Consider the following 55,219-nt stretch of genomic DNA (forward strand, 5'->3'; position numbering starts at 1 on the left):
GGGTGGGCATCAAGATGGCCCTCAAGATCGATCTCTACTACATCCCGACGCCGATCTCCCTCGCGGTCATCACCACCATCCTCACCATCGCCGTCGTCGCGAGCCTCATCAAGACCCGCGGCCAGGAACGCCACGCACCGCCGGCACCGGCCGTCGCGCCCTTCCGGACGGCCGGGGCGGAGGAGATCGCCGCCCTCCAACCCCTCCGGAGCAGGCGCCGGCCGGCGGCGCGCGACCGGGACAGCGGAGACGAGGGGTCCGTGGGCGACGGCGCGGGGGCGACACCCGTCCAGGACCCCGCCCAGGACCAGCCCATGGGTGACGGGACACGGACGGAGAGCCGCCGGCCATGACGACGGAGCGGGGGGACGTCGACCGCGTGCGGGTCAGTCTGCCGCGCAGCCGCGTCCCGGCCGGCAGCAACAGGGAGCTCATGGCCTGGCTGTTCATGCGGTGGTCCGGTGCGCTGCTGGTGGTGCTGATCTTCGTGCATCTGTTCGTGAATCTCATGCTGGGGGACGGCATCAACCAGATCGATTTCGCCTTCGTCGCCGGCAAGTGGGCGCATCCGTTCTGGCAGTGGTTCGACCTGCTGATGCTCTGGCTCGCCATGCTGCACGGCACGAACGGTCTGCGGGTCATCATCGACGACTACGCCGACGCCGCCCGCACCCGGCTGTGGCTCAAGGCCGTCCTGGTTGCGTGCTCGGCAGCGATCGTCGCGCTCGGGTCGCTGGTCATCTTCACGTTCGACCCCTGTCCGGCGGGTGCCGCGGCGTCGTCCCTGCCCTCGTTCTGCGCGACGGTCACGCCCTGACCGGCCGTTCCCATCGGGTGTCGGGAGTCCTCCTCGGTCGAGGTCACCCGGAACGGGCGACGCGGAAGGGCACGGGAGTCGGGAGTATGGGGCGACAGCCCCGCCATGATCGGACCCCGGAATGATTCGCTTTGTGATACATGTTCTGATCAACCTCGCGACGGCGGCGATCGGGCTGATCCTCGCGGGCTGGATCGTGCCGGGGGTGGTGCTGCAGCCGAGCGGTTTCGTCGTAGCCGTGGTCGTCTTCGCTCTCGCCCAGGGCATACTCGGACCGTTCGTGTTCAACGTGGCCCGGCAGTACGCGGCACCCATCCTGGGAGGGATCGGGCTGGTCACGACACTGATCGCGCTGACCGTCGCCTCACTGTTCAGCGGCGGGCTCATGATCAGCGGCGTGATGGCGTGGGTGGGCGCCACCCTCCTCGTCTGGATCGTGACTGCCCTGGGCGGCTGGATCCTGGGCTGGCTGTTCATCACCCGCCGTCTCGGCGACAGCAGCAAGGCCGCCCGGTAACCGCAGCGCGCCGGATTCATGCGTATGCCCACGGCGGCGCCGTCGTGGGAGCGAGCGGTCAGTGGTGGCATCGATCCGCTCAGTTCTTCGGGGCGAGGTCCCGGCTCCGCATGAGGCCCAGCGCCAGCGTGCCGCCCGCAGCCACGGCCGCGATGAGCCACCACAGTCCGTTCACGTCCACGCCGTCGCTCGTGACCGTCGGTGCCACGCCCATCGGGGAGAGCTGGACCGCCCAGTCCGGGAAACCGAACAGTGGTCCGAAAAGGCCGAGCACCATGCTGACCAGCACCAGCGCCCACCCGAGGGGGATGGTGGCCCGGGGCGCGACGACGAAGATCACCGCCGTGGTGGCGATGAACACGGACGCCGCGACGATCTGTCCTGCACCGATGATGGCCACGTCCCCCAGCAGGGTCCAGTCCCCGTCCCGCGCGGCGAGACCCGCAGCAGCACCCGCCAGAGCCGCCGCGATCACGACGAGGACGCCGACGAACGCAACGAGGGCGAAGCTCGCGAGCCACGGGACGCGGTCCAGAGGAGTGCTCAGCATCAGCTCCGCCGTGCCGCGTGTCTCCTCCTGGCGTGCCCGGCACACCGTCTGTACCGCGCAGCACGCCGCGAGGATGCCCAGCATGGTGAAGAAGACGACGACCGTTCCCTGTTCCATGTCCGCACCACCGGCTATCGCCTGCATGATCCGCTCGAGGGCGGGGTTGTCCGCCCCGACGTCACGGATCACCGCCGCGAGGGTTGTCGCCAGAATCCCCGTGACGAGTCCTCCGACGCCCCATCCGATGATGGAGGGCCGGGCCAGGCGCACGACGAGACCGATAGGATCCGACAGCATCGCGGGAGCCTCGGGTCTGCCGTGCCGCTCGGGGACGAAGCTCCCGCCGAGGTCCCGCACCGACTGCAGGGCGACCGCGAGGGCGGCCAGCAGCACCCCCAGGGCTGCGCACAGCACGATCGGCCCGACGCCGTCCTCGGCGAACGGCCGCGTCTGCTCCGCCCAGCCGAACGGCGACAGCCAGGTGAGCCACGAGCTCTCGATGCGCTGCAGGTCGCTGCTCGGCGTCCCGAGGGCATTGCCCAGGCCGGCGGTCAGGAACGAGACCATCAGGACCCAGGTGGCGAGCGAATTCGCGCCGGACGAGGTCCTCATGAGCTGGGCGGAGACGAGGCCCACGCCGAGGAAGGTCAGCCCTACGGCGCCGGCCGCCAGCCCGGACACGACCGACCCCCGGGCCCCGAGCCCGGTGACCATCAGGGCCACGGCGACGAGGGAGCCGAGGACGACGTTGGCCAGGACGCCGTGGGTCAGCGTGGCCAGGAGGGGTGCCCGGCGTCCGGCACGCGTGGCCATCACCAGTTCGGCGCGGCCGACCTCCTCGTCGCCCCGCGTGTGCCGGACGGCGAGGAAGGAGCTCATCAGCGCTGCGAGGAGCGCCAGGAACGGGAAGATCAGGAAGAGCATGAATGCGCCCTCCCCGGATCCCGACGGCAATCCGCGGAAGAGAAGGATGACGGGATTCGCCATCACGACGGCCAGGATCGAGGCGCGGGACTGCGCGGTGCCGTACGCCTGCGCAACGCTCACGGACGTCAGGTAGGCCAGCAGGGCGGTGCCGAGCGTCCACAGCAGCAACTGCACCCCGTCACGCCGCAGCCGCTCGCGGAGGAGCGCAGGGAACGCCGTCATGGCGTCGCGGCCTCGCGCCGCTCCCTGACCGTCCCGTCCGGTCCGGTACCGGAGGCGTCGTCGCCGTAGTGCCGGAGGAACAGCTCCTCCAGGGAGGGCGGTTCGATGCGGAGCCCCTCGACACGCAGGGCCGTCAGGGCCGGCAGCACCGAGGGGACGCGGTCGCTGTCGACGGTGAACCGGACGCGGCCGTGCTCGAAGCGCACATCGTGGGCGTCCGGGACCGACGCCACGGGGGAGGCGTCCGTCGCCGCGAACGAGACCTCCGTCCGGGTCAGGTGGCGCAGGTCGGCGAGGGTACCGGACTCCACCACCTTCCCGGCGCGCACGATGCTGACGACGTCGCACAGCTGCTCGACCTCGGAGAGGATGTGGCTCGAGAGCAGGACGGTGCCCCCGCCCTCCCGCACCCGAGCGATCTCCCGCTGGAACACCATGGCCATCAGGGGATCGAGTCCGCTGGTCGGCTCGTCGAGGATGTACAGCTCGGCGGGCACCGCGAAGGCAGCGATGAGCGCCAGCTTCTGGCGGTTGCCCTTGGAGTAGGCCCGCCCATTCTTGCGCGGGTCGAAGAGGAAGGCCTCCATCAGTCGTTCCCGCTCGCGGCTGTATGCGCGCTCGTGGCGTCGGACGCCGCGCAGGCGGGAGAGGAAGTCGATCGTCTCTCCGCCGGACAGGTTCGGCCAGACACTGACGTCGCCGGGGACGGACGCGATCCGGCGGTGGAGGTCAGCGGCCTTGCGCCAGGGATCGGCGCCGAAGACCTCGGCTGTACCCGACGTCGCGCGGGCCAGTCCGAGCAGCACGCGGGTCGTCGTGGACTTCCCGGAGCCGTTCGGGCCGAGGAATCCGTGGATCTGGCCCTCTGCGACGTCAAGGTCCAACCCGTCGAGTGCGTGCACCCGACCGTAGTACTTGGCGAGGTTGCGGGCCGAAATGACGCTGGCCATGCAGGGGAGCATACGCCCGACCGGAGGCCCTGTGAACAGTCCTCGGGCCCCGCGGTCGGGCCTAGAGCAGCGTGCCCTGCGCGTCGTCGTCCGGGAGCGCGCCGCGCGTGGCACGGCCGGACGATTGCGGTGCCGTCGCTTCCGATCCACCCACCGCCGGCGGTCCGCCCACCTCCTGCACCGCCGGTCGCGTCGCCTCGACGAGCCCGACCAGGTTCGGTCCGATGGCGTCGATCTGCTGGGTGAGCGGCACGCCTGAGCCGTCGCGCCGGCCGTGTTCAGTGGGCAGCGCGCGCGCCACGCCGTTGGCGGACGCCGCCCGTGCGGGGCCGTGGCCGGCCCAGGCGAGAGACAACGACTCCTCGCCGCGGAGGAAGCGGTGGGCCCGTACGCCGGCGGTGGCGCGACCCTTGACCGGGTACTCGGAGAACTCGGTGATCTTCGCCGATCCCGCCGCGGTCCCCGGCAGTGCGTCGCCCGGCGCGGCGACGGTCACCACCACGCCCTGCCCGTCCCCGCGGGACACCGTCCCGAAGTGCAGTACGGCGTCGCCGGCCGCGAGCTTGATGCCGGCCATCCCGCCCGCCGTCCGGCCCTGGGGGCGCACGGCCGAGGCCGGGAACCGCAGGAGCTGGGCCAGGCGGGTGATGAAGACGAGGTCGTCGGCGTCGGACGCAGCGGCGATCCCCACGACCTTGTCCTTCGGCTTCAGCGAGATGACCTCCCAGTCGTCACGGTTCAGCGGGTAGTCCGGCTGCACGCGCTTCACCACGCCCTGTGCGGTGCCGAGGGCGACGCCGGCGCCCAGCGGGGCGAGCCCCACGAGGCGCTCGCCGCGCTCGAGCGTGATGAACTCCGATGACGGCACGCCGCCCGCGAGGTTCGGGACGCCGGCCGTGGGCGGCAGGGCGGGCATGTCCATCACCTGCAGGCGGATCATCCGGCCGGCGGACGTCACGGCGCCCACCTCGCCGCGCGCCGTGGAGGCGAGCACGGACCGGAAGGCGTCGTGCTTGGTCCGCTGCCCGTCGCCGAACGGCTGCCGGTCGGAGGTGCGGGCCAGCTGGCCGGACGCCGAGAGCAGGACCCAGCAGGGATCGTCCGCGATCTCCAGCGGCATCACGGCCTTTGCCCCCTTGGCGGCCGGCGCGGGCAGGGTGGAGCCCTTCAGCGGGGCGGCTGCCTCGGATTCGAGCAGGACGGTGCGCCGGGGGGTGGCGAACTGGTCGGACAGCGCGGCGAGTTCGTCCGAGACGAGGGTGCGGAGGCGTTCCTCCGACCCGAGGATGGCGTCGAGTTCCGCGATCTCGAGGCGGAGCTGGTCCTGCTCCTTCTCGAGCTCGATGCGCGAGTACCGGGTGAGCTGGCGCAGGCGCAGTTCGAGGATGTAGTTCGCCTGGAGCTCCGAGAGGTCGTAGATGGACATCAGGCGCTCCCGCGCGGCGGCGGACTCGTCCGAGGACCGGATGATCTGGATGACCTCGTCGATGTCGACGATCGCGACGAGCAGGCCTTCCACGAGGTGCAGGCGGTCGCGCTTGCGCTGCAGCCGGTACGAGGTGCGACGGCGGACCACGAGGATCCGGTGCGTGATGTAGACCTGCAGGAGCTCCAGCAGCCCGAGCGTGCGCGGCTGCCCGTCGACGAGGGCCACGTTGTTGATGCCGAAGGAGTCCTCCATCGGCGTGAAGCGGTACAGCTGGGCGAGGACCGCGTTCGGGTTGAAGCCGTTCTTCAGCTCGATCACCAGGCGCAGGCCGTGCTTGCGGTCGGTGAGGTCGACGATGTCGGAGATGCCCTGGAGCTTCTTGGCGGTGACGGCGTCCTTGATCTTCTCGATCACCTTCTCCGGGCCGACGGTGTAGGGGAGCTCGGTGACCACGAGGCCCGTCCGGCGGGCGGAGAGCTGCTCCACCTTGACCGTGGCGCGGGTCTTGAAGGAGCCGCGACCCGTCGCGTAGGCGTCCCGCACGCCGTCGAGCCCCACGATCTTCCCGCCGCTCGGGAGGTCCGGTCCGGGCACGAAGCGCATCAGGTCCTCGAGGGAGGCCCCGGGATGCGCGATGAGGTGACGTGCCGCGGCGACGACCTCGCCGAGGTTGTGCGGCGGCATGTTCGTCGCCATGCCCACGGCGATGCCGCTGGCGCCATTGACCAGGAGGTTCGGGAAGGCGGCGGGGAGCACCTCCGGCTGGGTGAGCTGGTTGTCGTAGTTCGGGACGAAGTCGACGACGTCCTCGTCGAGGTGGTCGGTCATCGTCAGGGCGGGGGCGGCCAGGCGCGCCTCCGTGTACCGGGCCGCCGCCGGGCCGTCGTCGAGCGAGCCGAAGTTGCCGTGCCCGTCGATGAGCGGGAGGCGCAGGGAGAAGTCCTGGGCCATGCGCACCATCGCGTCGTAGATGGCGCTGTCACCGTGGGGGTGCAGCTTGCCCATCACCTCGCCCACCACGCGCGCGGACTTCACGTGGCCGCGGTCCGGGCGCAGGCCCATGTCGGTCATCATGTAGAGGATGCGCCGCTGGACGGGCTTCAGCCCGTCGCGGGCGTCGGGGAGCGCACGCGAGTAGATCACGGAGTACGCGTACTCCAGGAAGGACTCCTCCATCTCCGTCTCGACGTCGATATCGATGATCTTCTCGGTGAAATCCTCCGGCGGAGCGGAGTTCTGGCGCCTGGCCATGTGCGTGGCGGTTCCTCAACAACTCAGGGGTACGGGTTCGGGGTGGTCGGCCGGCATCGGCGACCCGGGGACGGTTCCTCCCGCGGTCCCAGCCGGGCCGAGGGGATGCCGACTACCCTGAGTCTATGGTGGCAGACGGACAATACCCCGAATACTGGGAAGCTGATGTCGTCCTGCGCGACGGCGGGACGGCCCACCTGCGGCCCATCGCACCCTCTGACGCCGACGCCGTCCAGGCGTTCCACGTCCGCCAGTCGCAGAACTCCATCTACCTGCGGTTCTTCACCTACAAGGCCAGGCTCAGCGCCAAGGAGCTCCGGCGCTTCACCGAGGTGGACCACCGCGACCGGGTCGCATTCGTCATCGTCCGGGGCGGGGACATCATCGGGATCGGCCGCTACGACCGGCTCGACGACCCACTCGAGGCCGAGGTGGCGTTCAACGTCTCCGACCACCATCAGGGGCGCGGCGTCGGGTCCATCCTGCTCGAGCACCTCGCGGTGGCGGCCCGCGAGAACGGCATCCGGCGGTTCTCCGCGGAGGTCCTCCCCGAGAACCGGAAGATGATCACGGTCTTCGCCGAGGCCGGCTACGAGGTGGAGCGCCACTTCGACGACGGCGTGGTGATGCTCAGCTTCGACATCGATCCCACCCGGAAGTCCCAGGCGGTGATGGAGTCGCGGGAGCACCGCGCGGAGGCCAGGAGCATGGCGGAGCTCCTCACGCCGTCGTCCGTGGCCGTGATCGGCGCCAGCCGCGAGTGGGGGACCGTGGGCTACGCGCTGCTGGACCATCTGATCGACGGCGGGTTCACCGGGCGCGTGTACGCCGTGAACCCCGAGGCCTTCGAGCTGCACGGGATGATCTCCCACGCCTCGCTCGCGGAGGTCCCGGAACCCGTGGACCTCGCCGTCATCGCCGTGCCGCAGGACCAGGTCGAGGCCGTCGTGGACGAGTGCGGTCGCGCCGGGGTGAAGGGCCTGCTCGTCGCCACGGCGGGCTACGGGGACGACGACGGCGACGGGCTGGCGCGGCAGCGCGCCCTCGTGCACAAGGCCCGCGCGCAGGGCATGCGCGTGGTCGGGCCGGCGTCGCTCGGCCTCGTGAACACGGACCCCGCGGTCCGGCTCAACGCATCGATGGCGCCCGGACTGCCGGCGCGCGGTGCGCTGTCCCTCTTCAGCCAGTCCGCGGGCCTCGGCGTCCTCCTCTACGCCAGCGCGCACCGGCGGGGGCTCGGCGTCTCCTCGGTGATCTCCGCCGGGAACCGGGCCGACGTCTCCGGCAACGACGCCATGCAGTTCTGGGAGGACGACCCGACCACGCGCGCCGTCGGCCTGTACTTCGAATCGATCGGCAACCCGAGGAAGTTCTCCCGGATCGCCCGCCGCCTGGCCCGGACCAAACCCGTGATCGTCGCGAAGTCCGACGTCACGGGACTCCAGCTCCCGCCCGGCCACGCCGTCCGCACCAGCCAGGCGCCGCCCGGCGCGCTCGACTCCATGCTCCGGCAGTCCGGGGTGATGCGGGTCGAGACGACGGAGCAGCTCATGGACATCGCGCAGATCGTCGCGAGCCAGCCCCTGCCCGAGGGCCCGGGCATCGCCGTGTTCAGCAACTCGTCCGCCCTCGGCAAGGTGGTGGCCGACGGCGTCGTGTCGCAGGGCATGACCGTGGCACGGCTGGAGGCCGGGCTGCAGCTCGACACGGGACAGTCCGTCGCACTGCCCGCCCTCACCGCGGCCGTGGAGGAGGCGCTGCGCGACGAGGCGGTCCACGCCGCGATCGTCACCACGCTGCCTGCGCGCGGCCTCACCGCGGAGGCCGTCGCGGGGTGTCTCCAGCGGTGCGCGGAAGCGGCGGGCAAACCCGTCGTCGCGTCCTTCACAGGCATCCTCGATGCCAGGGTGCAGCTCGACGGGCTCGTGGCCGCGCCGTGGTCCGGCGCTGAGGCGGCAGTGCCCGCCGCACCGGCCGCACCCGTCGTTCCCGAAGGGTCCGCGGGCTCCAGCGGCCCCGCGGACCCCGCTGCCGATCTCCTGCGCATCCCCGCCGAACCCGCCGGCGGGGAGTCCGCCGTGGAGGCCGGACCCGCGCTGCCCCTCCAGCGCGGGCTGCCATGCTTCCCCAGCCCGGGAGCGGCCCTCGCCGCGCTCGGCGCCGTCGTCCGGTACTCGCACTGGCGCTCCCGCGACCATGGGGAGTTCGTGGATCCCGCGGGCGTCGACGTCGACGCCGCGACGGGGATCCTGGCGGACGTGCGGGCACGGGTGGCCGATGTCGAACTCACGCGCCTCACCGCGGAGGAGAGCGCGGCGCTCATGGGCTGCTACGGCATCCGCCTGCAGCCGTCCGCCCGCTTCTCCTCCGCCGACGAAGCGGTCGAGGAGGCGGGGCGCCTCGGCTGGCCGGTGGCGCTCAAGACCATGGACGAGAACCTGCGCCACCGGCTCGACCTCGGCGGTGTCCGGCTGAACATCGACGACGCCCAGTCGCTGCGCAGGAACATCACCCTGATGGAGAAGGTGCTCGCGCCGTTCGGCAGCTTCGGTATGGAAGTGCAGTCCATGGCGCCCTCGGGCCAGGCGTGCAGCCTCCGGGCCATCGAGGATCCGCTGATGGGCCCCGTCATCTCCTTCGGCCTGGCGGGTGACGCCGTCAACCTGCTCGACGATTGGGCGCACGCCGTCCCGCCCCTCAGCACGGGCGACATCGCCGACCTCGTGCGCGCGCCCCGCGCGTCCCGCAAGCTCTTCGGCTACCAGGGCCTGCCTCCCGCCGACGTCACGGCCATCGAGGACCTGGTGGCGCGGGTGGCGCTGCTGAAGGACAACCACCCGGAGATCGCCCGGCTCGAATTCAATCCCGTGCTGGTCGCAACCTCCGGGCTCACCGTGCTCAGTGCCGCGATCGACGTCGGCAATCCGCAGCGCCGCACCGACAGCGCACGGCGGGCGATGCGCGACTGACGGCGCCCGCGTGGCCGGGTTGGTTAGGCAGGAGGCGGGCCGGTGGGGGAAACTGGGGGCATGACCCCATCGCTTTCCGCACAGTGGCGTGACCTCGATGCATCGCTCGAGCGGGCGGGCTTCTATCCCCGCCTCGTGGCCGACGTCGTCCACGACGCCCTCGACGGCCGGGAGCCGCTCTCGCACGTCGCGCACCTCGAGACCCACTTCGAGCGCACCGAGGTGCACCGCCACATCACCGTCCTGGTGCTCACCGAGGACATGCTCGTCATCACGCACGTCGACGACCAGCAGCTCGACGACGCCGGCGAGCAGGTCATGGCGCAGATCTCCACGGAGTCCGTGCCCGTCAGCCAGATCCGCTCCGTGGTCCTCAGCTACCTCTACGCGCAGCCCCAGGATTACAAGCCCACCGACCAGGTCCGTGAGATGACGCTCGCCATCGCGTGGTCCGGCGGCCAGCGCCTGGACATCGGCCCGGCCAGCTGCGGTGACCCGCAGTGCGACGCCGACCACGGCCTCACGGGGACGATGGCGCAGGAGGACATCGTGCTGCGCGTCAGTGCCGAGGCCGACGGCGCGCAGGCGGTGCAGAACGCAAAAGGTTTCGCCCGGGCGCTGCGCAAGGTCAACACTGCGAGCCCCGTCGCCGGGGGGTACATCGCCGCGCCGGACGTGACCTCACGCCGGCAGCCGGGCTTCGCCGGCAGGTTCAACCGGCCCCACCACCAGCGGTAGCCGCTCGATGCCTTTCCTCCACAGGGAATCCCTGCCCGTTCCGCCTGCCTACGGCGCGTCGACGGTGGCCGAGGTGATGACCAGCTCGGCCGCGGCACTCGGCGTGGGCGGCTTCACCAACTCGCTGGGCCTGCCCGCCTCGCGGCGCATCGCCGTCGTCATGGTGGACGGTCTCGGCATGGCGCTGCTGCGGAAGTACGCGGCGCACGCCCCGTTCCTGCGGGAGAACCTCGCCTCCGCGCGGATCCTCTCCTCCGCCTTCCCCTCGACGACGGCGGCATCGCTGGCGAGCCTGGGCACGGGCCTGCCTCCCGGGCAGCACGGCATGGTCGGCTACGACGTCCTCGACCCCGCGCAGGACACCGTGGTCAACATGCTGGGCCGGTGGGACGCCGCCGTCGATCCGCACCTCTGGCAGCCGCATCCGACGGTCTTCGAGCGGGTCGCCGAACATCTGCCGGTCGTCACCGTGAGCCACCCCCGCTTCGAGACCTCGCCCATGACGCGCGCGGCGCTGCGCGGCGGGGCCTTCGCCGGGGCGGGTACCATCCACGCGCAGATCGACGCAGCCGCCCGGCACCTGGCCGCCGCGCCGACCATGCTCATGTATTTCTACGTCAACGACCTCGACAAGGCCGGTCACCGGTGGGGCGTCGATTCCCCGCACTGGCTGCGTGCGCTCGAGGACCTCGACGCCGCGCTCAGGCTCCTGGCCCGCCGCGTCCCGTCAGATACGCTGCTCCTCCTGACCGCTGACCACGGCATGGTGGACATTCCCGAGCCGCAGCGGATCGACTACTCCACGCAGCCGGATCTCCTCGAGGGGGTCGCCCACACGGGCGGCGAACCGCGCATGCTCCACCTCTATCTTGCTCCGGATCTTCCCGCGGAGGCCCGCGGCGCCCTGGCGCTGCGGTGGCATGAGGCCCACGGGTCCAGGGCATGGGTCCTGACGCGGGACGAGGCCGTCGCGGCCGGCTACTTCGGGCCCGTGCGCGAGGAGGTGCTGCCCCGCATCGGGGACCTGCTCGTCCTGGCGCGGGAAGGCATCGCCCTCATCGACGGCCGCCGCGTGCAGCCGACGGCGTTCGAGATGGTGGGACAGCACGGCTCCCTCACACGGGCCGAGCGCGACATCCCCCTCATCACCCTTGCGAAGCCCGCCGATGCCGGCCGCACCCGGGGGAGCCGCGGCAAGGGAACACGCCGTGGCTGAGCTCCTGTTCTTCTCGGGCACCATGGACTGCGGCAAGTCGACCCTCGCACTGCAGATGGACCACAACCACAAGGCCCGCGGCCGCCGCGGCGTCCTCTTCAGCTCCCACGACCGGGCGGGGGAGTCCATGATCTCAAGCCGCCTCGGGCTGCAGGTGCCGGCCGTCGAGGTCTTCCCGGACACCGACTTCTGGACCGAGCTGTCCCTGCGGCAGACCATGGGCGCGCGCATCGACTACGTGATCTGCGACGAGGCGCAGTTCTACACGGTCGACCAGATCGACCAGCTGGCGCGCGTCGTGGACGAGATGGACATCGACGTCTTCGGCTTCGGTATCACCTCGGACTTCCGCACGAGGCTCTTCCCCGGGTCCCAGCGCCTGATCGAACTGGCCGACCGCGTGCAGGTGCTGCAGGTGGAGGCGCTGTGCTGGTGCGGCAAGAGGGCCACCCACAACGCCCGCACCGTGGACGGCGTCATGGTGGTGGAGGGGGACCAGATGGTGGTCGGCGACGTCGACCAGCCGATCGACGACGACGCCCCCGCGATCGAGCGACGGCGCGCGGACGATGCGCCCTCCGGCGGACGGGAGCGGGAGGCCGTGGTGGGATATGAGACACTCTGCCGCCGGCACCATATGCGCCGGCAGACCTCCAGGACGTCGCCGTCGCTGTACTCCAACGAGGTGCCGCTACCGTTCGAGCCGCGGGTCCGCGAGTCCGACCTGATCTGACCGACGGGCCGGACCGCGCCAGGTGAGCCGCGGGTCAGTCGCCCTTGCGACCGAAGACGATATCGTCCCAGCTCGGCACACTGGACCGCTTCGGCTTGCTGCGGCGCTCCGCCGCGGTATCCGCGACGTCCTTGCCGGTGTCCTTCGCCGGGTCCTTGGCGGCATCCCTGCCCGGGCCCTTCCCGGCAGCCCGGGGCGCGTCCCGGGCCGGGCGGGGAGCCTGGCCGCTGTCGCGTCCCGCCCCGGATTCAGCAGGCGGCTGGAGCCGGTGCGAGGGCTGCGCGAAGATGCTGATCTCGCGGGTGTCCGTGCTGACCCCGTCGTAGAGCCTCGGCGTCCCGTCGTCGTGCTGGGCGGGCTCCTCCCCAGTTCCGGCGTCGCCGTCGAGCAGGTCGTCGCCGATGCGCGGCGCGAGCGCCAGACCCGGAACCGCGGAATCCCCATCGGCACGGTCCGCACGGTCCGAATCCCCGCCGTCGATTGCTCCGGTGTCATGGAGTCCGGCGTCACGATCCCCGTCGTCGGCTCTCGGATGGGCGGCCGGGATGCCGCCCCGCGTGAGGAGTTCCGCGAGGGCGTCGTCGCCGTCCTCGTCGGTGCCCAGGCGCTGGCCGCGGCGTGAGCGCAGGACGTCCAGCAGTCCCTCCTGGTCCTCGGGGGTCGGTTCGGGCGCCTCGTCGGCGCTCTCCGCCTCGAAGTCGAAGACACGATCCGCCACGGCGCTGAGGCGGCGGGCCGGCAGCGGACCGTCGAGGGGCTCGATCTCGCTGAGCACCTGCGCCCACCGGTTGCCGTTCACGACGGTCTTGCGGGTGGGGTTGTAGGTCCATCGCGCGGGGGGCTGCTCGCCCAGGTCCACCGTCGAACCCTCGGGCAGCTCGAACGAGGCCTCGACGTGCCAGGACCCGTCCTGGCGCCGCCACGAATCCCATTCGAGCGATGCCGGGTCCACTCCGTAGCTCTGGACGCGGTAGGCGACCATGTCGCCGAGGAGGGCGGGGTCGTCGCCGAAGGCGGAGCGGTAGCCGTCGTGGCTCGGGAGCGGCGTGGCGACCTCGACGCGCTGCGCGAGGTAGGCCAGGTAGTCACGCTCGGCGCGCACGGGACCCTCGTAGCGCTGCACGTGGGCGAGGTCGAGGCCCGATTCGGCCGCCACCTGCTCCGCCGACGCGCCCATCCGGATCCGGGCCTGGATGTCGCGCGGGGTCAGCGGGACCGGCGGTTTGGCCGGCTTCGTCCGGATCGGGCTCGGGGGCGCACTGCGCGTCGCGGCCGGGGCATCCGCCGGGGTGCTCGCACTGCGCAGCGCGTCGTCGATGGGCAGCCGGTAGGACGTGCCCTCTTCGCCGCTCAACAGCAGATGTCCGCCATCCTCATGGACACCCACCAGGCGTAACTCCTGCATCAAATCCTCCAGCCGACAATGATTCCTAGGTGAAACTGTGCCACTGAATGGCGGCCATTCCTACTACGTGATCAGGTGTGGCGGGCCGCGGCGCTGCCGTGGGCACAAATCGGGAGGCCGTAGCGTTATGGCAGCCGTGGGCAGATGACCCGCGGATGACCGGACAGGAATCCGGACGGTACGGAGCGTGAGAAGGCAGATATGGCGACAGACTACGACGCGCCACGGGCGACGGTCGACGACGGCGACACCCGCAGCGACGAACTGAAGGCACTCGGCGCCCGGGCGGCGCTGCAGACGGTGGTGATCGACGAGGAGGAGCTCGCGGCCGCGGACTCCTTCGACCTGCCCGGGGCGGATCTCTCCAGCGAGGAGATCTCGGTGCAGATCCTCGCGGCCCAGGCCGACGAGTTCACCTGCGCCTCCTGCTTCCTGGTCCGGCACCGCTCGCAGATAGCCCTCGACCGGGACGGGCAGCTCTACTGCATGGACTGCGAGGGCTGAACTCAGCCGGTCAGCGCGGCGACGAGGCGTTCGGGGCGGCGCGAGGACGCGAGCCAGTAGGGCGTGCGGTCCTCGGGATCCGTGACCTCGATCTTCACGACCGGCGAGATCCAGCCCCTGATGCACAGGTAGGCGAGGCCGTGCAGGCCCGGGCCGCGCTGGTAGGTGGCGTCCTCGCCACCGAACCATTCGACCGCCCCGAGGTACTGGCGCTCGATGGTCGCCCGGCCCACCGTGAGGGTAGTGGGGGTGACCGTGATCCGCGGCGTGGACAGGATGAGCAGGGTGAAGACGATGATCGCGACGACGAGCGCGACCGCGTAGCCGACGACCATCGAGATGGGCGCGAACATGATGATCGTCGCCGCAGAGAACCCTGCCGCGATCAGCCAGATCCAGGGTGAGGGCCACAGCCGCTCGTCGTAGAGGACGGTCTGGTCGGGTGTGTTCTGGGGTGCTTCCCCGGGCGCGCTGGACATGACACCAGCATTCCATCCTTTGACCGCCCTCTCATCCCGGCCCGTCGCGTCGAGGCCCCGGCGCGGTCCCGGCCCCGGACGGTGGCGCCACTGTCAGGTGGGGTTCGGGCAAAGACGCTAAAGTGGGGTGCTGGCCACCGGATAGCTCGCGTTGGAGATGCAGTTCATGGGTACACAGCAGGACCTCCCGGTCCAGATCTTGATGCTCGACGACGGCCTCGAGCCTCCGGCGTACGCCACCGACGGCGACGCGGGCGCGGACCTGCGCACCGCCGTCGACCTCGTGCTCGCGCCGGGCGAACGCGCGCTCGTCCCCACCGGCGTGGCGATGGCGCTCCCACCGGGCCACGTGGGCCTCGTGCACCCGCGGTCCGGTCTCGCGGCCCGGCACGGCCTGACGATCGTCAACGCCCCGGGGACCATCGACGCCGGCTACCGCGGAGAGATCAAGGTCTGCCTCCTCAATACCGACCTCCAGGCACCGGTCCGCCTCTCGCGGGGCGACAGGATCGCCCAGCTGGTCATCCAGCGCGTGGAGCGTGCCACCTTCGCCGTGGTCGACCGGTTGCCCGAGAGCGCCCGCGGCACCGGTGGTTTCGGTTCGACCGGTGGCTTCGGAGCTCCGGCCCCGGCTGCCGTCGTGACGCCCTCGGGTGGCTGAGGCCCTCCTCCGTCTCGCGGCAACGACCACCGAAGATCTCACCAACTCGATCACGCCACCAGGAAAGGAGCCCGGACATGGCTTTTGGGCGCCCCAGGAAGAAGAAGCAGGACGACGCCGTCGACGCGCCGGAGCAGCACCAGGACGCCACGGCGGCGCCCGGTGAGCCGGCGGACGCTGCGCCGGCCGTCGGACCCGCCGATGCCGGTGCGGCCGCACCCGGCGCCCCGCAGGCCGCCGCCCTCGTGGCCAGCGCGGACTATGATCGCACCGCCCAGGGGCCGTTCGACCTCTCCGAGCAGGACACCACGAGCGGCTACATCGACCTCGGCGCGCTGCGGATCAATGCGGCCGAGGGGCTGCAGCTGCGGCTCGAGGTCGAGGAGCGCAGCAAGCGCGTCATCGCCGTGACCCTCGACCTGGGCGGGTCCACCCTCCAGCTCCAGGCCTTCGCGGCCCCGAAGACGGAGGGCCTGTGGGACGAGATCCGGGAGCAGATCGGCGTCTCGGTAGGATCCCAGGGCGGCACCGTCGAGGAGCGGCCGGGCAGGCTCGGCACCGAACTCTTCGCCAAGCTGCCCGCGCAGACACCCGACGGCCAGGCCGGATACCGGGTGGCGCGGTTCGTGGGCATCAACGGCCCGCGCTGGTTCCTGCGCGGAGTCTTCGGTGGCCCCGCCGCACTGGAGCCGACCGCCGCGGCACCCATGGAGCAGCTCTTCCGCAGCGTCGTCGTGGTCCGCGGCGACCACCCCCTCCCGCCGCGTGAACTGCTGCCGCTCAGGCTGCCCAAGGACGCCGCCGCGGCAGCCGCGGGCGCTCCGGCAGCCCCCGCTCCCGCACGCCCCGATCTGAATCCGCTCGAGCGCGGCCCCGAGATCACCGAGACCCGCTGACCGTCGTGCCCGCCCTGAGGCACGGGCGCGGTCCCGCCGACCCGTCCGGAGCGGGCCACGCCCCCGGACCCGCCCCGGTCGCGCTGCCGCAGCGCGGCAGGATCAAGGCCCGCGGTGTGGTGACCAGCCTGACCCTCGCGCCGGTCACGGCCCCGCCGTCCTTCAGCGTCCTCACCCGGATCGACTGGCACGGCGCGCGGAAGACCGTCCGGATCATCTGGATGGGCCAGCGGCGCGTGCCCGGCGTCGAGGCGGGAGTCGGCCTGCGGTTCGAGGGCATGCTCGCCACGGTGGACGACACGCCCACCGTGTACAACCCGCGCTACGAGATCATCGGCCGCCCCGACGAGAACGGATGAGACACCCATGAGCCAGCCGACCGAGGACCCCGACGCCCAGCGGACGTCTGGGACCGACGGAGCCCGACCGCCCGAGCATCAGCCGGCCGTCCCGCAGGCCGGGCCGACCGCGTCGGATCTCGCCATGCAGTACGCCGCGAAGTCCGGGGTGAAGCGCACCGACTCGGGCCAGATCGACGTCCTGTCCTCCGTCGGTGGTGTCCAGGGGCTCGCCGAGAGCATCGCGCCAGGGCTGGTCTTCACCATCCTCTTCACGGTCACGCGGGACCTCACGGTCTCCCTCGTCGCGGCGCTGGCGGTCTCCGCCGTCTTCACCGTCCTCCGCCTCGTGTCGAGGACACCGCTGACACAGGCCCTCGCCGGACTCATCGGTGTGGCGTTCTGCGCCGTCGTCGCGATGCGCACCGGCAACGCGGAGGACTTCTTCCTGCCCGGTTTCTTCATCAACGGGGGATACATCATCGCGATGGTCACCTCGGTGCTGGTGCGGTGGCCCTTCGCCGGCCTGCTCTTCGGCTTCCTCCGCAACGAGGGCATCGACTGGCGGAAGGACCCCGCACGCGTCCGGGCCTACGCCACCGCCACCTGGATCATCGTGGCGGTCCTGGCGCTGCGTCTGGCCGTGCAGGTTCCGCTCTATCTGGCCGGGAACGTCGCGGCACTGGGCTCCACGCGTGTGGCGATGGGCCTGCCGCTGTACGCGCTCGGCCTCTGGCTCGCGTGGATCGTCTCGCGTCCCCGCCCGGTCACCGCCGACGGGCCGTCCGCGGCCGGCTAGTCCTCGTCGGCCCGGTCGTCGTCCTTCCGGGCGGCGAGCGCCACCCGGAGCTCGTCCTCCGCGGCGATGGCGGCGAGGAAGAACAGCTCGTCGCCACCCTCCACGAGGTCGTCCGGGCTGGGGGTGATGGGGGAGTCGTCGCGCAGGATGGCGACCGCGGCGCAGTCCTCCGGGAGCCTGAGGGAGCCGATCGTCTCGCCGATGAGCGGGGAGTCCTGGGGGACGGTGAACTCCACGATCGAGGACACCCCGGCCTGCAGCGTCAGCAGGCGCACGAGGTCGCCGATCTCCACGGCCTCTTCCACGAGGGCCGTCATGAGCCGTGGCGTATTGACGGCCACGTCGACACCCCACGAGTCGTCGAACATCCAGTCGTTCTTCGGGTTGTTCACCCGCCCGACCGTGCGCCCCACCCCGAACTCGCTCTTCGCGAGCAGCGATACCACGAGGTTCACCTTGTCGTCGCCGGTCGCCGACACCACCACGTCGGCCTCGTCGAGCCGGGCGTCCTTGAGGGTCGTGAGCTCACACGCGTCCCCGATCAGCCACTTCGCCCCCTTCAGTCCGCTGCGGCCGATCACCTCGGGCTTCTCGTCGATGAGCAGGATCTCGTGCTTGTTCCCGAGCAGCTCCCGTGCGATCGACGAGCCGACGCTCCCGGCCCCGGCGATGACGACCCTCATTCGTTCTCCTCCTTCGGCGCGGTGGCGAGGATGCGCCCGATCTCGTCCGTCGCCGTCGTCTTCATCATGGCGTGCAGGATGTCGCCCTGCTGATAGCTCGTGTCCTGGGCGGGCAGGATGCCCTCGCCGAAGCGCGTCAGGTACGCGACGCGCACTCCGCTCGCGGCCTCGATGGTCCTCAGCGACTTCCCCAGCCAGGCGTCGCTCAGCGCGAGTTCGGCGAGGATCAGCCGACCGGAGGTCTCGCGGAAGTCGCCGTTGATGGTCTGCTCCGGCAGGATCCGTCGGAGCACCTGATCGGCGCTCCAGCGCACCGCGGCGACCGTGGGGATGCCGAGGCGCTGGTAGATCTCCGCGCGTCCCGGGTCGTAGATGCGGGCCACCACGTGGGGGACGTGGAACGTCTCGCGCGCCACGCGTGTCGCGAGGATGTTCGAGTTGTCGCCGCTGGACACCGCCGCGAACGCGTAGGCGTTCTCGATCTCGGCGTGCTTGAGGGTCTCCCGGTCGAAGCCGACCCCCGTGACCTTGCGGCCGCCGAAGGACGCACGGAGGCGGCGGAACGCGCGGTCGTCCTGGTCGATGATCGCCACCGAGTGACCCGATTCGTCGAGCGTGTGGGCGAGGCTGACGCCCACCCTGCCACAACCCATGATCACAAAATGAGCCACCGAGGGCACCCCTGATTCTTGGTGTAGATGCTGCCGTTCCCTGCCGTACCACCACCAAGCCTAGTGGCTGGCCGGACGCCCGGACGCGCTAGTGTTTGGGCTGTGCTGACTTTTCTCGAGGCCGTCAAGCGGGTGCTGGTGGGCAAGCCGTTCGCCAGCGACAGGCTGAGGAACAGGAGCCTGCCGAAGCGCCTCGCCCTGCCCGCGTTCTCGGCCAGCGCGCTGTCGTCGGTCGCCTACGCGCCGGACGAGATCCTCCTGACGCTCGCCCTCGCCGGGGTCGCCTCTGTGGCCATCTCGCCGTGGGTGGGCCTCGCCGTCATCGCGGTCCTGCTCGTCGTCGTCGCCTCCTACCGCCAGGCGGTCCGCGCCTATCCCGCCGGCGGCGGCGACTACGAGATCGCGAAGCGGAACCTCGGACCCCGCGCGGGCACCACCGTGGCCTCGGCGCTGATGATCGACTACCTGCTCACCGTCGCCGTGTCCGTCTCGGCGGCGGCGCAGTACGTCGTCTCGATCGCCCCGGCGCTGGAGGACCTGCGCGTGACGCTGGCCGTCGTCGGCGTCGCGGTGCTCGTGCTGCTGAACCTGCGCGGCATCACCCGCGGCGTCCGCGCCCGCGCCGTCGTCACCTATGGCTTCCTGGCCGGGATCCTCGCCCTGTGCGTCACGGGCACCGTGCAGGCGCTCACCGGGACCCTGGCCGACGCCCCGAGCGCGCGCTTCGAGATCGTGCCCGACGCCGCGTTCGACGCCGGCCTGGTGGGGCTCGCGGGCGGGCTCCTGATCCTCCGCGCGTTCTCCGCGGGCGCTGCCGCCCTCACGGGGCTGGAGGGCCCGGGCTCCAACGTGCCGCGCTTCGAGAAGCCGCGCTCACGCAACGCGGCGACGACGCTCCTCGTCCTCGGCCTCGTGTCCTCCGCCATGCTCGCGGGCGTCATCTACCTCGCGAACGCCACCCGCGTGCACGTGGTGCAGAACCCCGCGGCGCAGCTGCGGCTCGACGGCGGGCCGGTCCCCGGGGACTACATCCAGGCGCCCGTGGTCAGCCAGCTCGCCCGCACGGTCTTCGACGCGGGCTCGCCGGTCTTCTACCTCGTCGTCGCCGCGACGGCGCTCATGCTGATGCTCGCCGGCCACGCGGCCTTCAACGCCTTCCCCGTCCTGGCGTCCATCCTCGCCACCGACGGCTACCTGCCGCGGCAGCTGCGCACCCGGGGGGACCGCCTCACCTTCAGCAACGGCATCATCGCGCTCGGGCTGGGCGCCGTCGTCCTCATCCTCGTGTTCAGGGCGGACGTCACCGCCCTGGTGCAGCTGTACATCATCGGGGTGTTCGTCTCCTTCACGGTCGGCCAGTTCGGGCTCATCCGGCACTGGAACAGGATCCTCCGCAGCACCGTGGGCGCGCAGAAGCGGTGGGCCATCCACAAGTCCCGGGCCATCAACGCGCTCGGCTTCGGCCTCACGGCAGCGGTCCTCGTCGTCGTCCTCGTCACCAAGTTCGAATACGGCGCCTGGATCGCCGTGCTCGCGATGGCGGTCCTGTTCGTCCTGATGCGCGCCATCAAACGGCACTACGACGCCGTCGCGGCGGAACTCGCGATCGACGACGCCGTCCGCCTGCGCGCGCTGCCCAGCCGGGTCCACGCCGTGATCCTCGTCTCCAACGTGCGGAAGCCGGTGCTGCGCGCCCTGGCCTTCGCCCGCGCGTCGCGGCCGTCCCGGCTCGACGCCATCACGGTCGACGTCGACCCCGACCAGACGCGCCGCACCCTCGCCGACTGGGACAGGTTCGAGATCCCGGTGCCGATCACGGTGCTCGCCTCGCCCTATCGCGACACCATCACCCCGATCCTCGAGTACATCCGGTCGATGCGCAGGGATTCCCCCCGCGACCTGATCGTGGTCTACATCCCCGAGTACGTGGTGGGAAAGTGGTGGGAGCAGCTGGTGCACAACCAGACCGCCCTGCGCATCAAGGCGCGGCTGCACTTCGTGCCCGGAGTGATGGTCGCCAGCGTGCCGTGGCAGCTCGCGTCCTCCGACGCGGCCCGGATCTACCAGGACATGAAGTAGGAAGAAGCCCCATGAGCGACACCGACCGAGCCTCCGACCCCTCGACGCCGGAAGGGGGGCCCGATCCGGCAGCGGAGGCCAGCGGGTCCGGCACCGCCGCGCCGACCGCCGAGCTGACCGTCGGGAAGCCCGCGCACGGCGGTCACTTCGTGGCCCGGCACGAGGGCCGCGTCGTCTTCGTCCGGCACGCCCTGCCGGGCGAGCGCGTCCGCGTCCGGTTCACCGAGACGGACCGCGCGGCCAGTTTCTGGCGCGCCGAGGTCGTCGAGGTGCTCGCGGCCTCACCCGCCCGGGTCTCCCACCCCTGGTCCCTCGCCGACGCCCTCAAGGCCGCGGACCGCGGACGTGCTGCGGTCGGCGGGGCGGAGTTCGGCCATATCGCCCTCGAGGAACAGCGCCGGCTCAAGGGCGCCGTCTTCGCGGAGCAACTCTCACGCCTGGCGGCGGTCGACCGGCCGGTCACCGTGTTGGCGGCGCCGGGGGAGACTGCGGACGGTCTCGGGTGGCGCACCCGCACGGCCTTCGCCGTCGACCGCGCCGGACGCCTCGCCATGCACCTGCACCGCTCGCACGACGTCGTCCCGGTCCGCGAGATGCCCCTGGCGGTCGCCGCCGTGAACGGGCTCCGCCTGTGGACGCTGGATTTGACGGGCATCGACCGGGTCGACGTGGCCGTGCCGTCCGGCGGGGGAGAGCCGCTCGTGCTGCTCGTTCCGGCTGCGCGGACCTCGCCGCGGCGCGTCGCTGCTGTCGCGTCCTCGATCGACGGAGCGTCCGTGGGCGTCCTCGATCCCGAATCGGGGCAGGTGCAGCGGCTCACGGGCCGCACCTGGCTCCAGGAGAGCGTGCTCGGCCTCGACTACCGTGTCACGGGCGCCGGCTTCTGGCAGATCCACCGGGGCGCGCCGGAGGCCCTGGTCACGGCGGTCCTCGACGGGCTGCAGCCCGCGGCCGGCGAGCACCTCGCCGACCTCTACGCCGGCGCCGGGCTCTTCACCGTGCCGCTCGCCCGGGCCGTCGGGCCGGAGGGCTCGGTGCTGTCCGTCGAGGGATCGCCGGGCACGAGCCGCGACGCGAAGCGCAACCTCCACGGCTCCGACCACGTCTCGATCGTCCAGGGCCGGGTGGACGCCGTGCTCGCGCACCGGAGCGGACCCCTCGACGGCGTCCTGCTCGACCCGCCGCGCGCCGGCGCCGGCAGGAAGGTGGTCCGGCAGATCGTCGAGGCCAACCCGAGGGTGGTCGGGTACGTCTCCTGCGACCCCGCATCCTTCGCCCGCGACCTCGGCTACTTCCTCGCCGCCGGGTGGTCGCTCGACACCCTGCGGGTCTTCGACCTGTACCCCCACACGCATCACATGGAATCCTTCGCACGGCTCCTGCCTCCCGCCTGACGTGGGGAGGACTCCGCCTGAGGCGGGCGACCGTCAATGGCACCCTGCCGGGACCCCGAACGTTAGAGTTAAGGACCACCGGGGCTGCCAGGCCGCCCCGCCGAACCAACCAAGGAGGCGCGGATGGGACTCTTGGAGACGATCCACGGCCCGCAGGACCTGAGCAAGCTCAGCGACGCGCAACTGACGGCCCTCGGACAGGAGATCCGCTCCTTCCTGGTGAGCAACGTCTCGCGCACGGGCGGCCACCTCGGCCCCAACCTGGGGGTCGTCGAGCTCACCCTCGGCATCCACCGTGTCTTCGACTCGCCACGCGACAGCATCATCTTCGACACGGGCCACCAGTCCTACGTGCACAAGCTGGTCACCGGGCGCCAGGACTTCAGCACGCTCCGGCAGGAGGGCGGCCTGTCCGGGTACCCCTCACGCGCGGAATCGGTGCACGACATCGTCGAGAGTTCCCACGCGTCGTCCTCGCTCTCCTGGGCGGACGGCATCTCACGGGCCCGCGTCCTCAGCGGCGAAGGCGACCGCTACACCGTGGTCCTCGTGGGCGACGGCGCCCTGACCGGCGGCATGGCATGGGAGGCCATCAACAACATCGCCGCGGACAAGCGGCGCCGCGTGGTGATCGTGGTCAACGACAACGGGCGCTCGTACGCCCCGACCATCGGGGGCGTCGCCGACTACCTCGCGTCGCTGCGACCCACCCTCGACTCGGTGCGGACGCACCGCGTCTACGAACGCACGCTGGACCGGGTCAAGAACGGCATGCAGAACGGCGGCCCGATCGGGGAGTTCAGCTACAAGAGCCTGCACGCCCTCAAGAAGGGCGTCAAGGACTGGTGGGCGCCACAGGGCCTCTTCGAGGATCTCGGCATGAAGTACGTGGGACCCGTGGACGGCCACGACCAGTCCGCCGTCGAGCAGGCCCTGCAGCTCGCCAAGAAGTACGAGGGACCGGTGATCGTGCACGCGATCACCGAGAAGGGCCACGGCTACGCGCCCGCCCGGGCCCACGAGGCGGACCAGTTCCACGCCGTCGGCATCATCGATCCGGAGACCGGCGAACCCGTGGACGGCGCCGGGTCGCAGTCCTGGACCTCCGTCTTCGCGAACGAGATCGCCGATATCGCCGACGAGCGCCCCGACATCGTGGGCATCACCGGGGCCATGCTGATTCCCGTGGGTCTGCAACGCTTCGCCGCCCGCCATCCCGACCGCGTGTTCGACGTCGGCATCGCCGAGCAGCACGCCGTCACCAGCGCGGCCGGTATGGCCTACGGCGGACTCCACCCCGTCATCGCCCTCTACGCCACCTTCCTCAACCGGGCCTTCGACCAGCTCCTCATGGACGTCGCCCTGCACAAGGCAGGCGTGACGGTGGTCCTCGACCGGTCCGGCGTCACGGGGCCCGACGGCGCGAGTCACCACGGCATGTGGGACATGGCCCTGCTGCAGGCCATTCCCGGACTGCACCTCGCCGCACCCCGGGACGCGTCCCGGCTGCGTGAGGAACTGCGCGAGGCCGTCGCCGTCTCGGACGCCCCCACCGTGGTGCGGTACTCCAAGGGTTCCGTGGGCGCCGAGGTGGAGGCCGTCGAGCGTCTCGACGACGGCGTCGACGTCCTCTCTCGCCGGCCCGCCGGCTCCCGCACCAACGACGTCCTGATCGTCAGCGTGGGCGCCATGAGCGAGCTGGCGCTCGACGTGGCGAACAGGCTGGGCGCGCAGGGCATCAGCTCCACCGTCATCGATCCCCGCTGGCTTCTCCCGGTCCGCCGGTCCGTGATCGACCTCGCCGCCGAACATCGGATCGTGATCGTGATCGAGGACGGCGTCCGCGCCGGAGGCGTGGGGTCCAGGATCCGTCAGGAGATGCGCTCGGCGGGCGTGGACACCGCACTCAACGAGGTGGGCCTCCCGGTCGAGTTCCTCGACCACGGCTCGCGCAGCCAGGTCCTCGCGCGCGTCGGACTGACCGCGCAGAAGATCACGCACGACGTCGTCGCGCAGGTCCTCGGCACGAAGGTCCCCGTGGCCCGTCCGCTCGCCGGTGACCACGCTCCCGCCACGGACCAGTTCCCGCGCAGCTGACCCCCGGCCGCTCCCTGGCGCTTCTCCGGGGCGGCGTGGGGGACGTCTCTTTCGAAGGGCGGTGTGAGACAATGACGAAGGCTGGCGAGGGAACCACATTCCCCCGCCGGTCCAGTGACAGGCTTCCGTTCCGCAAGCGATGCTCCCGTCCTACCGAGTCCGCCCGTCGGCGGAAGTAGGCGGAATCCGCCGGCGGGACCCACCGTCCACCGCGACGGTCGAGTTGGAAAAGCGCCACTGGTCGTCGAGTGATTCAGCACCCCCATGACGGTGCGACCTCGGACGACATGACATCGACTTCCGGCCGGCCGCCGGGCGAAAGGCCCGCAGCCGGCCGACATACCGCCCCCGAGGGCGCTGGAATGTGGCCGGTGCCGCAGGGGCCTGGAGCGAGCACCTCATGGATCAGTCAGAACAGCAGACGAACGACCAGGCAGCAGCGGAAGCATCCGCCTCCGTGCAGGACCCCGGTGCCCCGGCCGCACCGGCGAAGACCCCGAGGAAGCGCCGCACGGCGAGTGCCCCGGCCGGAGCGCCACCCACGGCGCCGCAGGCGGCGCCCGACGCCGCGGCAACCGGCGGGGCCGATGCCCCCATCACTGCTGCCGCCGATACGCCCGAGGAAACCGCCGCGCCGATCCGCAAGAGGGCGACGCGCGTGCGCAAGCCGGTCGTCGTGACCGATCAGACCGCCGGCGACAGCGCTGCGGACGCCGCAGAGGCGACGCCGGCAGGGTCCGACGACGCCCCCGCCGCACCGGCCCGCGCACCCCGCACCCGCCGCCGGGCTGCCAGCGCCGAGGCAGGACCCGCCCGCGCGGTCGCCGTCGAGCCCGCAGCAGCGCCGACCGCCGACATGCCGGCGGAGCCCGCCGTGACCGAACCGGCGGGTGCCGGGACGCAGGCCGCAGGTACCGGATCGCCCGACGCCGCGGCCCCCACCGACACCCCCGCCGGCACCCCTGCTGACGCTCCCGCCGCCCCCGCGCGGGCGCCCCGCACCCGCCGTCGGGCTGCCAGCGCCGACGCCGGACCCGCGCGACCCGCCGAGAGCACTGCCGGGAGCACCGGCCAGAGCCCTGTCGAGAGCCCTGTCGAGAGCCCTGTCGAGAGCCCTGTCGAGAGCACCGAGGAACCGGCTGTCGGGGCGGATGCAGCCGCCGAGGCCGCCGTCGAGGAGAAGCCGAGCCGTACCCGCCGCGCCTCCGGCAGGAGCCGCAGCCGCCGCGCCGCGGAGCCCGCGGAGCAGGACGGGCCGGCAGGGGACGCCCCTGCCGCCGGGGCTGCCACCGCCGCGGACGGTGCCCCCGCTGCCACCGAGGCCGGGAACGCAGCGGACGCCGCCGAGGGCGTCGACGCCGCGGACGCCACGGAGTCGGAGGAGCCCACCGACGGCGGCCGCCTCGACCCGTTCTCCATCCCGGAGTCGCCGCTGTCCCTCCTGTTCCATGCGCCGGATCTCACCACGGTGTCCGTGCCCTCCGTGAAGGTCGCGCCGCCGCGCGAGGACGCGGAGGCGGAAGAGGGCGAGTCCGAGGAATCCGGCCGCCGCTCGCGCCGCAGCCGTCGCAGCAGGGGCCGCAGCCGGGCTGATGCGGGCCAGACCGAGTCCGGCACCGAGGACGCTGACGGACAGGACTCGGAGGACCGCCCCAACGGGAACGGACCCGAGGAGGGCGCCAGCGTCACGTCGCGCCGCCGCCGTCGCCGCCGTCGCGGAGACCAGGATCTCGAACTCACGGGCGGCGAGGACGACGACCCGCCCAACACCGTCACCCGCGTCCGTGCGCCGCGCCAGGCCAGCGAGCCCGTCTCCGACCGCGTGACCAGCGTGCGCGGATCGACGCGCCTCGAGGCGAAGAAGCAGCGCCGCCGCGAGTCCCGCGACACCGGCCGCCGCCGCCAGGTCATCACGGAGGCGGAGTTCCTCGCGCGCCGCGAGTCGGTCGACCGCCAGATGATCGTCCGCCAGTCGGACGACAGGATCCAGATCGGCGTGCTCGAGGACGGGATGCTCGCGGAGCACTTCGTCTCCCGGACGCAGCAGGACTCGCTGATCGGCAACGTGTACGTCGGCAAGGTGCAGAACGTGCTGCCGAGCATGGAGGCAGCCTTCGTCGACATCGGACGCGGCCGCAACGCCGTGCTCTACGCCGGTGAGGTCAACTGGGACGCCGCGGGCCTCGACGGCCAGCCGCGCCGCATCGAGCTCGCCCTGAAGTCCGGAGATCCCGTTCTCGTCCAGGTCACGAAGGACCCGGTGGGACACAAGGGCGCCCGGCTCACGAGCCAGATCTCCCTGCCCGGCCGCTACCTCGTGTACGTCCCAGGCGGGTCAATGACGGGCATCTCGCGCAAGCTGCCCGACGTCGAGCGGAACCGGCTCAAGCGCATCCTCAAGGATCGCCTCCCGGAGAGCGCGGGCGTCATCGTCCGCACCGCGGCCGAGGGTGCCAGCGAGGAGGAGCTGACCCACGACATCAACCGCCTCCGCGCGCAGTGGGAGGAGATCGAGCGCAAGGCCGGCTCGACCAAGACCCTCGCACCCGAACTGCTGTACGGCGAGCCGGACCTGACCATCAAGGTGGTTCGCGACGTCTTCAACGAGGACTTCTCCAAACTCGTCGTCTCGGGTGAGGACGCATGGGACACCATCGAGGCGTACGTCATGTACGTGGCGCCGGACCTCGTGGGCAGGCTGGAGAAGTGGACCGGCGAAGAGGACATCTTCGCGGCGTCCCGCATCGACGAGCAGATCTCGAAGGCCCTGGAGCGCAAGGTCTTCCTGCCCTCCGGCGGGTCCCTCGTGATCGACCGTACCGAGGCCATGACGGTCGTCGACGTCAACACCGGGAAGTTCACCGGCAGCGGCGGCAACCTGGAGGAGACCGTCACCAAGAACAATCTCGAGGCCGCCGAAGAGGTGGTCCGCCAGTTGCGCCTGCGGGACATCGGCGGCATCATCGTCATCGACTTCATCGACATGGTGCTCGAGGCCAACCGCGACCTCGTCCTGCGGCGCCTCGTGGAGTGCCTCGGACGTGACCGCACCAAGCACCAGGTCGCCGAGGTCACCTCGCTGGGCCTCGTCCAGATGACGCGCAAGCGCATGGGCACGGGCCTGCTCGAGGTCTTCGGCGAGGACTGTGAGCACTGTGCTGGACGCGGCGTCGTCACCTACATGGAGCCCGTGGAACACCGCCGCTCCACCACCGGTGAGAACCAGCAGCAGCCGCGCCAGGACAAGCCGTCCAGGAACGAGCGCAAGCGCAACCGTGGCCGCGGGGGGCAGCAGGACGAGGCCCCCGCGCAGGTCCCGGCGCCCGTGGTCGAGAGCCCCGACCGCGCCGCGAAGGCCGAGGCCGCCCGCGCTGCCCTGGCGAGCATCGCCGCCGCGACCCACCACGCCCACGAGGAGCCGTCCCGGCAGGACGTCCCCGAGCCGGAGGTCCAGGTGACGGAGGCTGTCCTGACGATCAACGGTGAGACGGTCACCCTGCCCCGCGCCGAAGGTCGCCGACCGGCCGTCCAGGAGGACGTCGAGGCCCCGGCCACGCGCCTGACCCTCGACAGTCTGAGCGAGGCCTTCAACCGGAGGCCTGCCGGCGCGGAATCCGTCGACGGGCGCGAGCCGACCGACCCGGCGCCCGCGGAGACGCCCCCCACGGAACCGGCGGCCGCTGGAACCGTCGAACCGGCGGGCGCCCCACGGGCGGCGGTCGCCGCGCCTCCCGCCGGTGGCACCGCCCGCGCGGCGCGTCCGCGGCGCCGAGTGGCCCGCAGCGCTCAGGGCGCAGCGGATACGGCCATCGAGACGCAGGGTGCGGAACCCGCCGTCGAGCCGGCCGGATCGAGGCACATGGCGAAGGCCACGGCGCCGACGGTGAAGCCGGAGACTCCCGCCGCCGAGCCGCTGATCTTCGGCGTCGGAGTGCCCGCCTCCGAGCTGTAGGGATCACCCGGGCGGCAGGACCGTCCGACCGGAAAGGGCCGGAGTCCGCAAAGGACTCCGGCCCTTTCGTCTGCCCGGGGGCCGCGAACGGGAAGGCGCGCATGTCGGGCAGCGCATGACGCCGTGCGCCTCGGTCAGGTTTCCGCGTGCGTGCGGAGGCGGACCGGCGGGCCGACCCCGAGAAGCGTGCTCCGCAGCTCGGCGGGCAGCACCCGCCCCGTATCGGCGGTCGGTGTCCACTCATCGATCCATCGGCTGAGTGACGCCAGGTGACCCGCGGCATCGACACCGCCGAGCCAGAGCACCGGACCGGTCAGGTCGCTGTCGGTCGTGCGGAGTGCGACGGCCGCGACCGCCCCCTGGGCACATTGCTGCATGCACGGCGCGGCGACGAGCACGCCTCCGGAGGAACGGGCGACGCACTCGGCGAGACCGCCGTCGCCGGATGCCTTGGTGAGGGCGGCGCACCGGTGGCCACGGCACAGTGCGACGACGACGCCGGCCGGCTCCTCGGGCGCACCGTGGTGGCTGGTGTTAGGTGGGGGACGGGATGCGGGCCGGCGCTCACTGCCAGGCCCGGGGCGCTCCTCGCGTTCGGGCGTCACGTCATCACCGCCCTAACCCTGCCGGGCCTTCATGCGGGGATTCTTCTTGCTGATGACGAATGTCCTGCCGCGTCGCCGGACGATCTGCGCGCCCGGGACTTTCTTGAGGGCTCGGAGGGAATTGCGGACCTTCATGGTGCTCCTTCGGGGTGGGTGGTGCGGGTCGTGTTCCGGGTCGTCGGGGCCGGAGTGCCTGCGCCCATGACGAGCAGTTCCTCGTCGGTGAGGGCGCAGGCTTCCAGCAGGGTCATGATGTCGTCGTCGTCCAGCTCGTCGCCGGTGAGGGCCAGGTGCGTACCCCTGCTCCATTGACCGTGCCGCGCATCGGCACTCCAGGCGCCGCCGTCGATCAGGGAGATCCGCGGGCCCACTCCCTGGACCGCGACGCGGGCATCCACGCCCGCGATCCAGACGTTGCCCCGGACGAAACAGCACCCCTCGGAGATGGCGCCCAGGGCGGTGCGGAACCGTTCCGGATGCAGCGGGCGGGCTACCCGGCACTGCACGGTGCGGAACTCGGCCGACGTCGTCGCAGGGGTCTGCACTATGCCGGGCAGGCTGCGGGCACGCGCCATCGCGTCGTCGTGGACTCCCAGCGCATCGAGGTTTCCTGCTCTCGGGCGTCCGGCATCGGGCATGCCGGGCGGGGCGGCCGCGCGGGAGGTTGCCACGACGATGGCGTGGGGCGCGAGTTCGCCGACGAGCTGCAGGCCCCGACTGCGCAGGGTCGGATCCTCCGGAAGAAGCTCACTCGTGGTGGGGAGGACGGTGTCGGCGAAGAGGAGTTCGCCGATCAGGAACTCGCCCGGTGTGCGGGAGTCCTCCGGTACCGCGGTGTAGCCGGAGGCGAACAGGGTGTGCTGGTCCCACAGCTGGTCCTCCACGTCCTCCGGCCGGACAGCCAGGGCCACGGTCTCCACGGTGAACGCCCGCGGTGCGACGGTGCCGAGTCCGTCGATCGCGTTCTCGGCCGTGGTTCCGGGCGGCAGCCCGACGATCGCGCGGGTGGCACCCTCCTCGGCCAGGCGCAGGAGCGTCGGCGCGAGATCGAACCGGACCGTGCAGCTCAGGCATCCGTGGTCGAGGACCATCGACGCCCGCTCGGTGACGTCGCCTCCCACATGTACCCGACGGGCCACCACGCCGTCGTCGAGCAGATCGTGCAGGACCACGGGAGTACCAGCAGAGCCTCCCGCAAGGGCGAACACCGCGCTGTTGCGGCTGAGTCCATCGAGGGACGTGACGAGGATGAGATGCATGGCGTCCACTATATGAGAACGATTCTCATAAACGCAACGGAACGCCGGTCGCGCGGACCCGGATCGGCACAAGCCTCGCCTTCGCCCTCCACGCCGTCCTGGCCGTGTCCCGCCCCTTTCTCGCCCGCAGCGGCACGGCCGGCTCCTGTCCCGGGACGGCGGATGAGCGGTGACCCGGAGGGGGCACCCGATGACGAGCAACCCGGCAGCGATCTGCACTGCTCGAGCCTGCCGACGCTGCGGGCGTATCGAGGAGATCGGCGGTTCTGCCTACTGACGCATGCGGCGAATCCGGGGGAGGCGCGTCACACCGGGGCGGGAGCTGCACGTCGATCGACCAACCGCTGATTTGCGGGAAGAGGAGGTACTGCCGTAATCTTGACCCTCGGTGCATCCGCCTGTTAACCGGCATGTCCGTGGGTATCCGCCAGGGCTCTGACCCGTCAGATCCTGACGACGCCAGTGGCCCCAGGGTTCGGTGTCATGGACACGGAGCGGGGCAGGCGCGCAGAGCAACCTCAGGATTGCTGTCGAGGCGCACCCTAGTTTTTTCATCAGAAGTCAAGATTGTCGAGAGAAGTGAGTTCCCAAGTGGTGTACGCGATTGTCCGCGCAGGCGGCCGCCAAGAAAAGGTTTCTGTAGGAGACCTCGTTACCCTTGACCGCGTCACCGGTCAGGCTGGAAGCACGTTCAAGCTCCCCGCCCTCCTTCTGGTAGACGGCGCCAAGATCACCTCCGCAGCGGAGGACCTCGCAAAGGTCACCGTCACTGCCGAGATCGTCGAGAATCTTCGTGGACCGAAGATTGTCATCCAGAAGTTCAAGAACAAGACCGGCTACAAGAAGCGCCAGGGTCACCGTTCGGAACTGACCCGCGTAAAAATCACAGGTATCGCGTAGTCCCTTCGGGCTATCGATCGGTTCCGTAGAACATTCCAGCGAAGGCAGGCATAACCCATGGCACATAAAAAGGGCGCAAGCTCCACTCGCAACGGCCGCGACTCCAACGCCCAGTACCTCGGCGTGAAGCGCTTCGGTGGCCAGGTCGTCAAGGCCGGCGAGATCATCGTCCGCCAGCGCGGCACCCACTTCCACCCGGGCGCCAATGTCGGCCGCGGCGGCGACGACACCCTCTTCGCACTCGAGGCAGGTGCCGTGGAGTTCGGCACGCGCCGCGGACGCAAGGTCGTCAACATCGTGGGCGCCGCAGCAGAGTAATTCTGCGCACGGTACACCAGGCATTTCGGGTGGGGTGAGCCTCTACGGCTCGCCCCACCTTTCTTTAAGCCGATTAGACTCGGCACAGTGAAGCATTTGTAGAAGGAGATCAACGTGGCGAGCTTCGTTGACCGCGTAGTCCTGCACGTATCCGGCGGCACCGGTGGCCACGGCTGCGTTTCCGTCCACCGCGAGAAGTTCAAGCCCCTCGGCGGGCCCGACGGCGGCAACGGCGGCGACGGCGGCGATGTCATCCTCCGCGTGGACCACCAGACCACGACTCTCCTCGACTTCCACCACGCACCCCACCGGCACGCCACGAACGGCGGCAACGGGATGGGCGACTGGAGGGGCGGCAAGAGCGGCGAGACCCTGATCCTGTCCGTCCCGGACGGCACCGTCGTCAAGACGAAGGACGGCGAAGTGCTCGCCGACCTCGTGGGCGAGGGCACCGAGTTCGTCGCTGCGGCCGGCGGCCAGGGCGGACTCGGCAATGCCGCCCTGTCCTCCCAGAAGCGGAAGGCCCCCGGCTTCGCGCTGCTCGGCATCCCCGGGGACGAGCGTGACGTCGTCCTGGAGCTCAAGTCCATCGCGGACATCGCCCTCGTCGGCTTCCCCTCGGCCGGGAAGTCCAGCCTCATCGCCGCCATGTCTGCCGCCCGCCCGAAGATCGCGGACTACCCCTTCACCACCCTCGTGCCCAACCTCGGCGTCGTCGAAGCCGGGTCCACGCGCTTCACCATCGCGGACGTCCCCGGCCTCATCGAGGGTGCGAGCGAGGGCAAGGGCCTCGGTCACCACTTCCTCCGCCATGTGGAGCGATGCGCCGCCCTGGTGCACGTGCTCGACTGCGCCGCGCTCGAGACCGACCGCGACCCGCTCAACGACCTCGCGATCATCGAAGGCGAACTGGACAAGTACGCCGTCGACATGAGCTTCGCCGGACCCGACGGCGACGTCGTCCCCCTGAACGAGCGTCCACGCCTGATCGCGCTCAACAAGGTGGACGTGCCCGACGGCAAGGACATGGCCGGCTTCGTCCGCCCCGAGCTCGAGGCGCGCGGCTACCGCGTCTTCGAGGTGTCCGCCTCCAGCCATGAGGGCCTGCGTCAGCTCGGGTTCGCCATGGCGGAGATCGTCGAGAACGCCCGCAAGGCGGTGGCCACCGCCCCGCCGCGGGTCGAAGCCCCCGTGCTGCGCCCCCGCGGCGTCAATGCCGCATCGTTCAGGATCCGCCACGAGGAGAAGGATGCCCTGCCTCTCTTCCGCGTCCTCGGCGAGAAGCCCGAGCGCTGGGTCAAGCAGACGGACTTCACGAACGACGAGGCGGTCGGCTTCCTCGCGGACCGCCTCGCCAAGCTCGGTGTGGAGGAGCAGCTCTTCAAGACGGGCGCGAAGCCCGGCGACACCGTGGTGATCGGCGAGGGCGACGGCGTCGTCTTCGACTGGGAGCCGACCATGATGGGCGGCGCGGAACTGCTCGCCGGCCCGCGCGGGTCCGACCTGCGCCTCGCCGAGTACGTGCGACCCACGCGCGAGCAGAAGCGCGAGGAGTACCAGGAGCGCAAGGACGCGAAGGCTGCGGCCCGCGCCGAGCTCGAGGCCGACCGCAAGGCGGGCGTCTGGACCGAGTCCGTGCAGAACCGGAAGCAGGCTGCCTCCGCCCAGAAGGGCGCGGACGCCGAGACCGAGGACTAGACCCCCGTGGCCGTGGACCACTCCCGGCAGCCCCTCGCGTCCCGCGAGGGGCTCGCTGCGGCGGGCCGGATCGTCGTCAAAGTCGGCTCGTCGTCACTGACCTCGGTCTCCGGCGGCATCTCTGGTGAGGCCCTCGTACGGCTCGCCGACGTCCTCGCGGAGCGGCGCACCGCCGGCACCGAGATCATCCTCGTGTCCTCCGGCGCGATCGCCGCCGGACTCGCACCCCTGGGACTGGCACGCCGGCCGTCGCAGCTGTCGGCACAGCAGGCCGCGGCGAGCGTGGGGCAGGGCCTGCTGATGGCCAAGTACTCCCAGGCCTTCGCGGCGCACGGCGTGACCGTGAGCCAGATCCTGCTGACCGCGGACGACCTCATCCGGCGGTCCCACTACGCCAACGCGCACCGCGCGATGGAGCGGCTGCTGAACTTCGGCGTGATCCCCATCGTCAACGAGAACGACACCGTCGCAAGCCATGAGATCCGTTTCGGGGACAACGACCGCCTTGCGGCGCTCGTGGCGCACCTCGTCAAGGCGGAGGCGCTCATCCTGCTGTCCGACGTGGACGCACTCTACGACGGGCCGCCGAGTGCCGGCGCCAGCCGCATCCCGCACATCGGGTCACCCGCCGACCTCGACGGCGTCACCATCGGGCGCACCGGCCGGGCCGGCGTCGGTACCGGAGGAATGGTCACCAAGGTCGAGGCCGCGACGATCGCCGCATCCTCGGGGATCCCCGCGCTGGTCACGTCGACCGCGAACGCGGCCGCCGCACTGCGCGGCGACGACGTCGGGACCTGGTTCACGGCCACCGGCAAGCGCCAGCCGATCCGGCTGCTCTGGCTCGCCCACCTCGCCCGGGTCCTGGGCACGCTCGTGCTCGACGACGGTGCGGTGCGCGCCGTGGGGGAGCGGCGGCGGTCCCTCCTGGCCGCGGGCGTCGTGGATGTGGACGGCGTGTTCGAGGCGGGCGACCCGGTCCAGCTCGTGGGCAGCGACGGCACCGTGGTGGCGCGCGGCCTGGTGAATTACAGCTCGGACGAACTGCCCCGCATGCTCGGCCGGTCCACCCACGATCTCGCACAGGAGTTCGGCGCCGAGTACGAGCGCTCGGTGGTGCACGTGAACGACCTCGTGGTGCTCCAGGCGGCGCCCGCGTCATGAACTGCCTGTCCTCGGCTGCCGGGGCGGCTTCTCGCTAGACTGGAGGAATGACCGACCTGCAGGCCGAGCCCACCGAAAGGACCGACGCCGCTGCGCTGTCCCCCGAGCAGCTCACCGACGCCGTCCACGCCATCGCCGACCGCTCCCGTGAGGCGTCGCGCATCCTCGCCCGCGCCACCCGGGCCCGCAAGGACCGCGTGCTCCTGGCGATCGCCGAGGCGCTCGTCAGCCGGCGGGACCTCGTACTCGCCGCCAACCGGACCGACGTCGAACGCGGCCGCGCGGCCGGGACCTCCGCTTATCTCCTGGACCGCCTGAGCCTCGACGCCGAGCGCGTCGGCAAGCTTGCCGAAGCACTGGCGCAGCTCGCCGCCCTGCCGGATCCCGTGGGCACCGCCGTCCGCGCGGAGACCCTGCCCAACGGACTCCGGATGAGCCAGGTCCGCGTTCCCCTCGGCGTCGTCGCCGCGATCTACGAGGCCCGTCCCAACGTGACCGTGGATATCGCCGGCCTGGCCCTGAAGAGCGGCAACGCCGTGATCCTGCGCGGCGGCAGTGCTGCCGCGGCCACCAACGCGGCGCTCGTCGGGATCATCCGCGACACCCTCGAGGACCACGGGCTGCCCGACGACGCCGTCCTCAGCATCGACGAGTTCGGGCGGGAGGGCGCCCAGGTGCTGATGAAGGCCCGCGGCCGGGTGGACGTCCTGATCCCGCGCGGCGGTCGGGAGCTGATCCAGTCCGTCGTGACGACGGCACGGGTCCCCGTGATCGAGACGGGGGAGGGCAACGTACACATCCTGCTCGACGAGAGCGCCGACGAGGAGATGGCGGTGGACATCCTGCTCAACGCCAAGACGCAGCGTCCCAGCGTCTGCAACACCGTCGAGACCCTCCTCGTGCACGCCCGATCGGCGGCCGCGCCCGAGGTCCTCGCAGCGCTCGTCCGCGCCGGCGTCACGCTGCACGTGGACGAGCGTGCCCGCGGTTTCCTTCCGGCCGGCACGGAGGCGCCGCCGGCGACGGACGACGACTGGGGGCGCGAATACATGCAGCTCGACCTCGCCGTGCGCACGGTGGACAGCGTCGACGATGCGCTGCAGCACATCCGCCGGTGGAGCACCGGCCACAGCGAGGCGATCATCACCAACAACCTCGCCTCGTCCGAGGAGTTCGTGGCCGGCGTCGATTCCGCGGCTGTCCTGGTCAACGCCTCCACGCGGTTCGTGGACGGTGGTGAGCTGGGCCTGGGCGCCGAGGTGGGCATCTCGACCCAGAAGATGCACGCCCGGGGTCCGATGGGTCTGGCCGAGCTCACCACTACCAAGTGGATCGTTCAGGGGGCAGGGCACGTCCGCCGCTGACGACCCCCGGCGGGGGAGGCGACCTCCCGTTACGCGTACCATGGAACGTGATGACCGCGCCGGTCCGCAGCGGACCGGCGGACCCTGAATCGACAGAGGATTGACGATGCTCTATTCGCTCGGCAGCGCATTGCTGGCCACCGAAGGCGTGGAACACCACACCGAACTGCCCATGTCTCCGCTCACGTACGGCCTGATCGTCATGGGGATCCTGCTCACCCTGATGATCGTCACCGTGTCGTTCTCCAACGTGCGGAACCGCCACGAGGCCGTCGAGGAGCACCTGGACCCCCACAAGCAGCACACCAACAAGCACGACCACGGCGAAGCGAACCGGCTGTAGCGGTCCAGGTGGCAGCAGATACTTCCGAGCGGGACGTCATGGGCGGCGTGAGGCAGCGGCACCACGACGGATCGCCCTGGCGCCTCGGGGTGATGGGCGGAACGTTCGATCCCATCCACCACGGGCACCTGGTGGCCGCGAGCGAGGTGGCGTCCGTATTCGACCTTGACGAGGTGGTCTTCGTCCCCACGGGCCAGCCCTGGCAGAAGGCCGACAAGGACGTGACCGCCGCCGAGCACCGCTACCTGATGACGGTGATCGCGACGGCGTCGAATCCGAGCTTCACCGTGAGCCGCGTCGACATCGACCGGCCGGGCCCCACGTTCACGATCGATACCCTGCGCGACCTCAAGGCGGAGCGGCCCGACACGCAGCTGTTCTTCATCACCGGCGCCGATGCCATGGCCCAGATCCTGACCTGGAAGAACGCCGACGAGCTGTGGTCCCTCGCCCACTTCATCGGGGTGACGCGGCCCGGGCACGAACTCGACGGGCGAGGCCGCGATGTCAGCCTGATGGAGGTGCCCGCGATGGCGATCTCGAGTACGGACTGCCGGCACCGGGTCGGTGACGGGAACCCGGTCTGGTACCTGGTGCCCGACGGCGTGGTCCAGTACATCGCGAAGCACCGCCTCTACCGGGGGGTCCGGCAGCCCGGGACGCGGACGGCGTCGCAGCAGGGGGACGAGCCCGTCCCACCCACGGAACAACGGCACCGGGAAAGCCCGAGCTCCGTCCACTGACCTACGGTTACATCAGCATCACGTCAGCATCGAGCAGGACGAATGACAGCGCACGGATCACCGGGTCCCATACAGCGGGCCGTGCCGGGTCGAAGGGGGCCGGACATGGCAGCGGGGAACAGTTCGATGGACGTCGGCGTGCACGACGGCGCTCAGGGGCGGTTGGAGACCCCGACGCGCCGCCAGTTGCGGTTGCAGCGGGTCGAGGGGGGCGCAGCGGCGCCGGAATCGCAACCCACCCCGGCGACTGACCAGCGAACGGGCACCGTCAGGCCGCCGCTGCCCGGCGGGCGCCGGGATCGCCGTCGTCGCCAGGGCGCGGCCCTCCCTGCGGAGGACATGAGCGTCGAGGAGGCCCCTGCCGCCCGCCAGTCGATCGCGGATGACGCGGCGCAGCACCTGGCGGATCTCCGGGCGGCCGGGACGAAGGACTCCCTGACGGTCGACCCCACCGTGCTCGCGCAGCAGAAGGCGCTGGCTGCGCGCGCAGCCGCCCTGACTTCGCGTGCGCTCCGTGCCCAGAGGCAACCGGAGCAGGATCAGCAGCGTCCGCCCGAGCCGCTGCCCGTGGCGGACGACCCGACGACGGCCCACAACCTGTCGATCATCGCTCCACCCGACATGGTTCGGGTGCCGGGCACCGGGCAGTCCGTCCTGCGGGCGCCGAGGACGTCGTCCATCGCCGTCGTCCTGCCCGCGCGGAGGAAGGAACCAAGGGAGGGCGCGGCCCCGGACGCGGGCACCGAGCCGGTCGGAGCGCGTAATGCCTTCGGTCTGGACCCCCTCGACGCGATGACCGCGGGCCTCGGACGGCTGCGGCGCATGCGGTATCTGCAGTATGCGGTGCTCGTTGTGGGCGCGACCGCGCTCACGACCGGGATAATGATGACAGTCAGCTCCCTCAATGGGTGAAATTGCTGGCCACACACAAGGAGATCAGTGAGCGCTACCGAACAGTCCATTGGCATTGCACGCACCGCGGCACATGCCGCAGCGGACAAGATCGCCCAGGATATCGTCGCCATCGACGTCAGTGACAGGCTCGCGATCACGGACATCTTCGTGATCGCCTCCGCGCCGAGTGAGCGGCAGGTCAACGCGATCGTCGACGGGATCGAGGAGGAACTCTCCAAGCAGGGCCTGAAGCCCGTGCGCCGTGAAGGCCGCAGTGAGGGCCGCTGGGTCCTCCTGGACTACGCCCAGGTCATCGTCCATGTGCAGCACGAGGAAGACCGTGTGTTCTACGCCCTCGATCGGCTGTGGAAGGACTGCCCTTCCGTGGACCTCGAGCTCGGGGATGCGCTGCAGAGCTCACCGCAGGTCGCGGCGTCCGACGTCGTCCCGGAGTGACGCGGAACCCCCACGCCCATCCCGCGGCCCGACGCATCGTCTTCTGGCGGCATGGTCGCACCGAGTGGAACCATGCCGGCCTCTTCCAGGGCCAGGAGGACATCGACCTGGACGAGACCGGGCGTGAGCAGGCCGTGTTGGCGGCCGAGGTGCTGGCGCTGAAGGCACCGTCGTTGATCGTCTCCTCGGACCTGCGCCGGGCTGCTGATACGGCCCGGGCGCTCGGGGAGCTCACGGGGCTGCCGATCGTCTACGACGAGCGCCTGCGTGAGACGGATGCCGGCTCCTGGCAGGGCCTGTCCTTCGCCGAGATCGACGAGCAGTACCCCGACGACAATGCCTCCTGGCGGGGCGGCGACCCCGAGGTGCGTGCAGGCGGTGCCGAGAACCGGATCGACGTCGGTGAACGCATGCTCGTGACTGTGACGGAGGCCGTGGAGCGGATCGGTCCCGCCGAGACGCTCGTCGTCGTCAGCCACGGCGGGTCCATCAGGGCGGCGCTGGCGGCCCTGATGGGATTGCCGCCTGAGCGCTGGGGCGCCCTCGCGGGGCTGTCGAACTGCCACTGGTCCGAAGTGCACGAGGTGGTGGACAGGGCCGGAGCCCTGTTCTCATGGCAGTTGACCGAGCACAATGTGGGTCTGGGTTCCCTCCCCGAGGAACCGCTGGAGGGCTGAACAGGTGCGGGGAGCCGATTTGGCGAAGCCGCCGGAATTCACTAGACTGAATGAGTTGCTTCGGCCGGTTTGCCCGGACGATGCAGTGCAGTCTCGGGGCTATGGCGCAGCTGGTAGCGCACCTGCATGGCATGCAGGGGGTCAGGGGTTCGAATCCCCTTAGCTCCACAACGAACCGCTGGATCACAGGGTAAACACCCCGATCCAGCGGTTTTTTGTTGCCCGGCTGATGTACATCGTCCTCCGCCTGCACCGACGACTTCCCGGGGAGCGTGAGGTGAGAATCAATCCGGTTCTTCTGGGGGATTGTCGCGTGCACCCACCGATAAATTGAGGATCGTGGACGGTTGGCGTGCTTCGGACCCCGGAGACCTCGTCCTTCCCTCGGGTCGGCTCATTCGTGGTCGTGGCCTGCGTCATGCGACGGCAGGGAGCAGCGTTCCGGATTTCGGGCTCTACCCGTCGAACAATCAGCCGGCCCGGCAGCGGGAACGGGCGACGTCACCTTCACGCGGGGGAGGGCACCCGCGTCTCCCGGCTTTCTGGTGACCATCGGCCCGGTTCAGAACCAGTGATCGGCGCTATGATGACCACCTTCGATGAGGTGGTCATCATGATCGGTAGCACGCTCCGGCGGATGGTTCTGGCGGTTGGGACATCACTCGCCCTCCTGTTCGGGTTCGTCACCGTTGCCCCGCCCGCTCAGGCCGCACCCCTGTATGGGCACGACATCTCCTGGCCGCAATGCCCCACGTCCGTCGGCGGATTCGGCCTCCCGCTGCCGCCGGTGTCCACCCAGTTCGTCATCATCGGGCTGACGAAGGGCCTGCCGTTCACCGAGAACCCGTGCCTGGCGAGCCAGGTCGCATGGACGAGGACCAACAACAAGAAGACCCACGGTTACGCGATGGCCGCGTATCCGACCGCAGCGCAGCTCAGCAGCTACGGTTCCCGGGGGCCGTGGGCCGCCACCACCCGGGCCGCTCAGCTCTCCAACGTGCGCTACGCCGAAGCACAGTTCGCCGTTGCCAGCATGACCAGGATCGGCTTTCGTCCGCCGGTCGTATGGATCGATGTCGAACCGCGGCCCGCTCAACCCTGGCCGACGAGCACCGCCGCCCAGCAGCGGGACAACCGGCTCATCATCGAAGGGATGATGCGCGGACTCCGTGACGCGGGATTCTCCTACGGGCTGTACTCCTATGCATCGGGGTGGGCTGAGATCACCGGGTCGTGGCGCTTGTCCGGGGTGCCGGTGTGGGCCACTGCCGGGAGGCTCGATTACCCGAACGAGGCGCTGGATCGGTGCCGGCAACCCAGCTTCTCCGGCGGGCGGGTGTACATCTCCCAGTGGTATGACGACACACGGGACTACGACCTGACGTGCGAACCCTACGCCTTCACGCCGCTGGCCATCCCGGCCTCGACCCTCTCCCGGTCTACCGCCGACTTCGACAGCGACTGGAACGCGGACCTCCTTGCCCGCGTCACCGCGACAGGAGACCTCCGGCTGTATCGCGGGAAGGGAGACGGCGGAGTGTGGCCCGGCGTGCGCATCGGGGTGGGTTGGTCATCCATGAGCGTGCTCGAAACGCCGGGGGACTTCGAGGGCGACGGGAAAGCCGATGTGCTGGCCCGTGAAGCGGCGACCGGATATATGTGGCTGTATCGGGGCAACGGCGCCGGCGGGTGGTTGCCGCGGGTACGGATCGGCAGCGGCTGGAACGGCTTCAGTTCGATCGTGGGGCCTGGTGATTTCAACGGTGACCAGTTCGTCGATGTCCTCGCCCGTGAGTCGGCGACCGGCTACATGTGGCTGTACCCGGGGAACGGTCGGGGCGGATGGCTGCCGCGAGTGCGCGTGGGCAGTGGCTGGAATGCCTTCAATTCCATCGTGGGGCCCGGGGATTTCAACGGAGACGGACAGGTGGACGTCCTCGCCCGCGAAGCCGCGACCGGCTACAGGTGGCTGTACCCCGGCACCGGCAGAGGCGGATGGTTACCGCGTGTACGGATCGGCAGCGGCTGGAACGCCATGACCGCTGTGATGGGTCCGGGTGACCTCAACGGTGACCGCACCGCCGACGTCGTCGCGCGGGACGTCCGGGGCGATCTGTGGCTCTATCGGGGGAGCGGCTCCGGTGGATGGCTGTCCCGGGTGCAGATCGGCACGGGGTGGAACGGCATCAACGCGATCTTCTGAGGTTCGGCCCTTGTCAGGATCCCCGGACGGCCGCCAGGGCGTCGCGTACCGCGTCGACGGCGACTGTCGTGTCGGCGTCGTCCGTGCTCCAGTTGCTCACCGAGATCCGCAGGATCTCCCGATCCTGCCATCGCGAACCGGACATCCATACCCGACCGTCTGCAATGAGCCGGGCCGTCACCGCCCGCGTGGTGGAGTCGTCGCCGAACGCCAGCGAGACCTGCGTGTATGAAACGTCGTTGAGCACCTCCACGCCATCCATAACGGCCAGTCGCTCGGCGAGTTGCTGGGCGTGGAGCACCAGCGTCCGGACCTGATGCGCGACGCCGTCCCGACCCAGCGATTTCAGCGCCGCCCACACGGGGACGCCACGGGCACGCCGTGACAGTTCGGGAACAGTCTCGAAAGGGTCCGCCAGGCCGTCCACGTCCTGGATCAGGTAGCTCGTATGCACGCCCATGGCCGCACGCAGCGCGACTGTGTCCCGGACCACCGCGATCCCACAGTCGTAGGGGACGTTCAGTGTCTTGTGTGCGTCGGTACCCCACGAGTCCGCTCCCTCCACACCTGCGGTCAGTGCCGCGAGTTCCGGAACGGCGGTGGCCCACAATCCGAAGGCACCATCCACGTGGACCCAGGCGCCGTGCGCTTTGGCGACGGCGATCGCTTCCGTGAAGGGGTCGAAGGCACCGGAATGCAGGTTCCCGGCCTGCAGGCAGACCAGCATCGGCGCGCGGCCCGATCTGCCGACACCCCCGCTCCGTGCGGGGGTGGAGACGAGGTCCAGAGCGCGGTCCAGTTCCATGGGGTCGATGCGGCCCTGCCGGTCGACCGGGACCACCGTGGGTCGGCCCAGGCCCAGGTAGCGGAGCCCCAGGTCGATGGTGTCGTGGCGCTCCTTGCCCACGAACGTGTGGATCCGTGGCCCACCGGTGAGACCCTCGGAGTCCGAGTTCCAGCCGGCGTCGGCCATCAGCCGCCACCGAGCCGCGGCCAGGCCCGTGAAGTTGGCCATCGTGGCGCCCGTCGCGAAACCGACATCGGACTTCGGAGGCAGCTTCAGGAGATCCAGCAACCATCTGCCGGCGGCCTCCTCGATGGCCGCGGCGGCGGGGGTCGCGAAGCGCAGTCCCGTATTCTGGTCCCACGCGCTGACCAGCCAATCGGCAGCCAGGGCTGCGGGGAGCGTGCCACCCATGACCCAGCCGAAGAAGCGTCCGGAGGGGATGGCCATCAGTCCGGGTTCCGCCTTCGCGGCCAGGTAGTCGACCACAGCGGTCGCCGGGGTTCCCGCCTGGGGCAGGCGGCCGCCGAAGTCCGCCTCGAGGTCGGCGGCGGTCCGGCTCGGACCGACGCGCCGCTGGTCTTGGCTGTCCAGCCACCGGCGGGCGTGACCGAACGCCGCGGTCAGGGCACTTCTGTAGTCTTCCTCAGGTGCTGACATAGCGGCATGCTACGCCCGCGGTCCCGCAGGGGGCAGGGCTCGATGGACGAGGTTCTAGATGCGGCGCCTGTAGTGGTCGTGGGTCAGCTTCAGCTGCTCGACCCAGAAGCTGTACTTCCGCTCCGGAGAGGCGCCTGACTCGAGATGGCCGAGGTGCTCGGCGAGCAGGTAGAACTCGCTGCCCGGCTCCCGTTCCACGTCCGAGAGCAGTGCGACGGATGAGAGCATGAAGCGGCTGTGCAGGAGATCGTCCTTCACGACGTCGGCGAGGAGTGCGCCGATGGCCTCGCGTTCAGTATTCAGGGCGACGTCGAACGGTTCTGTCCCGGTGTCTTCGCGGATGTGCCGACTGAGCTCCTCGTAGGTGATCAGCTCCTGCCGCCGGGCAGTATGGACCATGATGCTGCGGGCGGCTTCCATGATGATGGCCCGGGCCTCGTCAGCGCGTGAGTGCGGCATGCTGCCCCTTCCGTCGGCTTCTGAAAGCCTAGCGGCCCCAGCCCCCTCGATATCCCGTACGGACCGGCTGGCCCTCCTCGAGGGACCGGCGCCCCAGCCTTTGCCCATCAGCGTCAGAGTCGATTTTGGGTGTTCAGCGATCCAGAGGCGGTGCGGGGGCGCCAGCCGCCAGCCACCCAGCGAGCTCGCGGGGGCTCTGGAAGGACAGGACCCGTGGCATCGATGGATCGGCCGTGATCCTCCCAATCGCCGCCCGTTTGCTGGTGAAGGTCCTGAAGTGCCAGCCGATGATGGAGTCCTTCGCGAGGGCGCGGCGCAGGGTTTCGGTGTTGCCGTTACACACCGGGGTCCTGCTGACGATCCGGCGGACGGTGCGGCGGGTGAGGCGTCCGAGGGACAGCAACCTGGGGTAGTCGAGGAACACGACGAGTTCGGTGCGGGCGAGAATGATGTCCCGCCAGGCCGAGTAGGCGCTGTCGAGGACCCACCGGTCCCCGGCGGCGATGCCGGCCACGATCCGGTATTAGTCCTCGATGGGCCGGCCGGTCCACCCCGGGAGCCACCCGACATCGTCGTCGGCTGAGAATTCTGGAACACCGGCGACGGCGGCATAGGCGCGGGCGGCTGAGGATTTCCCGCTGCCGGTCACGCCATGGAAGAGAACCCGTTGCGCCGGTGCCGCTGTCATGGGTCTTACCGTAACTCTCCGGGAGGTCGTCGAAGGGCCCCCGGCCAGAGGATTCGTGTGCTGGCGAGGGCATGCGAAGAGAAATCGGGGTCGCCGGTGATGCGAGCGAGAGTAATTCGACCGAGGTCACTCATCGCAGGATTCGTCTCCCGGTAGTACCAGACCAATCCCATTGCCTGTTGGAATGCCCATGCGGCTCCGCGCCACCATTCACGATCATCGATCGCCAGATCATCACGCAGGAGTTGTCGCCGTCGGCGGTCGAGCAGGTGCCAACCGGCCACGAGATCCAGCGCCGGATCAGCGGCGGCGAAAGCTCCGCCATCCAGGACACCGATCAATCGATCTCCGTCGACCAGCATGTTGCCCGGAATCAAGTCCCCGTGAGTCATCGCTGTCGAGGTACCCGCCGGAAGCCGTCGGAAGACCGCCCACAGATCCCGAAGCCGACCAACCGGTAATAATCCTTCGGATTCACGGAAACAGACCTCCAACCACTGATCGGAGTCCTTCAGGTCTCCGCCCCGGCCGGAGCCCGAGAAGGTTCTGCCCCGGGTGCCAGCGGCGCGAAGCGACTGGATCAGGAGGGCCAGATCGCGAGCGAAGCGGTCCGAATCGGCGGATCCTTCGGGCGTCGCAGCGGCTCCGGGCAGCCAGGTCTGCACGGACCACGGCAGCGGATAGCCGGCGCCCGGAGCTCCGACCGCAAGAGGCGTCGGCGACGGGAAGGGACAGTGCGCGGCCAGTTCACGCATTGCGTCGGCTTCGCGGGAGATCTGGGCGCACGTCTCGTCCGGATCAGCCGCGCGGAGAGGGAAGCGTGCCGCAAAGCTGGTGCCGATGCGGACGATGGCATTCACCGTCCCGTGTGTATTGAGATATCGCACGGGTTCGGCACGCCAGCGGGGGAACTGGTCGACGATCAGCCGACGGGCGATGTCCTCGTCGATATACAGCTGATCGTCATGCATTCCCATGCAAGCGACGGTATCCGGTGCAGAGAGCGACCGTCCTTCAGGTGGTCGTCAATCAGGGGTGTGCAGTGTCCCGGCTGCAAGGCGTTGGGTGAAATTGTGCAGTGCGTGTGCCCGGAGGTCCTGATCGTGTCCGAGGAAGGCGGCAGCCGCTACCTGCAGCGGAAGGGACGCTCGATAGGACTTCGCCCGCTCGAGTGTGTCCTTGTCCGTAATCTCAACGACCTTCGCCGCGCCGTAGGCGCCGATCAGCGGGGCCAGGTCGACGGCGGGGTCTGCGATGCAGGCGTTGTCGAAGTCGATGAGGCCCGGAGCCCCGGATTCGTCCCACAGGAGGTTGTGTCCGCCGAAATCGCCGTGCACCAGGGACGGGGTGACGGCTTGTTCCAGACTGAGAACATCGCTGACCACGTGTCGCGCCGTCGCCCGCTGTCTGTTGTTCTAGTCCGTGGTGATCCTGTCGACGATCTGCGGCCACGACGGGCCACCGCACCACGCTCTCACTGGGGGCAAGTCAAGATCTGTGATCCGGGTTCTCCGAAGACTGTCGAGGATGCGTGCGAAATGGTGGCGGACATCCACCCAGGAAACGTCGTCCCGATGAATGCCGCGGACGACGGTGCAGGCCATCGCCGACCATTCGCCACCCGTGGTGGTTCGAATGAGCCGCGGAATTCGAAGCGCGAGCCCCGCATTGTCCAACGCGGACAAAGCGCTGTCCTGCCGCGCGATACGTACTGCGTGATCCGCAGTCCGCCATTTGTTGCAGGTGCATCCTTGCCGCATCGCGCGCAGCGTGGAGTACCGTCTGTGGGATGCCAGATCCTCTCTTCGATCATCCCCGGGTTGCCCGCGTCTATGACCCTCTGGATCCCGACCGGCGTGACCTGGATACCTACATGGACCTCGTCGACGAGTTCGGGGCGACGGCGGTCCTGGACGTGGGGTGCGGCACAGGGACCTTCTGCTGCCGCCTTGCTACGGAACGTAGCCTCCGCGTGGTCGGGGTCGATCCTGCCGCAGCATCGGTCGCCGTCGCCCGGACGAAGGCCGGCGCCGACCGCGTGACCTGGCTGGTGGCAATCGCCCTGGATGTGGCCGCACTACCCGCTCACCGTGAGCAGTACGACCTTGTCACGATGACTGCGAACGTCGCTCAGGTGTTCCTCGACGACGAGGCATGGCTCGCGAACCTGCGAGCCATCCGCGCCTGCTTGCGACCTGGCGGCTACGTGGCGTTCGAGAGCCGCGTGCCCGCTGACCGGGGCTGGGAACGGTGGACCAAGGAACTCACTCATCAGGTCATGGACGTCGAGGGTGAGGGGCCGGTGGAGAATTGGGTACAAGTGACGACGGTCGATGGGGAGCTCGTCACGTTCGAGTCCCCGACCATCTTCCTGGCCGACGGTGAGCGCATCGACTCCACGTCGACCCTGCGGTTCCGCTCCCAGGAGGCGCTGGAATGGTCCTTGTCGGAGGCAGGCTTCGTCGAGACCGAGGTCCGCGAACTGCCGTACGCCCCCGGCCGGGGATGGCTCGTTGTTGCCCGCGCGTGATGGGACGAAGGGGTGAAGGACAAGCTGCCACGGGGGGAGAGCTGGCTGACCGCGAACGCTGCATCACTGCGAAAGGCATTGAAGGAGTAGACAGGAGAAGACAAGCGTCGACGTTGACCGCAGTCACACATTCGGCTTATGTGGTGAACGATCGACAAGTACGTGGACAGGACCGAAATGACGAACATCCAGCGCACGTCCACGGCCACAGGGACGCCGGACACCGCCATACCGACCATCAGTGCGGCCCCGGTACACCCCGCCTTCGCGGACGACCGGGCCGCCGAGTGGCTGGGCGTGGAGGTTGTGCGCGCAGACTTCGGTGATGTGCTGATCCGCATGCAACTGCGCGAAGAGATGCTCAACGGCTTCGGCGTCGCCCAAGGCGGTATGGTGACTGCCTTCGCCGATGTTGCGTTCGCGCTTGCCTGCAATGATCCGAACGGCGACGGCAGCACCGTCACCGTGGCGTCCGGGTTGGACGTCAATTTCATCAATCCTGGATTTGCAGGACGGACAGTGACCGCCAGTGCCATCCTTGTCAGCCGGGCGGGCAGAAGCGGACTTTTCGACATTCGCGTCAGTCAGGAAACCGCCGACGGCCCCGACGAAATCCTTGCCGAACTGCGCGGACGCTCACGCACCATTCCTAACCCCAACTACCGCAGCGAGTAGTACGCGGTGCGCAGCACAGCGGCGATCGCAATTCGGTAATGGTGCGAGTCTGCACCAAGCGGTCGGGCCGTCGCTCATAACAATTCAAGCACTTTGCCCCGTGGGCATATTCGGAGAATGCATGCGAAGGTAATGTCCGCCGTGGGGGATAACGCAGTGCAGGGTTCTTGCCGGGCGATTCCTCGTCACCCATGCCGCTTCTGCCTCAGGAACCTCCGACAATGCCAAGACTGCCTTCTGTCGTCGCCCTCGCTTCCGTCGCCGTGCTGCTCGTAGGATGCGCCGGCCCCGCCGACGAACCTGCAGCGGCTCCCGAGCCCACCGCCTCGACTGCGTCGTCGTCGCCCAGCGCGTCCGCGGAATCGCCGGCAACGGCCTCCGCCACGCCGTCCAGGACTCCCTCCGCGCCACCGTCCGCGGCACCTTCCGCGACCCCCTCCATTACGCCTTCCATGGAGCCGGCGCCGCCGGCCGCACCAGCTGCTCCGGCTCCAGCACCGGCCGCTCCGGCTGCTCCGGCTCCAGCACCGGCCGCACCAGCTGCTCCGGCTCCAGCACCGGCCGCTCCGGCCCCAACGCCGATCAGCGTCCCCGAGCCGTCGCCGACCGAGGTCGTCTGCGTCACGCCCAACCCCGAATGGGGCGTGGTGAGGGTGACTGTCGCACAGGGCGCTTCGTTCACGATCACGGACAGCGGTTATGAGCCCGGCCAGCCGGTCTCCATCAACTTCGGGATCGATCAGAGCGACGGCTGGGTGATGCACGAGCAGACGGCCATCGCCGACGCCGCCGGGAACTACAGCTTCTCCATCACGGTCGCGTCGGATCTTCCGCCGGGTGCCTACGGCATTCTGACCTACCCTGCGGATCAGGGGAGGGGCGGGCCCGAGTTCGAAGCGGCAAAGCGCTTCGCGGGCATCGACGTCGTCGCTTCCTAGCCGGAACGGAGGGCATCCCGACAGGGCGGTCAGGGGCGCCGGGGAGCGTCAGGAATCGTCCGGCCCCGACGACGCATCGAGGATGCGTATCGCTCCCGCCTCCGCGGCGAGCTGCTCGTCGGTCAGCGCTGTCCCGCGCAGGAAGCCGCTCCGGGCGAGCATCTCCCGCAGTTCTCCGACCCCGTAGGGGCGGGGCCAGCGGCTGTGGGCGACCACGTGGCACGTGGGGCAGAGCGGCACGAGGTCCACGAGCGGATCCGCGTCGTAGTCGGCGTCGACGTACTCCGGCGGGGTGATGTGGTGCACCTGGACCAGATCGCCGCCGTCGAGCCCGTACCTCTGCTCGAAATCGAGGCCGCATGCGTGGCAGGAGGCACCCAGATGGGCGACGACGGTCCTCCGCACATCCGGGTCGCGCTCGAACCGGTCGACCTGCACCCGCTTCCCGGCCGCTGGCGGCAGCGATCCCGGGACCGGCTCGACCGACCCGGCGTCCGGGGCGTAGGCCTCCCGCCACGCAGCGCGGAGGGCGGCTTCGTCCGTGCCGTCGATCACGACCGGCCCGACGGCCGCGGCCAGCACGCCCTGCACCCGGTCGACGAGCCGCGGCAATGCCAGCTGATCGCCGTGGGGGAGGAGGGCATCGAAGTCGATGTCCACCGGCGTCGTGGGCTCATCCCCCGGGCCCGACGCGCCGACGACGGCGAGAACGCCGTGGCCGATGAGGCCCTGGCCGGCAGGCGGACCCGTGAGGATCACCAGCCACACCTCCATGCCGCGCTCCGCGGCACACGGAGAGCCCGCGTGCCAGGAGGTGGAGTGCGGGGACGTGAGGTGCGCAGGGAGGACCCAGCGTTGGCGGACGACGCCGTGACGCCGCACGGCGTCGACGGCGGCGGCGAACGGGCCGTCCCACTGGGGTCCGCCCGGGTTCCAGGGAATGATCACTGCCGCCATGGGTCGAGTGTGCCAGATGGGCGCCTGCAGGGTTCAGCCCTGTTGCAGCCACCTCTCGGCGTCGTCCCGGTCGGTGAAGAAACGCGCCTCGGTGCGGGCGCGCACCAGGAAACCGGTGAGTACGAGGTCGACGGCATCGTCACCGAGCACTGCGACCCTGGCGGGGAACTCGTGGGCGAGGATGGCCGTCCTCGCCTCCCAGGTGACTTCCTTGAGCCTCGCCACCTCCACCAGCAGAGGCAACGCCGGGGAACCGAATGCGGCGATGGTGGCGCCGACGCGTGCGATGTCGTCGCGGTCGATGGTGATGCGCGGCGGCCAGCACAGGCGAATCCACCGTGGCAGGGCAGTGACGGTGAATCGCCCCGTCCGGCGATCCGCCGACCCCCGGGCAGCGCAGGGCTGCATCAGGTTCGTATCCATCCGAGAGACCCCTTGAATCAGACGCTTCACCGCGCAGGAAACACTGCCACCGGGCTTCGGGTGGGTCGGGCGGGCGGCAGGTCGCGCAGGAGCACTGACCGGGGAGCATTCGACGCCCCGTTCCGTGCGGATGGGTGGACGGTCGAGAACAATTCCAGCGCTCTCACAGGGAGCGGGCGTCAGAGCTCCCAGGGCGGCTGATCATCCCAGAGCCGCAGGCTGCTGAAACTGGCGATGACTTCGCGGACGCCTGGAGCGAGGACGGGAAGGCCGTCATCGACGGCGATCAGCGGTCCGTAGTGCCGCAGTTCGGCCATTTCATTGGCGAAGTGCAGGGCACGTGCATGCTCCGCCGTGAGGCCCACGCCGCCCGCGGCAATTGCCTCGAGAGCCGACTGGGCCCGGCCGAACAGAATGGCGTGCGCGAGGTCGGTCGCCGTCGTCTCGGGGTCGTACTCAGCTTCGGTGGCCCAGCTCCGCAGAATGGGGTCCTCCTTGAAGTGCACGCTCGTCTGTTCCCGTTCGGCTGCCATGACGTCCCCGCTGATCGTTGGCTGAAGTGAAGTTCCAGCGTCCCAGTCGCTGCTCCCACCGACAAGACCGTCCGATCGCCAACGCGAAGTTGTTAGCCGCCCGTGACCTGTTCGAACTCCGCTCGTCCGCCGCGGTGGGTCGTGCCAGACTGGGACCATGCGCCTCTATTCCCTGAAACCGCACGCGCGTTCGACCAGCCGGAACCGTGCCACGACACCCTCCGGTCAGGAGCGTCATGTCGCCATGCGCCTCGACGACGCCTGGCTCCGATTCCAGACCCGGTTGGCCATTCGTCGCGGCCGCGTGGAGACCGTCATCCCTTACACGGGCTACGGGTCCACGTCGTGGGTCCGGGTCCTGGCCCGCGTGGTCCGCAGCGATCCGAGGGACGCCGTCCCGGCCTCTGAGGAGGGCCGCCTGAAGCCGTTGCAGGAAGGCATGCGGGGTTGGCGCAACTTCACGAGCGCGCCGGTGGCGCACGCCGTCGTCCATGTCACCATCGGTGACACGGTGCACGACGTCGAGGCGGACCGCGGTGGCGTGGTGGACGCGCGGATCCCGGTGTCCCTCGACGCCGGATGGCACAACATCACTCTGCAGACGGGCGGGTCCAGCGCGGTGGAGGCACCCGTGCGGATCGTCGCGGACGGGACCGGATTCGGTGTCGTGTCCGACATCGACGACACCGTCATGGTGACGGCACTGCCCCGACCGTTCCTCGCGGCCTGGAACACCTTCGTGCTGGACGAGCACGCGCGGACGCCCACCCCGGGGATGGCCGTGCTCTATGAGCGCATCGTGCGTGCGCTCCCGTCGGCTCCTGTGCTCTACCTCTCCACCGGCGCCTGGAACGTCGCGCCGACGCTGTCCCGCTTCCTCTCCCGCAACCTCTACCCGGCGGGTCCCAAGCTGCTCACCGACTGGGGGCCGACGCGCGACCGGTGGTTCCGCAGCGGCCAGGAGCACAAGCGGCTTTCCCTCGAACGGCTGGCCGAGGAGTTCCCCGACATGAAGTGGCTGCTCGTGGGCGACGACGGGCAGCACGACGAGGCCATCTACTCGGAATTCGCCCGCCGCCACCCCGGGAATGTCCGGGCCATCGCTATCCGGCAGCTGTCCGCGAGCGAGGCGGTGCTGGCAGGTGGTCGCTCGAAGTCCGGCATCCAGCCGACACCGGGGATCCCCTGGATCTACGCGCCCGATGGCGCCGGCATGTCCGCGCGACTCGAGGAGATGGGCATCATCGGGGACACGGTGCGCACCGCGGACGTGCCCGAAGAGGGCGAGATCGCGGAGGAGTCGGACTGACCCGCCGGCCGAGCGAGAGACCATCATGACGGATCCCACGCCGTCCCCTGTCTATCCTGCCCTGTCCTACGAGCTGTACCCGCCGCGGAACGCCGACGCCGAGGACTCGCTCTGGACGACCATCCGACGGCTCGAGGACACGCGACCCGACTTCGTCTCGGTGACCTACGGCGCGGCCGGAAGCAACCGCGACGCCGCGTTCGCCCTCCTGCGGCGCCTCCTCACGGAGACCACGCTGAAGCCACTGGCTCACCTGACGAGCGTCGCCACCAGCCGGGAGGACCTGACGGAGATCATCGACCGGATGATCGGGGGCGGCGTGCGGGGAATCCTCGCGCTGCGCGGGGACACCCCGGAGGGCGCCGACCCCGCTCCGGACGAGGTCGAGCACGCCGACGGACTCGTACGGCTCATCCGCGACGTCGAGGCCGGGAGGACCGCGCAGCTCGCGGCCGGCCGCATCTCGGTGGGTGTCGCGGCGTACGCGACCCGACACCCCGATTCGCCGAGCCTCGAGCGGGATATCGAGGTGCTCCTGGCGAAGGAGGCTGCCGGTGCGGACTTCGCGATCACCCAGGTGTTCTTCCAGGCCTCCGACTACTCAGGGCTGGTCACGCGCGCGCGGCGCGCCGGGGTGACCATCCCGATCATCCCCGGCGTCATGCCGTTGACGAGCACGCGCCGGCTCAAGAAGCTGAGCAGCCTCGCGGGTATCGAGGTCGACGACGCCCTGTGGTCCAGGCTCGACGGCGCGGACTCCGACGCCGAGCGGCGCCGGGTGGGTGTCGCGGCCACCGTGGAACTCGCGCGGGCGGCGCTCGACGACGGCGCCCCTGGCATTCACCTCTACACCTTCAACGAGCACGCGGCCGCCCTCGAGGTCCTCGATGCACTCGACCTGGAGCGACCACCGCTGGCCGGTCTGCCCGCGTCCCTCTGATCCTCCGGCGTCCGGGCCCGTCGTTCGTCGAGGTCACGTCGATCGCGCGCGGTGGACGGTGGTGCGCTTCACGGTCCCGTCCGGGTTGAAGTAGGTCCACTGGCCGGTCTTGGCGCCGTGGTCGAAGTCACCCTCGTCGATGATCGCCCCTGCCACGTCCCATCGTTGCCAGAACCCGTGTTTATCGCCGTCGACGAAGCCACCCCTCTGCAGCAGCCCGCCGGTCGCGCGGTACCAGGTGGCCGGTCCGGTGAGGTGTCCGGCGACGTAGTGGCTCACGGATCGCACGCGCCCATCCGCGAAGTAGTGCGTCCACTCACCGGTTCGTTCGCCCTCGACGTAGTTGCCGACGATGGTGCCACCGTGGGGATCACGCTCCTCCCAGCGCCCGGTGCGGCGTCCGGAAATATCCTCGGCGTTCGTCGCGGCGTCGTTGCTCACCTCGTGCCCGCCTGCTGGATGGGACCGACGTCGGTGTCATCCAGGATGGGGACCTCCAGCGCCTGGAGCCAGTTCTGCCACGCCGGTTCTTCGCGCCGGACGTAGTCCGCCGCGTCGGCCGAGAACAGGTAGGCGCGTACGCCCGCCGTCGCCGTACCGGCGCTCTCGCCGTACACGAAGACGCTGAGCATCCCGGGCACGGGCGCAGTGAGCCGGACCAGCATCTGCCGTTCGCCGACACGCTCGACCCGACCGGTGGCACCGCGGATCTCGACCGTCGCCCCCTCCTCACCCAGCCCGAGCGCGTCGTGCATCGTCGACCAGAGCCGCTGCGCGTCCACGGGGTGGGAGGCCGACGCTTCGAGCTGTGTGGTCTCCTGGCCCGGGAAGTGCGTCAGGTAGAGGCGCAGGTTGTCGAAGTACGGCATCCAATTGGCGCCCATGTCCTCCCAGAACTCCGACTCCCAGTCGGCGCCGGTTCCGAAGCCGCTGCTCGTGACGCGCACGACGCAGGTGGCGCCGGACTGGGCTTCGACGAGGAACTCCGACGTCAGCGGGCTGAGCGCATCCGGGTCCTTGCCCATGAGGGCGGCCCAGTCCTCCTCGTAGACGAGGCGGCGTGGTGGATCCCAGCGGGTGACGTGGCCGTCCGAGCCCATCTCGGGGCCCATGGTGAAGTGCAGCGAGCCGCCCTCGCGCTCTTCCATGTCGGTCGGCAGGAACCAGGCGCTCATGCCCTTGGCAGTGGCGATGGCCTGCCAGACCTGCTCCGGGGTCCCCGGGACCTCGACGCTGAATTCCAGGCGGTACGGGGTGTTCGGGATTGTGTTCATCGGTTCTCCTCGGGTAGTGGGTGTGCGGCGACGACGAGCCGGTGCGGACGCCCGTCGTCATGGTGGTAGCGGGCGGCGAGCTCGAGCACAGCAGCTGTGAGATCGTCCGCGAAGGCAGCCCGGTCGGCGGCCGACCGGAAGCCGATCTGCGTGTCGATGGTCAGGGTCGGCAGGGCCTTGCCGGATGCACCCGCTCGGCGGGCCAGGGCGCCGACCTCGCGTACCAGGCGCCCGGCCAGTGCGACGAGATAGCCCGCCGACAGATGGTCGTCGTTGGCATCCGGATCGGCCGCCGACGCGCTCACGGCTGCCGGGGAGACGACGTACGACGCGGCCGACGCCCGCAGGACCCGCTCGGTGATGCCGCCGTGCCGGCGCTCCTCGACCAGCTCCACGAGGCCGTGGGTCTCGAGCGCCTTGAGGTGGTAGTTGATCTTCTGGCGTGTGAGTCCGACGCGCGTGGAGAGTTCGGCGGCGGAGGCAGGATCGGCCAGCTCGCCGAGCAGCCTGGCGCGGACCGGATCCAGGACGGCAGCGGCTGCCCCGGTGCTTTCGATGACTTCGACGTCCTGCATGCCTCCACGATCGCCCTTGACAATTATAGTTGTCAAGAGCCCATCAGCTCTGATCTCCCACCGATCGGCCGGTTGTCACAGGTCCGACCGTCGACGATGAGCGGCCCCTACTGAACGCTCAGGCGGCCCGATCTCGCGGCAGTGATGATCCGCGCCAGCGCCCATCCGGCAGCAGTCACCAGCGGCACGCTCACGATGATCACGGCGACCGGGTTCGGTTGGAACGTCGGGCCGCCGGGGCCGTCCGCATACGCGCCGAGCGGCAGCACCCAGCCACCACCACCACCGCCTGAGCCCTCACCCTCCGGTGCGGCACCGCCCTGCTGCGACGTGCTCGACCCCCCGCCGCCGCCGAAGCCGAAAACGACCAGAGCAGCCGGGACGACCTCCCGTCCACCCACCGTGATGCTCTCGCCGAACGCGATCTTCGCACCCCAGGACGGCACAGACTTCGTCAGAGTCTCGATCGGATCTTCCATCGGCTCAGGGCCTCCGTTCCTGTCGTGATGGTGACCGCACCCGGTGACGGTGAGCATGTGTCCCACCTCGCCGTGGATCCCGGGAGTGGACTCGGCTCGGCCAGAGTAGGGCGTCCCGCTCCGGGTCACCAGTGGCCTTGGCGAGTACTTCGCGCCCGCATGCTGATGTTTCGCCTGGCGCGCTTCGGTTCTGGCGCGCTCCGGGGGACGTGCGTCAGCCGCGATCTGCCGTCGTATGCCGGGGTGCGATGCTCTGGCTGCGGAGGATCTCGGCCAGGTGGTCGAGGAAGAGCCGCACGCGGGCGTCGTCGGCGTCGCCGGTGCGCAGGGCGAAGATGCTGCGGGCGAGTCGGATCTCGGGCACGTCGAGGGCAACGATGCCCTCGGGGCGGTTGACCATCGCGAGTTCGGGCACGAGGGCGGCGCCCAGGCCCGCGGCGGTGAGTTCGAGGCTCGCGTTGAAGTCGTCGCAGTACGCGCTGATGCGGGGGTGGAGGTTGCAGCTCGCGAAGAGCCGTTCGATGACGGTGGCGTCCGCCGTCCCTGGGTGGTGCATGATCCACGGCATGTCGGCCAGCTGGTCGGCGCTGACGCGGGCACCGCTGCGGATGCCCCAGCTCGCCGGCAGGATGACGCGGAAGTCGTCGTCGCCGATCCACTGGCGGCTGAGGGTCGACGGCCAGGCGAGCCCGGCCTGGCCCACCTGATAGACGAGCGCGAGGTCGAGGTCGCCGCCGGTGCGCAGCCCCTGGATGGCGTGGGCCGGCTCCCCGACGAAGACGCGCAGCGACACCCCGAGGCGTTGCCACTCGGGCATGCGGAGCAGTCGCGGCAGCGCGAACGTCGCCAGGCTGGGGAAGAGGCCGAGCCGTAACTCGTGCGCCGGCCCGGAGCCGGCGCGTGCGGTGGAGGCCAGCAGCGCGTCGATGTCGGTAAGGACCTTCGCTGCGTGCCGGGACATGGCGATGGCGGCGTCCGTCGGGACGGCGCTGCGGGCCGAGCGCGTGAAGAGGACGGCGCCGGTGTCACGCTCGAGCGCCGACATCTGCTGAGACACCGCCGACGCCGTATAGCCGAGGCTCGTCGCCGCGCTG

General features: G+C 70.2%; 56 protein-coding genes, 1 tRNA gene and 1 pseudogene (1 of these 58 cut by a window edge). 33 read left to right on the forward strand and 25 right to left on the reverse strand.

The genetic code is table 11. From position 1 onward, the window contains the following. From ACX80F_RS14200 to ACX80F_RS14210, 3 genes and pseudogenes are all read left to right on the forward strand, one after another. Window positions 1–353: pseudogene (locus ACX80F_RS14200) on the forward strand (tellurium resistance protein TerC); the annotation flags it as partial. Beyond that, window positions 350–817: a succinate dehydrogenase hydrophobic membrane anchor subunit gene (locus ACX80F_RS14205; RefSeq protein ID WP_459337053.1), complete on the forward strand. Its 468-nt coding sequence runs from the start codon at window positions 350–352 to the stop codon at window positions 815–817. The pseudogene ACX80F_RS14200 and the gene ACX80F_RS14205, both read left to right, overlap by 4 nt. A 133-nt stretch (window positions 818–950) precedes the next feature. Continuing rightward, window positions 951–1,334, forward strand: coding sequence for a phage holin family protein (locus tag ACX80F_RS14210; protein WP_459337054.1), 384 nt, complete (start codon window positions 951–953; stop codon window positions 1,332–1,334). Window positions 1,335–1,413: 79 nt separating this feature from the next. Here ACX80F_RS14210 and ACX80F_RS14215 read toward each other — a convergent pair whose 3' ends face one another. The 3 genes from ACX80F_RS14215 to ACX80F_RS14225 all read right to left on the reverse strand — a co-directional run bounded on the left by ACX80F_RS14215 (window position 1,414) and on the right by ACX80F_RS14225 (window position 6,663). Beyond that, window positions 1,414–3,033 (reverse strand): ABC transporter permease, encoded by a 1,620-nt coding sequence (locus ACX80F_RS14215; protein ID WP_459337055.1) that lies wholly within the window; start codon window positions 3,031–3,033, stop codon window positions 1,414–1,416. Next, window positions 3,030–3,983 carry an ABC transporter ATP-binding protein gene (locus tag ACX80F_RS14220; RefSeq protein WP_459337056.1) on the reverse strand — a complete coding sequence of 318 codons (954 nt, stop codon included), beginning with the start codon at window positions 3,981–3,983 and terminating at the stop codon, window positions 3,030–3,032. Before ACX80F_RS14220 ends, ACX80F_RS14215 begins: the two co-directional genes overlap by 4 nt. Window positions 3,984–4,044: 61 nt before the next feature. Further along, window positions 4,045–6,663 (reverse strand): DNA gyrase/topoisomerase IV subunit A, encoded by a 2,619-nt coding sequence (locus tag ACX80F_RS14225; RefSeq protein ID WP_459337057.1) that lies wholly within the window; start codon window positions 6,661–6,663, stop codon window positions 4,045–4,047. 125 nt (window positions 6,664–6,788) lie between these two features. Between ACX80F_RS14225 and ACX80F_RS14230 the strand changes: the two genes are divergently transcribed. The 4 genes from ACX80F_RS14230 to ACX80F_RS14245 are packed head-to-tail and all read left to right on the forward strand — an operon-like array spanning window position 6,789 to window position 12,319. After that, window positions 6,789–9,632, forward strand: a complete 2,844-nt coding sequence (locus ACX80F_RS14230; protein ID WP_459337058.1) for a bifunctional acetate--CoA ligase family protein/GNAT family N-acetyltransferase — start codon at window positions 6,789–6,791, stop codon at window positions 9,630–9,632. A gap of 60 nt (window positions 9,633–9,692) precedes the next feature. Next, window positions 9,693–10,370, forward strand: coding sequence for a DUF5998 family protein (locus ACX80F_RS14235; RefSeq protein ID WP_459337059.1), 678 nt, complete (start codon window positions 9,693–9,695; stop codon window positions 10,368–10,370). 7 nt (window positions 10,371–10,377) lie between these two features. Next, window positions 10,378–11,586, forward strand: coding sequence for an alkaline phosphatase family protein (locus ACX80F_RS14240; protein WP_459337060.1), 1,209 nt, complete (start codon window positions 10,378–10,380; stop codon window positions 11,584–11,586). Beyond that, the gene (locus ACX80F_RS14245; protein ID WP_459337061.1) at window positions 11,579–12,319 is read left to right on the forward strand and encodes a thymidine kinase; all 741 of its coding nucleotides are present in this window, start codon (window positions 11,579–11,581) and stop codon (window positions 12,317–12,319) included. Before ACX80F_RS14240 ends, ACX80F_RS14245 begins: the two co-directional genes overlap by 8 nt. A gap of 34 nt (window positions 12,320–12,353) precedes the next feature. Here ACX80F_RS14245 and sepH read toward each other — a convergent pair whose 3' ends face one another. Then, complete coding sequence (gene sepH, locus ACX80F_RS14250; RefSeq protein WP_459337062.1) at window positions 12,354–13,724, reverse strand: septation protein SepH; 1,371 nt, start codon at window positions 13,722–13,724, stop codon at window positions 12,354–12,356. 201 nt (window positions 13,725–13,925) lie between these two features. Here sepH and ACX80F_RS14255 point away from each other — a divergent pair, with 201 nt between their 5' ends. After that, window positions 13,926–14,228, forward strand: a complete 303-nt coding sequence (locus tag ACX80F_RS14255; protein WP_459337063.1) for a DUF4193 domain-containing protein — start codon at window positions 13,926–13,928, stop codon at window positions 14,226–14,228. Window positions 14,229–14,230: 2 nt separating this feature from the next. On the opposite strand, the gene ACX80F_RS14260 is transcribed toward ACX80F_RS14255, so the two are convergent. Continuing rightward, entirely contained in the window at window positions 14,231–14,707 is a 477-nt protein-coding gene (locus ACX80F_RS14260) for a DUF3093 domain-containing protein (protein WP_459337064.1), read from the reverse strand. A 157-nt stretch (window positions 14,708–14,864) separates the two neighbouring features. Here ACX80F_RS14260 and dut point away from each other — a divergent pair, with 157 nt between their 5' ends. The 4 genes from dut to ACX80F_RS14280 all read left to right on the forward strand — a co-directional run bounded on the left by dut (window position 14,865) and on the right by ACX80F_RS14280 (window position 17,401). After that, window positions 14,865–15,368, forward strand: coding sequence for a dUTP diphosphatase (gene dut / locus ACX80F_RS14265; protein WP_459337126.1), 504 nt, complete (start codon window positions 14,865–14,867; stop codon window positions 15,366–15,368). 77 nt (window positions 15,369–15,445) lie between these two features. Continuing rightward, complete coding sequence (locus tag ACX80F_RS14270) at window positions 15,446–16,264, forward strand: DUF3710 domain-containing protein (RefSeq protein WP_459337065.1); 819 nt, start codon at window positions 15,446–15,448, stop codon at window positions 16,262–16,264. A gap of 5 nt (window positions 16,265–16,269) precedes the next feature. Beyond that, a complete protein-coding gene (locus ACX80F_RS14275) occupies window positions 16,270–16,623 on the forward strand; it encodes a hypothetical protein (RefSeq protein ID WP_459337066.1) in 354 nt (117 codons plus the stop codon). A 124-nt stretch (window positions 16,624–16,747) separates the two neighbouring features. Then, window positions 16,748–17,401: a DUF3159 domain-containing protein gene (locus tag ACX80F_RS14280; RefSeq protein ID WP_459337127.1), complete on the forward strand. Its 654-nt coding sequence runs from the start codon at window positions 16,748–16,750 to the stop codon at window positions 17,399–17,401. Here the strand turns inward: ACX80F_RS14280 and ACX80F_RS14285 are convergent. Continuing rightward, window positions 17,398–18,084, reverse strand: a complete 687-nt coding sequence (locus ACX80F_RS14285) for a potassium channel family protein (RefSeq protein ID WP_459337067.1) — start codon at window positions 18,082–18,084, stop codon at window positions 17,398–17,400. The genes ACX80F_RS14280 and ACX80F_RS14285 overlap by 4 nt on opposite strands. Continuing rightward, entirely contained in the window at window positions 18,081–18,755 is a 675-nt protein-coding gene (locus ACX80F_RS14290) for a potassium channel family protein (RefSeq protein WP_459337068.1), read from the reverse strand. The genes ACX80F_RS14285 and ACX80F_RS14290 overlap by 4 nt, the downstream gene beginning before the upstream one ends. 102 nt (window positions 18,756–18,857) lie before the next feature. Here ACX80F_RS14290 and ACX80F_RS14295 point away from each other — a divergent pair, with 102 nt between their 5' ends. The 4 genes from ACX80F_RS14295 to ACX80F_RS14310 all read left to right on the forward strand — a co-directional run bounded on the left by ACX80F_RS14295 (window position 18,858) and on the right by ACX80F_RS14310 (window position 28,277). Further along, the gene (locus ACX80F_RS14295; protein WP_459337069.1) at window positions 18,858–20,834 is read left to right on the forward strand and encodes an APC family permease; all 1,977 of its coding nucleotides are present in this window, start codon (window positions 18,858–18,860) and stop codon (window positions 20,832–20,834) included. Window positions 20,835–20,845: 11 nt separating this feature from the next. After that, window positions 20,846–22,228: a class I SAM-dependent RNA methyltransferase gene (locus ACX80F_RS14300; protein WP_459337070.1), complete on the forward strand. Its 1,383-nt coding sequence runs from the start codon at window positions 20,846–20,848 to the stop codon at window positions 22,226–22,228. A 123-nt stretch (window positions 22,229–22,351) separates the two neighbouring features. Then, entirely contained in the window at window positions 22,352–24,325 is a 1,974-nt protein-coding gene (dxs, locus tag ACX80F_RS14305) for a 1-deoxy-D-xylulose-5-phosphate synthase (protein ID WP_459337071.1), read from the forward strand. Between the two features lie 400 nt (window positions 24,326–24,725). Further along, window positions 24,726–28,277, forward strand: a complete 3,552-nt coding sequence (locus ACX80F_RS14310) for an Rne/Rng family ribonuclease (RefSeq protein WP_459337072.1) — start codon at window positions 24,726–24,728, stop codon at window positions 28,275–28,277. 134 nt (window positions 28,278–28,411) lie between these two features. On the opposite strand, the gene ACX80F_RS14315 is transcribed toward ACX80F_RS14310, so the two are convergent. The 3 genes from ACX80F_RS14315 to ACX80F_RS14325 are packed head-to-tail and all read right to left on the reverse strand — an operon-like array spanning window position 28,412 to window position 30,141. Beyond that, window positions 28,412–28,882: a hypothetical protein gene (locus ACX80F_RS14315; protein ID WP_459337073.1), complete on the reverse strand. Its 471-nt coding sequence runs from the start codon at window positions 28,880–28,882 to the stop codon at window positions 28,412–28,414. A 12-nt stretch (window positions 28,883–28,894) separates the two neighbouring features. Further along, window positions 28,895–29,017 carry a type B 50S ribosomal protein L36 gene (ykgO, locus tag ACX80F_RS14320; protein ID WP_459337074.1) on the reverse strand — a complete coding sequence of 41 codons (123 nt, stop codon included), beginning with the start codon at window positions 29,015–29,017 and terminating at the stop codon, window positions 28,895–28,897. Further along, on the reverse strand, window positions 29,014–30,141 hold the full coding sequence (locus ACX80F_RS14325; protein WP_459337075.1) for a GTP-binding protein: 1,128 nt from the start codon (window positions 30,139–30,141) through the stop codon (window positions 29,014–29,016). Before ACX80F_RS14325 ends, ykgO begins: the two co-directional genes overlap by 4 nt. Before the next feature lie 591 nt (window positions 30,142–30,732). Here ACX80F_RS14325 and rplU point away from each other — a divergent pair. From rplU to ACX80F_RS14385, 12 genes are all read left to right on the forward strand, one after another. Further along, on the forward strand, window positions 30,733–31,041 hold the full coding sequence (gene rplU, locus ACX80F_RS14330) for a 50S ribosomal protein L21 (protein WP_087073581.1): 309 nt from the start codon (window positions 30,733–30,735) through the stop codon (window positions 31,039–31,041). Window positions 31,042–31,098: 57 nt separating this feature from the next. Further along, window positions 31,099–31,359: a 50S ribosomal protein L27 gene (gene rpmA / locus ACX80F_RS14335; protein WP_028280075.1), complete on the forward strand. Its 261-nt coding sequence runs from the start codon at window positions 31,099–31,101 to the stop codon at window positions 31,357–31,359. Window positions 31,360–31,473: 114 nt separating this feature from the next. Then, the gene (gene obgE, locus ACX80F_RS14340; protein WP_459337076.1) at window positions 31,474–33,057 is read left to right on the forward strand and encodes a GTPase ObgE; all 1,584 of its coding nucleotides are present in this window, start codon (window positions 31,474–31,476) and stop codon (window positions 33,055–33,057) included. A 6-nt stretch (window positions 33,058–33,063) separates the two neighbouring features. Then, window positions 33,064–34,221, forward strand: coding sequence for a glutamate 5-kinase (gene proB / locus ACX80F_RS14345; protein ID WP_459337077.1), 1,158 nt, complete (start codon window positions 33,064–33,066; stop codon window positions 34,219–34,221). Between the two features lie 47 nt (window positions 34,222–34,268). Further along, a complete protein-coding gene (locus tag ACX80F_RS14350; protein ID WP_459337078.1) occupies window positions 34,269–35,585 on the forward strand; it encodes a glutamate-5-semialdehyde dehydrogenase in 1,317 nt (438 codons plus the stop codon). Between the two features lie 106 nt (window positions 35,586–35,691). After that, window positions 35,692–35,928: a hypothetical protein gene (locus ACX80F_RS14355; RefSeq protein WP_459337079.1), complete on the forward strand. Its 237-nt coding sequence runs from the start codon at window positions 35,692–35,694 to the stop codon at window positions 35,926–35,928. A 92-nt stretch (window positions 35,929–36,020) separates the two neighbouring features. Further along, the gene (nadD, locus tag ACX80F_RS14360) at window positions 36,021–36,671 is read left to right on the forward strand and encodes a nicotinate-nucleotide adenylyltransferase (protein WP_459337128.1); all 651 of its coding nucleotides are present in this window, start codon (window positions 36,021–36,023) and stop codon (window positions 36,669–36,671) included. Between the two features lie 105 nt (window positions 36,672–36,776). Next, complete coding sequence (locus ACX80F_RS14365; RefSeq protein WP_459337080.1) at window positions 36,777–37,583, forward strand: hypothetical protein; 807 nt, start codon at window positions 36,777–36,779, stop codon at window positions 37,581–37,583. 27 nt (window positions 37,584–37,610) lie between these two features. Next, window positions 37,611–38,021 carry a ribosome silencing factor gene (rsfS, locus tag ACX80F_RS14370; RefSeq protein ID WP_459337081.1) on the forward strand — a complete coding sequence of 137 codons (411 nt, stop codon included), beginning with the start codon at window positions 37,611–37,613 and terminating at the stop codon, window positions 38,019–38,021. Next, window positions 38,018–38,698 carry a histidine phosphatase family protein gene (locus ACX80F_RS14375; protein ID WP_459337082.1) on the forward strand — a complete coding sequence of 227 codons (681 nt, stop codon included), beginning with the start codon at window positions 38,018–38,020 and terminating at the stop codon, window positions 38,696–38,698. Before rsfS ends, ACX80F_RS14375 begins: the two co-directional genes overlap by 4 nt. A gap of 95 nt (window positions 38,699–38,793) precedes the next feature. Further along, window positions 38,794–38,866, forward strand: a tRNA-Ala gene (locus ACX80F_RS14380). A gap of 415 nt (window positions 38,867–39,281) precedes the next feature. After that, window positions 39,282–40,901 (forward strand): FG-GAP-like repeat-containing protein, encoded by a 1,620-nt coding sequence (locus ACX80F_RS14385; protein WP_459337083.1) that lies wholly within the window; start codon window positions 39,282–39,284, stop codon window positions 40,899–40,901. Between the two features lie 13 nt (window positions 40,902–40,914). Here ACX80F_RS14385 and ACX80F_RS14390 read toward each other — a convergent pair whose 3' ends face one another. The 6 genes from ACX80F_RS14390 to ACX80F_RS14415 all read right to left on the reverse strand — a co-directional run bounded on the left by ACX80F_RS14390 (window position 40,915) and on the right by ACX80F_RS14415 (window position 44,877). Next, window positions 40,915–42,345 (reverse strand): pyridoxal phosphate-dependent decarboxylase family protein, encoded by a 1,431-nt coding sequence (locus ACX80F_RS14390; RefSeq protein ID WP_459337084.1) that lies wholly within the window; start codon window positions 42,343–42,345, stop codon window positions 40,915–40,917. 54 nt (window positions 42,346–42,399) lie between these two features. Next, entirely contained in the window at window positions 42,400–42,804 is a 405-nt protein-coding gene (locus ACX80F_RS14395) for a hypothetical protein (RefSeq protein ID WP_459337085.1), read from the reverse strand. Between the two features lie 133 nt (window positions 42,805–42,937). Further along, complete coding sequence (locus ACX80F_RS14400; RefSeq protein ID WP_459337086.1) at window positions 42,938–43,318, reverse strand: P-loop NTPase family protein; 381 nt, start codon at window positions 43,316–43,318, stop codon at window positions 42,938–42,940. Between the two features lie 9 nt (window positions 43,319–43,327). Beyond that, entirely contained in the window at window positions 43,328–43,492 is a 165-nt protein-coding gene (locus ACX80F_RS14405; protein WP_459337087.1) for a hypothetical protein, read from the reverse strand. Window positions 43,493–43,497: 5 nt separating this feature from the next. Further along, on the reverse strand, window positions 43,498–44,469 hold the full coding sequence (locus ACX80F_RS14410; RefSeq protein ID WP_459337088.1) for a phosphotransferase: 972 nt from the start codon (window positions 44,467–44,469) through the stop codon (window positions 43,498–43,500). 48 nt (window positions 44,470–44,517) lie between these two features. Further along, window positions 44,518–44,877: a phosphotransferase family protein gene (locus ACX80F_RS14415; RefSeq protein WP_459337089.1), complete on the reverse strand. Its 360-nt coding sequence runs from the start codon at window positions 44,875–44,877 to the stop codon at window positions 44,518–44,520. A 404-nt stretch (window positions 44,878–45,281) separates the two neighbouring features. On the opposite strand from ACX80F_RS14415, the gene ACX80F_RS14420 reads away from it, so the two are divergent. Both ACX80F_RS14420 and ACX80F_RS14425 read left to right on the forward strand, forming a co-directional pair. Beyond that, window positions 45,282–46,022, forward strand: a complete 741-nt coding sequence (locus tag ACX80F_RS14420) for a class I SAM-dependent methyltransferase (RefSeq protein ID WP_459337090.1) — start codon at window positions 45,282–45,284, stop codon at window positions 46,020–46,022. A 177-nt stretch (window positions 46,023–46,199) separates the two neighbouring features. Next, window positions 46,200–46,697, forward strand: coding sequence for a hotdog fold thioesterase (locus ACX80F_RS14425; RefSeq protein WP_459337091.1), 498 nt, complete (start codon window positions 46,200–46,202; stop codon window positions 46,695–46,697). Between the two features lie 205 nt (window positions 46,698–46,902). Here ACX80F_RS14425 and ACX80F_RS14430 read toward each other — a convergent pair whose 3' ends face one another. Next, window positions 46,903–47,322, reverse strand: a complete 420-nt coding sequence (locus ACX80F_RS14430; RefSeq protein WP_459337092.1) for a hypothetical protein — start codon at window positions 47,320–47,322, stop codon at window positions 46,903–46,905. Window positions 47,323–47,350: 28 nt separating this feature from the next. Here ACX80F_RS14430 and ACX80F_RS14435 point away from each other — a divergent pair, with 28 nt between their 5' ends. Continuing rightward, the gene (locus ACX80F_RS14435) at window positions 47,351–47,635 is read left to right on the forward strand and encodes a hypothetical protein (protein ID WP_459337093.1); all 285 of its coding nucleotides are present in this window, start codon (window positions 47,351–47,353) and stop codon (window positions 47,633–47,635) included. 48 nt (window positions 47,636–47,683) lie between these two features. Here the strand turns inward: ACX80F_RS14435 and ACX80F_RS14440 are convergent, their stop codons facing one another. The 3 genes from ACX80F_RS14440 to ACX80F_RS14450 all read right to left on the reverse strand — a co-directional run bounded on the left by ACX80F_RS14440 (window position 47,684) and on the right by ACX80F_RS14450 (window position 49,548). Further along, on the reverse strand, window positions 47,684–48,592 hold the full coding sequence (locus ACX80F_RS14440; protein WP_459337094.1) for an HNH endonuclease: 909 nt from the start codon (window positions 48,590–48,592) through the stop codon (window positions 47,684–47,686). A gap of 33 nt (window positions 48,593–48,625) precedes the next feature. Next, window positions 48,626–49,015, reverse strand: a complete 390-nt coding sequence (locus ACX80F_RS14445; protein WP_459337095.1) for a hypothetical protein — start codon at window positions 49,013–49,015, stop codon at window positions 48,626–48,628. Between the two features lie 179 nt (window positions 49,016–49,194). Further along, window positions 49,195–49,548: a hypothetical protein gene (locus ACX80F_RS14450; protein WP_459337096.1), complete on the reverse strand. Its 354-nt coding sequence runs from the start codon at window positions 49,546–49,548 to the stop codon at window positions 49,195–49,197. A 157-nt stretch (window positions 49,549–49,705) separates the two neighbouring features. On the opposite strand from ACX80F_RS14450, the gene ACX80F_RS14455 reads away from it, so the two are divergent. Then, the gene (locus tag ACX80F_RS14455; protein ID WP_459337097.1) at window positions 49,706–50,857 is read left to right on the forward strand and encodes an App1 family protein; all 1,152 of its coding nucleotides are present in this window, start codon (window positions 49,706–49,708) and stop codon (window positions 50,855–50,857) included. Window positions 50,858–50,882: 25 nt separating this feature from the next. Then, window positions 50,883–51,797 (forward strand): methylenetetrahydrofolate reductase, encoded by a 915-nt coding sequence (locus ACX80F_RS14460; RefSeq protein ID WP_459337098.1) that lies wholly within the window; start codon window positions 50,883–50,885, stop codon window positions 51,795–51,797. Window positions 51,798–51,830: 33 nt separating this feature from the next. On the opposite strand, the gene ACX80F_RS14465 is transcribed toward ACX80F_RS14460, so the two are convergent. From ACX80F_RS14465 to ACX80F_RS14485, 5 genes are all read right to left on the reverse strand, one after another. Next, window positions 51,831–52,238: a toxin-antitoxin system YwqK family antitoxin gene (locus tag ACX80F_RS14465; protein ID WP_459337099.1), complete on the reverse strand. Its 408-nt coding sequence runs from the start codon at window positions 52,236–52,238 to the stop codon at window positions 51,831–51,833. Next, window positions 52,235–53,071 (reverse strand): SRPBCC family protein, encoded by an 837-nt coding sequence (locus tag ACX80F_RS14470; protein WP_459337100.1) that lies wholly within the window; start codon window positions 53,069–53,071, stop codon window positions 52,235–52,237. Before ACX80F_RS14470 ends, ACX80F_RS14465 begins: the two co-directional genes overlap by 4 nt. Further along, window positions 53,068–53,646: an ArsR/SmtB family transcription factor gene (locus ACX80F_RS14475; protein WP_459337101.1), complete on the reverse strand. Its 579-nt coding sequence runs from the start codon at window positions 53,644–53,646 to the stop codon at window positions 53,068–53,070. Before ACX80F_RS14475 ends, ACX80F_RS14470 begins: the two co-directional genes overlap by 4 nt. Window positions 53,647–53,753: 107 nt before the next feature. Continuing rightward, window positions 53,754–54,182: a hypothetical protein gene (locus tag ACX80F_RS14480; protein WP_459337102.1), complete on the reverse strand. Its 429-nt coding sequence runs from the start codon at window positions 54,180–54,182 to the stop codon at window positions 53,754–53,756. A 157-nt stretch (window positions 54,183–54,339) separates the two neighbouring features. Continuing rightward, window positions 54,340–55,219: the 3' portion of a LysR family transcriptional regulator gene (locus ACX80F_RS14485; protein WP_459337103.1), read on the reverse strand. 59 nt of this gene lie beyond the right edge of the window; 880 of the gene's 939 nt are visible here — the last part of the coding sequence; its start codon lies beyond the right edge, outside the window; it ends in the stop codon at window positions 54,340–54,342.

The organism is Arthrobacter sp. TMS2-4, from assembly GCF_054511075.1.

What these genes read in the sequence shown, in the direction of transcription:
- ACX80F_RS14230 (WP_459337058.1), top strand. Translation starts at nt 6,789, where the DNA reads ATGGTGGCAGACGGACAATACCCCGAATACTGGGAAGCTGATGTCGTC.
- ACX80F_RS14365 (WP_459337080.1), top strand. Translation starts at nt 36,777, where the DNA reads ATGGCAGCGGGGAACAGTTCGATGGACGTCGGCGTGCACGACGGCGCT.
- ACX80F_RS14405 (WP_459337087.1), bottom strand. Translation starts at nt 43,492, where the DNA reads ATGACAGCGGCACCGGCGCAACGGGTTCTCTTCCATGGCGTGACCGGC.
- ACX80F_RS14455 (WP_459337097.1), top strand. Translation starts at nt 49,706, where the DNA reads ATGCGCCTCTATTCCCTGAAACCGCACGCGCGTTCGACCAGCCGGAAC.
- ACX80F_RS14350 (WP_459337078.1), top strand. Translation starts at nt 34,269, where the DNA reads ATGACCGACCTGCAGGCCGAGCCCACCGAAAGGACCGACGCCGCTGCG.
- ACX80F_RS14270 (WP_459337065.1), top strand. Translation starts at nt 15,446, where the DNA reads ATGGCTTTTGGGCGCCCCAGGAAGAAGAAGCAGGACGACGCCGTCGAC.
- ACX80F_RS14220 (WP_459337056.1), bottom strand. Translation starts at nt 3,983, where the DNA reads ATGGCCAGCGTCATTTCGGCCCGCAACCTCGCCAAGTACTACGGTCGG.
- ACX80F_RS14215 (WP_459337055.1), bottom strand. Translation starts at nt 3,033, where the DNA reads ATGACGGCGTTCCCTGCGCTCCTCCGCGAGCGGCTGCGGCGTGACGGG.
- ACX80F_RS14390 (WP_459337084.1), bottom strand. Translation starts at nt 42,345, where the DNA reads ATGTCAGCACCTGAGGAAGACTACAGAAGTGCCCTGACCGCGGCGTTC.
- ACX80F_RS14285 (WP_459337067.1), bottom strand. Translation starts at nt 18,084, where the DNA reads ATGAGGGTCGTCATCGCCGGGGCCGGGAGCGTCGGCTCGTCGATCGCA.
- ACX80F_RS14235 (WP_459337059.1), top strand. Translation starts at nt 9,693, where the DNA reads ATGACCCCATCGCTTTCCGCACAGTGGCGTGACCTCGATGCATCGCTC.
- ACX80F_RS14225 (WP_459337057.1), bottom strand. Translation starts at nt 6,663, where the DNA reads ATGGCCAGGCGCCAGAACTCCGCTCCGCCGGAGGATTTCACCGAGAAG.
- nadD (WP_459337128.1), top strand. Translation starts at nt 36,021, where the DNA reads ATGGGCGGAACGTTCGATCCCATCCACCACGGGCACCTGGTGGCCGCG.
- ACX80F_RS14325 (WP_459337075.1), bottom strand. Translation starts at nt 30,141, where the DNA reads ATGCATCTCATCCTCGTCACGTCCCTCGATGGACTCAGCCGCAACAGC.
- dut (WP_459337126.1), top strand. Translation starts at nt 14,865, where the DNA reads ATGCAGTTCATGGGTACACAGCAGGACCTCCCGGTCCAGATCTTGATG.
- ACX80F_RS14240 (WP_459337060.1), top strand. Translation starts at nt 10,378, where the DNA reads ATGCCTTTCCTCCACAGGGAATCCCTGCCCGTTCCGCCTGCCTACGGC.
- ACX80F_RS14440 (WP_459337094.1), bottom strand. Translation starts at nt 48,592, where the DNA reads ATGGCGGCAGTGATCATTCCCTGGAACCCGGGCGGACCCCAGTGGGAC.
- ACX80F_RS14470 (WP_459337100.1), bottom strand. Translation starts at nt 53,071, where the DNA reads ATGAACACAATCCCGAACACCCCGTACCGCCTGGAATTCAGCGTCGAG.
- ACX80F_RS14205 (WP_459337053.1), top strand. Translation starts at nt 350, where the DNA reads ATGACGACGGAGCGGGGGGACGTCGACCGCGTGCGGGTCAGTCTGCCG.
- ACX80F_RS14450 (WP_459337096.1), bottom strand. Translation starts at nt 49,548, where the DNA reads ATGGCAGCCGAACGGGAACAGACGAGCGTGCACTTCAAGGAGGACCCC.
- ACX80F_RS14255 (WP_459337063.1), top strand. Translation starts at nt 13,926, where the DNA reads ATGGCGACAGACTACGACGCGCCACGGGCGACGGTCGACGACGGCGAC.
- ACX80F_RS14425 (WP_459337091.1), top strand. Translation starts at nt 46,200, where the DNA reads ATGACGAACATCCAGCGCACGTCCACGGCCACAGGGACGCCGGACACC.
- dxs (WP_459337071.1), top strand. Translation starts at nt 22,352, where the DNA reads ATGGGACTCTTGGAGACGATCCACGGCCCGCAGGACCTGAGCAAGCTC.
- ACX80F_RS14260 (WP_459337064.1), bottom strand. Translation starts at nt 14,707, where the DNA reads ATGTCCAGCGCGCCCGGGGAAGCACCCCAGAACACACCCGACCAGACC.
- ACX80F_RS14280 (WP_459337127.1), top strand. Translation starts at nt 16,748, where the DNA reads ATGCAGTACGCCGCGAAGTCCGGGGTGAAGCGCACCGACTCGGGCCAG.
- ykgO (WP_459337074.1), bottom strand. Translation starts at nt 29,017, where the DNA reads ATGAAGGTCCGCAATTCCCTCCGAGCCCTCAAGAAAGTCCCGGGCGCG.
- ACX80F_RS14310 (WP_459337072.1), top strand. Translation starts at nt 24,726, where the DNA reads ATGGATCAGTCAGAACAGCAGACGAACGACCAGGCAGCAGCGGAAGCA.
- ACX80F_RS14410 (WP_459337088.1), bottom strand. Translation starts at nt 44,469, where the DNA reads ATGGGAATGCATGACGATCAGCTGTATATCGACGAGGACATCGCCCGT.
- ACX80F_RS14475 (WP_459337101.1), bottom strand. Translation starts at nt 53,646, where the DNA reads ATGCAGGACGTCGAAGTCATCGAAAGCACCGGGGCAGCCGCTGCCGTC.
- ACX80F_RS14445 (WP_459337095.1), bottom strand. Translation starts at nt 49,015, where the DNA reads ATGGATACGAACCTGATGCAGCCCTGCGCTGCCCGGGGGTCGGCGGAT.
- rpmA (WP_028280075.1), top strand. Translation starts at nt 31,099, where the DNA reads ATGGCACATAAAAAGGGCGCAAGCTCCACTCGCAACGGCCGCGACTCC.
- ACX80F_RS14460 (WP_459337098.1), top strand. Translation starts at nt 50,883, where the DNA reads ATGACGGATCCCACGCCGTCCCCTGTCTATCCTGCCCTGTCCTACGAG.
- ACX80F_RS14385 (WP_459337083.1), top strand. Translation starts at nt 39,282, where the DNA reads ATGATGACCACCTTCGATGAGGTGGTCATCATGATCGGTAGCACGCTC.
- ACX80F_RS14480 (WP_459337102.1), bottom strand. Translation starts at nt 54,182, where the DNA reads ATGCTCACCGTCACCGGGTGCGGTCACCATCACGACAGGAACGGAGGC.
- sepH (WP_459337062.1), bottom strand. Translation starts at nt 13,724, where the DNA reads ATGCAGGAGTTACGCCTGGTGGGTGTCCATGAGGATGGCGGACATCTG.
- ACX80F_RS14395 (WP_459337085.1), bottom strand. Translation starts at nt 42,804, where the DNA reads ATGCCGCACTCACGCGCTGACGAGGCCCGGGCCATCATCATGGAAGCC.
- ACX80F_RS14420 (WP_459337090.1), top strand. Translation starts at nt 45,282, where the DNA reads ATGCCAGATCCTCTCTTCGATCATCCCCGGGTTGCCCGCGTCTATGAC.
- ACX80F_RS14300 (WP_459337070.1), top strand. Translation starts at nt 20,846, where the DNA reads ATGAGCGACACCGACCGAGCCTCCGACCCCTCGACGCCGGAAGGGGGG.
- ACX80F_RS14355 (WP_459337079.1), top strand. Translation starts at nt 35,692, where the DNA reads ATGCTCTATTCGCTCGGCAGCGCATTGCTGGCCACCGAAGGCGTGGAA.